General features: G+C 32.1%; 61 protein-coding genes, 1 pseudogene and 1 riboswitch (2 of these 63 only partly in view). Of the genes and pseudogenes, 19 read left to right on the forward strand and 43 right to left on the reverse strand.

What is annotated here, in order from left to right:
- Positions 1–630, forward strand: the 3' portion of a protein-coding gene (nfsA, locus tag LQ622_RS06835) for an oxygen-insensitive NADPH nitroreductase (RefSeq protein WP_239762184.1). The gene continues 126 nt to the left of window position 1, outside the view; only the last 630 of its 756 coding nucleotides appear in the window; its start codon lies off the left edge, out of view; it ends in the stop codon at positions 628–630.
- 53 nt (positions 631–683) lie between these two features.
- On the opposite strand, the gene LQ622_RS06840 is transcribed toward nfsA, so the two are convergent.
- Together LQ622_RS06840 and LQ622_RS06845 are read right to left on the reverse strand one after the other, a co-directional pair.
- A complete protein-coding gene (locus tag LQ622_RS06840; RefSeq protein ID WP_239762181.1) occupies positions 684–1,361 on the reverse strand; it encodes an ABC transporter ATP-binding protein in 678 nt (225 codons plus the stop codon).
- 2 nt (positions 1,362–1,363) lie between these two features.
- Positions 1,364–2,416, reverse strand: coding sequence for an ABC transporter permease (locus LQ622_RS06845; RefSeq protein ID WP_239762179.1), 1,053 nt, complete (start codon positions 2,414–2,416; stop codon positions 1,364–1,366).
- Positions 2,417–2,595: 179 nt separating this feature from the next.
- Here LQ622_RS06845 and LQ622_RS06850 point away from each other — a divergent pair, with 179 nt between their 5' ends.
- Positions 2,596–3,015, forward strand: coding sequence for an OsmC family protein (locus LQ622_RS06850; RefSeq protein WP_037589290.1), 420 nt, complete (start codon positions 2,596–2,598; stop codon positions 3,013–3,015).
- Positions 3,016–3,070: 55 nt separating this feature from the next.
- Here LQ622_RS06850 and LQ622_RS06855 read toward each other — a convergent pair whose 3' ends face one another.
- Positions 3,071–3,970, reverse strand: coding sequence for a DNA-3-methyladenine glycosylase family protein (locus LQ622_RS06855; protein WP_239762177.1), 900 nt, complete (start codon positions 3,968–3,970; stop codon positions 3,071–3,073).
- A gap of 136 nt (positions 3,971–4,106) precedes the next feature.
- Between LQ622_RS06855 and LQ622_RS06860 the strand changes: the two genes are divergently transcribed.
- The gene (locus tag LQ622_RS06860; RefSeq protein ID WP_239774840.1) at positions 4,107–5,006 is read left to right on the forward strand and encodes an ABC transporter substrate-binding protein; all 900 of its coding nucleotides are present in this window, start codon (positions 4,107–4,109) and stop codon (positions 5,004–5,006) included.
- 817 nt (positions 5,007–5,823) lie between these two features.
- Positions 5,824–6,381 (forward strand): TetR/AcrR family transcriptional regulator, encoded by a 558-nt coding sequence (locus tag LQ622_RS06865; RefSeq protein ID WP_239762174.1) that lies wholly within the window; start codon positions 5,824–5,826, stop codon positions 6,379–6,381.
- An 82-nt stretch (positions 6,382–6,463) separates the two neighbouring features.
- On the opposite strand, the gene LQ622_RS06870 is transcribed toward LQ622_RS06865, so the two are convergent.
- From LQ622_RS06870 to LQ622_RS06880, 3 genes are all read right to left on the reverse strand, one after another.
- Positions 6,464–6,796 carry a hypothetical protein gene (locus tag LQ622_RS06870; RefSeq protein ID WP_126476704.1) on the reverse strand — a complete coding sequence of 111 codons (333 nt, stop codon included), beginning with the start codon at positions 6,794–6,796 and terminating at the stop codon, positions 6,464–6,466.
- Between the two features lie 63 nt (positions 6,797–6,859).
- On the reverse strand, positions 6,860–8,293 hold the full coding sequence (locus LQ622_RS06875) for a sucrose-specific PTS transporter subunit IIBC (RefSeq protein ID WP_239762172.1): 1,434 nt from the start codon (positions 8,291–8,293) through the stop codon (positions 6,860–6,862).
- Between the two features lie 123 nt (positions 8,294–8,416).
- Positions 8,417–9,253: a hypothetical protein gene (locus LQ622_RS06880; RefSeq protein WP_239762171.1), complete on the reverse strand. Its 837-nt coding sequence runs from the start codon at positions 9,251–9,253 to the stop codon at positions 8,417–8,419.
- 151 nt (positions 9,254–9,404) lie between these two features.
- Here LQ622_RS06880 and LQ622_RS06885 point away from each other — a divergent pair, with 151 nt between their 5' ends.
- Together LQ622_RS06885 and LQ622_RS06890 are read left to right on the forward strand one after the other, a co-directional pair.
- Positions 9,405–10,346 carry an agmatinase family protein gene (locus LQ622_RS06885; RefSeq protein WP_025905703.1) on the forward strand — a complete coding sequence of 314 codons (942 nt, stop codon included), beginning with the start codon at positions 9,405–9,407 and terminating at the stop codon, positions 10,344–10,346.
- A gap of 28 nt (positions 10,347–10,374) precedes the next feature.
- The gene (locus LQ622_RS06890; RefSeq protein WP_239762169.1) at positions 10,375–11,598 is read left to right on the forward strand and encodes an Nramp family divalent metal transporter; all 1,224 of its coding nucleotides are present in this window, start codon (positions 10,375–10,377) and stop codon (positions 11,596–11,598) included.
- Between the two features lie 61 nt (positions 11,599–11,659).
- Here LQ622_RS06890 and LQ622_RS06895 read toward each other — a convergent pair whose 3' ends face one another.
- Positions 11,660–12,244 carry an AAA family ATPase gene (locus tag LQ622_RS06895; protein WP_239762155.1) on the reverse strand — a complete coding sequence of 195 codons (585 nt, stop codon included), beginning with the start codon at positions 12,242–12,244 and terminating at the stop codon, positions 11,660–11,662.
- Positions 12,245–12,489: 245 nt separating this feature from the next.
- On the opposite strand from LQ622_RS06895, the gene LQ622_RS06900 reads away from it, so the two are divergent.
- A complete protein-coding gene (locus LQ622_RS06900; protein ID WP_107603061.1) occupies positions 12,490–12,585 on the forward strand; it encodes a type I toxin-antitoxin system Fst family toxin in 96 nt (31 codons plus the stop codon).
- 157 nt (positions 12,586–12,742) lie between these two features.
- Here LQ622_RS06900 and LQ622_RS06905 read toward each other — a convergent pair whose 3' ends face one another.
- Positions 12,743–13,114: a hypothetical protein gene (locus LQ622_RS06905; protein ID WP_025905698.1), complete on the reverse strand. Its 372-nt coding sequence runs from the start codon at positions 13,112–13,114 to the stop codon at positions 12,743–12,745.
- Between the two features lie 169 nt (positions 13,115–13,283).
- On the opposite strand from LQ622_RS06905, the pseudogene LQ622_RS06910 reads away from it, so the two are divergent.
- Positions 13,284–13,364 (forward strand): annotated as a pseudogene (locus tag LQ622_RS06910) (type I toxin-antitoxin system Fst family toxin); the annotation flags it as partial.
- Positions 13,365–13,529: 165 nt separating this feature from the next.
- Here LQ622_RS06910 and LQ622_RS06915 read toward each other — a convergent pair.
- The 3 genes from LQ622_RS06915 to LQ622_RS06925 all read right to left on the reverse strand — a co-directional run bounded on the left by LQ622_RS06915 (position 13,530) and on the right by LQ622_RS06925 (position 15,505).
- Positions 13,530–13,937 (reverse strand): GNAT family N-acetyltransferase, encoded by a 408-nt coding sequence (locus LQ622_RS06915; protein WP_204176119.1) that lies wholly within the window; start codon positions 13,935–13,937, stop codon positions 13,530–13,532.
- Positions 13,938–14,039: 102 nt separating this feature from the next.
- The gene (locus LQ622_RS06920) at positions 14,040–14,249 is read right to left on the reverse strand and encodes a hypothetical protein (RefSeq protein WP_204173339.1); all 210 of its coding nucleotides are present in this window, start codon (positions 14,247–14,249) and stop codon (positions 14,040–14,042) included.
- 737 nt (positions 14,250–14,986) lie between these two features.
- The gene (locus LQ622_RS06925) at positions 14,987–15,505 is read right to left on the reverse strand and encodes a GNAT family N-acetyltransferase (protein ID WP_239762146.1); all 519 of its coding nucleotides are present in this window, start codon (positions 15,503–15,505) and stop codon (positions 14,987–14,989) included.
- 106 nt (positions 15,506–15,611) lie between these two features.
- Between LQ622_RS06925 and LQ622_RS06930 the strand changes: the two genes are divergently transcribed.
- Positions 15,612–16,055, forward strand: coding sequence for a YtoQ family protein (locus LQ622_RS06930; RefSeq protein ID WP_206166415.1), 444 nt, complete (start codon positions 15,612–15,614; stop codon positions 16,053–16,055).
- Between the two features lie 51 nt (positions 16,056–16,106).
- On the opposite strand, the gene LQ622_RS06935 is transcribed toward LQ622_RS06930, so the two are convergent.
- Both LQ622_RS06935 and LQ622_RS06940 read right to left on the reverse strand, forming a co-directional pair.
- Positions 16,107–16,568: a threonine/serine exporter family protein gene (locus LQ622_RS06935; RefSeq protein ID WP_037589302.1), complete on the reverse strand. Its 462-nt coding sequence runs from the start codon at positions 16,566–16,568 to the stop codon at positions 16,107–16,109.
- 10 nt (positions 16,569–16,578) lie between these two features.
- The gene (locus LQ622_RS06940) at positions 16,579–17,337 is read right to left on the reverse strand and encodes a threonine/serine exporter family protein (RefSeq protein ID WP_037589303.1); all 759 of its coding nucleotides are present in this window, start codon (positions 17,335–17,337) and stop codon (positions 16,579–16,581) included.
- 229 nt (positions 17,338–17,566) lie between these two features.
- Between LQ622_RS06940 and LQ622_RS06945 the strand changes: the two genes are divergently transcribed.
- A complete protein-coding gene (locus LQ622_RS06945; RefSeq protein WP_126476710.1) occupies positions 17,567–18,007 on the forward strand; it encodes a MarR family winged helix-turn-helix transcriptional regulator in 441 nt (146 codons plus the stop codon).
- Positions 18,008–18,051: 44 nt separating this feature from the next.
- On the opposite strand, the gene LQ622_RS06950 is transcribed toward LQ622_RS06945, so the two are convergent.
- The 4 genes from LQ622_RS06950 to LQ622_RS06965 all read right to left on the reverse strand — a co-directional run bounded on the left by LQ622_RS06950 (position 18,052) and on the right by LQ622_RS06965 (position 20,810).
- Positions 18,052–18,621: a DNA-3-methyladenine glycosylase I gene (locus LQ622_RS06950; RefSeq protein WP_159315805.1), complete on the reverse strand. Its 570-nt coding sequence runs from the start codon at positions 18,619–18,621 to the stop codon at positions 18,052–18,054.
- A 10-nt stretch (positions 18,622–18,631) separates the two neighbouring features.
- Positions 18,632–19,117, reverse strand: coding sequence for a DUF1648 domain-containing protein (locus LQ622_RS06955; RefSeq protein WP_239762145.1), 486 nt, complete (start codon positions 19,115–19,117; stop codon positions 18,632–18,634).
- Positions 19,118–19,204: 87 nt separating this feature from the next.
- Positions 19,205–20,419 (reverse strand): NupC/NupG family nucleoside CNT transporter, encoded by a 1,215-nt coding sequence (locus LQ622_RS06960; protein WP_025905003.1) that lies wholly within the window; start codon positions 20,417–20,419, stop codon positions 19,205–19,207.
- A 181-nt stretch (positions 20,420–20,600) separates the two neighbouring features.
- Positions 20,601–20,810: a hypothetical protein gene (locus tag LQ622_RS06965; protein ID WP_025905002.1), complete on the reverse strand. Its 210-nt coding sequence runs from the start codon at positions 20,808–20,810 to the stop codon at positions 20,601–20,603.
- Positions 20,811–21,012: 202 nt separating this feature from the next.
- Here LQ622_RS06965 and LQ622_RS06970 point away from each other — a divergent pair, with 202 nt between their 5' ends.
- The 3 genes from LQ622_RS06970 (at position 21,013) to LQ622_RS06980 (ending at position 24,338) form a co-directional block, all read left to right on the forward strand.
- Positions 21,013–21,843 carry an aldo/keto reductase gene (locus LQ622_RS06970; protein WP_239762144.1) on the forward strand — a complete coding sequence of 277 codons (831 nt, stop codon included), beginning with the start codon at positions 21,013–21,015 and terminating at the stop codon, positions 21,841–21,843.
- 49 nt (positions 21,844–21,892) lie between these two features.
- Positions 21,893–22,825 carry an aldo/keto reductase gene (locus LQ622_RS06975; RefSeq protein WP_204258138.1) on the forward strand — a complete coding sequence of 311 codons (933 nt, stop codon included), beginning with the start codon at positions 21,893–21,895 and terminating at the stop codon, positions 22,823–22,825.
- Positions 22,826–23,297: 472 nt separating this feature from the next.
- Positions 23,298–24,338 (forward strand): NAD(P)/FAD-dependent oxidoreductase, encoded by a 1,041-nt coding sequence (locus tag LQ622_RS06980; protein ID WP_159315941.1) that lies wholly within the window; start codon positions 23,298–23,300, stop codon positions 24,336–24,338.
- Positions 24,339–24,415: 77 nt separating this feature from the next.
- Here the strand turns inward: LQ622_RS06980 and LQ622_RS15150 are convergent, their stop codons facing one another.
- Complete coding sequence (locus tag LQ622_RS15150; RefSeq protein WP_191836278.1) at positions 24,416–25,318, reverse strand: helix-turn-helix transcriptional regulator; 903 nt, start codon at positions 25,316–25,318, stop codon at positions 24,416–24,418.
- Between the two features lie 302 nt (positions 25,319–25,620).
- A complete protein-coding gene (gene glpT / locus LQ622_RS06990) occupies positions 25,621–26,982 on the reverse strand; it encodes a glycerol-3-phosphate transporter (RefSeq protein WP_037589310.1) in 1,362 nt (453 codons plus the stop codon).
- Between the two features lie 186 nt (positions 26,983–27,168).
- On the opposite strand from glpT, the gene LQ622_RS06995 reads away from it, so the two are divergent.
- Positions 27,169–27,750, forward strand: a complete 582-nt coding sequence (locus tag LQ622_RS06995) for a TetR/AcrR family transcriptional regulator (RefSeq protein ID WP_159315832.1) — start codon at positions 27,169–27,171, stop codon at positions 27,748–27,750.
- Between the two features lie 12 nt (positions 27,751–27,762).
- Positions 27,763–28,308 carry a hypothetical protein gene (locus LQ622_RS07000; protein ID WP_196308379.1) on the forward strand — a complete coding sequence of 182 codons (546 nt, stop codon included), beginning with the start codon at positions 27,763–27,765 and terminating at the stop codon, positions 28,306–28,308.
- A 42-nt stretch (positions 28,309–28,350) separates the two neighbouring features.
- Here LQ622_RS07000 and LQ622_RS07005 read toward each other — a convergent pair whose 3' ends face one another.
- Positions 28,351–29,376, reverse strand: coding sequence for a hemolysin family protein (locus LQ622_RS07005; RefSeq protein WP_159315833.1), 1,026 nt, complete (start codon positions 29,374–29,376; stop codon positions 28,351–28,353).
- 232 nt (positions 29,377–29,608) lie between these two features.
- On the opposite strand from LQ622_RS07005, the gene LQ622_RS07010 reads away from it, so the two are divergent.
- Positions 29,609–30,253 carry a FusB/FusC family EF-G-binding protein gene (locus LQ622_RS07010; protein WP_159315834.1) on the forward strand — a complete coding sequence of 215 codons (645 nt, stop codon included), beginning with the start codon at positions 29,609–29,611 and terminating at the stop codon, positions 30,251–30,253.
- A gap of 219 nt (positions 30,254–30,472) precedes the next feature.
- Here the strand turns inward: LQ622_RS07010 and LQ622_RS07015 are convergent, their stop codons facing one another.
- From LQ622_RS07015 to LQ622_RS07050, 8 genes are all read right to left on the reverse strand, one after another.
- Positions 30,473–31,075, reverse strand: coding sequence for a response regulator transcription factor (locus LQ622_RS07015; RefSeq protein WP_191836276.1), 603 nt, complete (start codon positions 31,073–31,075; stop codon positions 30,473–30,475).
- Positions 31,072–32,178: a sensor histidine kinase gene (locus tag LQ622_RS07020; RefSeq protein ID WP_239774842.1), complete on the reverse strand. Its 1,107-nt coding sequence runs from the start codon at positions 32,176–32,178 to the stop codon at positions 31,072–31,074. Before LQ622_RS07020 ends, LQ622_RS07015 begins: the two co-directional genes overlap by 4 nt.
- The gene (locus tag LQ622_RS07025; RefSeq protein WP_239774844.1) at positions 32,178–32,909 is read right to left on the reverse strand and encodes an ABC transporter permease; all 732 of its coding nucleotides are present in this window, start codon (positions 32,907–32,909) and stop codon (positions 32,178–32,180) included. Before LQ622_RS07025 ends, LQ622_RS07020 begins: the two co-directional genes overlap by 1 nt.
- Before the next feature lie 6 nt (positions 32,910–32,915).
- Positions 32,916–33,776 (reverse strand): ABC transporter ATP-binding protein, encoded by an 861-nt coding sequence (locus tag LQ622_RS07030; RefSeq protein WP_239774846.1) that lies wholly within the window; start codon positions 33,774–33,776, stop codon positions 32,916–32,918.
- Between the two features lie 190 nt (positions 33,777–33,966).
- Complete coding sequence (locus LQ622_RS07035) at positions 33,967–35,664, reverse strand: FTR1 family iron permease (protein ID WP_239774848.1); 1,698 nt, start codon at positions 35,662–35,664, stop codon at positions 33,967–33,969.
- Positions 35,639–36,877: an iron uptake transporter deferrochelatase/peroxidase subunit gene (gene efeB / locus LQ622_RS07040; protein WP_037589319.1), complete on the reverse strand. Its 1,239-nt coding sequence runs from the start codon at positions 36,875–36,877 to the stop codon at positions 35,639–35,641. The genes LQ622_RS07035 and efeB overlap by 26 nt, the downstream gene beginning before the upstream one ends.
- 6 nt (positions 36,878–36,883) lie before the next feature.
- Entirely contained in the window at positions 36,884–37,744 is an 861-nt protein-coding gene (gene efeO, locus LQ622_RS07045; protein ID WP_037589373.1) for an iron uptake system protein EfeO, read from the reverse strand.
- Positions 37,745–37,981: 237 nt separating this feature from the next.
- Positions 37,982–38,611, reverse strand: coding sequence for a PepSY domain-containing protein (locus tag LQ622_RS07050; protein WP_239762137.1), 630 nt, complete (start codon positions 38,609–38,611; stop codon positions 37,982–37,984).
- A gap of 131 nt (positions 38,612–38,742) precedes the next feature.
- Positions 38,743–38,842, forward strand: a riboswitch (SAM riboswitch).
- A gap of 74 nt (positions 38,843–38,916) precedes the next feature.
- On the opposite strand from LQ622_RS07050, the gene LQ622_RS07055 reads away from it, so the two are divergent.
- Positions 38,917–39,135, forward strand: coding sequence for a hypothetical protein (locus LQ622_RS07055; RefSeq protein ID WP_037589321.1), 219 nt, complete (start codon positions 38,917–38,919; stop codon positions 39,133–39,135).
- Positions 39,136–39,591: 456 nt separating this feature from the next.
- On the opposite strand, the gene LQ622_RS07060 is transcribed toward LQ622_RS07055, so the two are convergent.
- The 11 genes from LQ622_RS07060 to LQ622_RS07110 all read right to left on the reverse strand — a co-directional run bounded on the left by LQ622_RS07060 (position 39,592) and on the right by LQ622_RS07110 (position 51,587).
- Positions 39,592–40,440, reverse strand: a complete 849-nt coding sequence (locus LQ622_RS07060) for a patatin-like phospholipase family protein (RefSeq protein ID WP_239774850.1) — start codon at positions 40,438–40,440, stop codon at positions 39,592–39,594.
- Positions 40,441–40,549: 109 nt separating this feature from the next.
- A complete protein-coding gene (locus LQ622_RS07065) occupies positions 40,550–41,440 on the reverse strand; it encodes an NAD(P)/FAD-dependent oxidoreductase (RefSeq protein WP_239762134.1) in 891 nt (296 codons plus the stop codon).
- A 70-nt stretch (positions 41,441–41,510) separates the two neighbouring features.
- On the reverse strand, positions 41,511–41,891 hold the full coding sequence (locus LQ622_RS07070; protein ID WP_037589324.1) for an RrF2 family transcriptional regulator: 381 nt from the start codon (positions 41,889–41,891) through the stop codon (positions 41,511–41,513).
- Between the two features lie 124 nt (positions 41,892–42,015).
- Positions 42,016–43,737, reverse strand: coding sequence for an ABC transporter ATP-binding protein (locus tag LQ622_RS07075; protein WP_126477845.1), 1,722 nt, complete (start codon positions 43,735–43,737; stop codon positions 42,016–42,018).
- A gap of 607 nt (positions 43,738–44,344) precedes the next feature.
- Positions 44,345–45,700, reverse strand: a complete 1,356-nt coding sequence (gene celB / locus LQ622_RS07080; protein ID WP_037589326.1) for a PTS cellobiose transporter subunit IIC — start codon at positions 45,698–45,700, stop codon at positions 44,345–44,347.
- A gap of 21 nt (positions 45,701–45,721) precedes the next feature.
- Positions 45,722–46,225, reverse strand: a complete 504-nt coding sequence (locus LQ622_RS07085) for a hypothetical protein (protein WP_103361770.1) — start codon at positions 46,223–46,225, stop codon at positions 45,722–45,724.
- A gap of 13 nt (positions 46,226–46,238) precedes the next feature.
- The gene (locus LQ622_RS07090; protein ID WP_037589328.1) at positions 46,239–46,562 is read right to left on the reverse strand and encodes a PTS cellobiose transporter subunit IIA; all 324 of its coding nucleotides are present in this window, start codon (positions 46,560–46,562) and stop codon (positions 46,239–46,241) included.
- Positions 46,563–46,575: 13 nt separating this feature from the next.
- The gene (locus LQ622_RS07095) at positions 46,576–48,564 is read right to left on the reverse strand and encodes a BglG family transcription antiterminator (RefSeq protein WP_239763448.1); all 1,989 of its coding nucleotides are present in this window, start codon (positions 48,562–48,564) and stop codon (positions 46,576–46,578) included.
- Positions 48,565–48,599: 35 nt separating this feature from the next.
- Positions 48,600–48,917 (reverse strand): PTS cellobiose transporter subunit IIB, encoded by a 318-nt coding sequence (locus LQ622_RS07100; protein WP_103361768.1) that lies wholly within the window; start codon positions 48,915–48,917, stop codon positions 48,600–48,602.
- 18 nt (positions 48,918–48,935) lie between these two features.
- The gene (locus LQ622_RS07105; protein ID WP_204189427.1) at positions 48,936–50,366 is read right to left on the reverse strand and encodes a 6-phospho-beta-glucosidase; all 1,431 of its coding nucleotides are present in this window, start codon (positions 50,364–50,366) and stop codon (positions 48,936–48,938) included.
- Positions 50,367–50,672: 306 nt separating this feature from the next.
- On the reverse strand, positions 50,673–51,587 hold the full coding sequence (locus tag LQ622_RS07110) for a DUF7916 family protein (protein WP_204255822.1): 915 nt from the start codon (positions 51,585–51,587) through the stop codon (positions 50,673–50,675).
- A gap of 157 nt (positions 51,588–51,744) precedes the next feature.
- Between LQ622_RS07110 and LQ622_RS07115 the strand changes: the two genes are divergently transcribed.
- A complete protein-coding gene (locus tag LQ622_RS07115) occupies positions 51,745–52,668 on the forward strand; it encodes an ABC transporter substrate-binding protein (protein WP_159315845.1) in 924 nt (307 codons plus the stop codon).
- Between the two features lie 104 nt (positions 52,669–52,772).
- On the opposite strand, the gene LQ622_RS07120 is transcribed toward LQ622_RS07115, so the two are convergent.
- Together LQ622_RS07120 and adcA are read right to left on the reverse strand one after the other, a co-directional pair.
- Positions 52,773–53,504 (reverse strand): class I SAM-dependent DNA methyltransferase, encoded by a 732-nt coding sequence (locus LQ622_RS07120; protein WP_239763446.1) that lies wholly within the window; start codon positions 53,502–53,504, stop codon positions 52,773–52,775.
- Positions 53,505–53,591: 87 nt separating this feature from the next.
- The gene (gene adcA / locus LQ622_RS07125) at positions 53,592–55,184 is read right to left on the reverse strand and encodes a zinc ABC transporter substrate-binding lipoprotein AdcA (RefSeq protein WP_159315847.1); all 1,593 of its coding nucleotides are present in this window, start codon (positions 55,182–55,184) and stop codon (positions 53,592–53,594) included.
- A gap of 175 nt (positions 55,185–55,359) precedes the next feature.
- Here adcA and LQ622_RS07130 point away from each other — a divergent pair, with 175 nt between their 5' ends.
- The gene (locus tag LQ622_RS07130) at positions 55,360–56,301 is read left to right on the forward strand and encodes a nucleoside hydrolase (protein WP_239763444.1); all 942 of its coding nucleotides are present in this window, start codon (positions 55,360–55,362) and stop codon (positions 56,299–56,301) included.
- A gap of 629 nt (positions 56,302–56,930) precedes the next feature.
- On the opposite strand, the gene LQ622_RS07135 is transcribed toward LQ622_RS07130, so the two are convergent.
- Both LQ622_RS07135 and LQ622_RS07140 read right to left on the reverse strand, forming a co-directional pair.
- Positions 56,931–57,596: an ABC transporter ATP-binding protein gene (locus LQ622_RS07135; protein ID WP_239763438.1), complete on the reverse strand. Its 666-nt coding sequence runs from the start codon at positions 57,594–57,596 to the stop codon at positions 56,931–56,933.
- An 11-nt stretch (positions 57,597–57,607) separates the two neighbouring features.
- Positions 57,608–57,671 carry the end of an ABC transporter permease gene (locus LQ622_RS07140; protein ID WP_227531897.1) on the reverse strand. The gene runs 986 nt beyond the window's last position, so 64 of the gene's 1,050 nt are visible here — the last part of the coding sequence; its start codon lies off the right edge, out of view; its stop codon occupies positions 57,608–57,610.

Below are 57,671 nucleotides of genomic sequence, written 5' to 3' on the forward strand. Positions count from 1 at the left end.
TACGTTCAAGCTTATTCTATTATTGGTATTACAGACCCAGAAATTAAACAAGCATTAAAAGAAGTATCAGGGCAACAACATGTTGTCGATAACGGTTATTTATTTGTGTATGTGATAGATTATTACCGCCATAGTTTAATTAACCAAGAAACACAAGGCAATATGCAACCTAGTTTTGAGTCAGCTGAAGGCTTGCTCGTTGGTACGATAGATGTTGCACTTGCTGCACAGAATGTAGCTTTAACTGCTGAAGATATGGGGCTAGGCATTGTTTATTTAGGATCATTACGTAACGATGTTGGTCGAGTGAGTGAAATATTAAACTTACCTGAGCATGTCTTCCCACTATTCGGTATGGCTGTCGGTGTACCGAGTGATGACGATCAAGGGTCACCTAAACAACGCTTACCATTTGAACATGTCTTCCACGAAAATCAATATAATGCCGACAAAGAACAACAACTTAGTCAAATTAAACAATATGACAAAGACATTCAAGAATATTATGAAAAACGCACACAAGGTAAACGTTCAGAATCTTGGTCAGAACAAATTAAGAATATGATGAGCAAAAAAACAAGACCAGACATTCTAGAAAAATTAAATATCAAAGGATTTATTAAAAAATAAACATACAAAAAGCGACTGTGAGATGATTAACAATCTCCAGCCGCTTTTTCTAATTATGATACTTGTTCCTCAATTCTTCCGTCACTTAATTTAATCACTTTATCTGCAAATTCAAATATTCTTTCATCATGTGTAATCATAATACCAATTGAATTATTTTCTTTCACACTATTTTTAATCATTTTTGCTACTTCTATTGCACGTTTTGAATCTAAACTTGCAGTAGGCTCATCTGCCAAAATCATTTTTGGATGATTCATCCAAGCTCTCATAATTGCAACACGTTGTTTTTCCCCGCCTGACAATTCATTTGGATATGATTTAAGTCGATGAGATAAACCAATTTGTTTTAATAATTTTTCAGCTCTTTCTTTAGCATCTTTTTTACGCATACCAGCCATTTCACCAACATAAACAAGTTGATCTGTAACATTTAAATATGGTATTAAGTGTGATGATTGAAAGATAAATCCTATTTGATTCAATCTCATATCTGTTAATTTTTTATCTGATAAGTCTACATAATCTAAATCGTCTAAAGTTATTTCTCCTGAGCTTTTGCCAAGTAATCCACCAATAATAGAAAGTAATGTAGATTTCCCTGAACCAGAAGCGCCATTCAAAATAACAAGCTGTCCTTTTTCTGCTGTAAATGTAATGTTATTTAATACTTGTGTTTTTGCTTCATTTTCTCCGAATGATTTTGTAACATGTTCAACAACTAATCCCATTATTATTCTCCTCCTATAGCTTCAAGTGGTTCGATTTTTGTCACTTTAATCAGTGATAGTACGGCGCCGATTAATGAAACTACGATGAATACGGCTACCATTAACATCATTAAGTTTGCGTCAATATAGAATGGCATTGAAACTGGCATCACACTGTTGATGATAAATATAATGGCAATGGATAAGACCACGCCCACTAATGTAATCATCAGAATTTGCAACATTAATGATGAGATAAGTGATATGTTTTTTGTACCGATTGCTTTTAAAATACCAAATTGGCTTGTTTTTTGAATTGTCATAACATAGAAGAATGCCGTAATAACAATCGCTGAAATAACGAATAAGAATACAATCATCAAGTTCAATGGTTGTTGTTCTGCGTTATAACTTGGAATGGCATTTAACATGTCATCTTGTGAAATGACTTTAACATTGTCTATGTCGTTGATTTCACTTTTTTGATGATTATTCAAGTTGTCATAAGCAATGACTGAAATATGATGACCTTTCAACGCATCCATACCATTTTCATTTACATATGCCATAGATGTATGTGAGAACATGATGTTATCAGCGAATCCTGAGATTTTATATGATTGATCGCCTTCTGATAATTTAATTTCGTCCCCTACTTTAAAACCTTCTGCTTTTAATTTTTCATTCAATAACACTTCGTTTTTATTTTGAGGTAAATGTCCTTCTGTTGGTTTCGGTTTAATGTTATTTGTCATTTGTGTAAACATTAAATCCGTTTTCCCGCTTTTAGTATCTATTTTTTGCATTGCTGTTTTGATTGTGTCGCCTTTAGCGATTGTATTAACAGCGTCATCAGTTTTCGTCGTAATATTAGACTGACTCAAGTTATTGTCAGCATCACTGGCAATTACGTAAGTACTTTTATTCCATTGTTCAATTCCCGATACGTTCTCTTTAGCTAACCCTTGTGCTAAAGCTGATATAAATAACACTAAAAATGCTAATAAGAATAAAATTAATGTTACGAGTAGATATTTAAATTTGTAATAAGTAAGCTCTTTAAGTGCTAGTTTCATGTCTATCCGTTCCTCTCTCTTTAATGTATATACATATCATAACGAGGCAATATGAACTGAATATGAACAAAAAGACATAAAACAAATTTTTTTATTTTATGAATGATTATGGGAAAGACGATTTACTAGTCTATATTATTTGAAGTTGATACAATTTAGAAAAAGAGGAGGAGAGCTTAATGATTAAGTCTACTTGGCAAGGTAAAAAAACTTTTAAAGCACAATCCAAATTTGGACATGACATCATCTCTGATGCACCAACAGAATCAGGTGGAGATGACAATGGTCCATCTCCTGTTGAACTCATGCTAAGCGGTTTAGCTGGATGTACTGGAATTGATGTTACCAATTTAATGAAAGAACGTTTAGCTCAAGTTACGAAATTAGAAATTACTGTAGATGATGAAAGAGAAGATACAACATCTCGAGCAGTGAAACATGTCACATTAATCTTTGATGTTGAAGGTGAAGTGGATTTAAAAAAATTAAAGCGTTCCATAAAACTGAGTGTCGAAAAATATTGTACGGTTGCACATTCTTTAAAAGCAACAATTGAACCGAAACTTATCTTTAATGGTGAAGAACAAACTTTAGACTAAACAATAAGAGTTGGATGAAATACCCTAATTATCGTAGAGATTTCAATCCAACTCTTTAATTTTGAATATGTGGTGCTCGCCATATATAAAATGTTGCATATGAACTCCACTCATGCCAACCTTCATTCAAACTCAACATTTGTTCTTTAGATGGTTTCTTACCTAAATTCAAGATGTCTTTCAATGCGTTTTGTAAACCAACATCCCCGATTGGAAAAGCATCCTGAACACCTAACGCACGCATCATAACATAATGTGCTGTCCAAGGACCAATCCCTCTATTTTTAATAAGTGTACGCTCAATTTCATTTGTATCTTCAATATCCAACAACATGTCTTTAGATAACATTTGAGAATGCATTCTTTTCGCAATATCTATTAAATATTCTGCTTTTCTTCTTGAAAATTTCAAATCCATCAACTCTTGAACTGAAACATTCGCAATCACTTCAGTTGTAGGATGGATATAATAAGCTTTATGATTGTAAGTTATTTTTTCGCCATATGTTTGAACAAGTCTCTTTTTAAGTTGGTATGCAAATGTTAAATTAATTTGCTGTCCAATTACGCCCCAGGAAATAGCTTCAAATAAATTTGGAATTCTAATCAACCTTAAACCATATAATTCCTGGATTAATGGCTTTAGTATTTCATTTTTTCTACCATATTGGTAAAACGATGATAAATCTGCTGAGAAATCGAACCATTCTTCTATATATGCAATTATTTTTTCAGTAAGTGCGGGATTTACAGAAACATCATTTAAAATCTCAACAATTAAGTAATGGCGATGATAATAAATACACATCAACAGTCGCTCGCCATCTAAATTAATCGCACGATAAATTTTATGATCTTCAACTTCAAATAACACTTCATTCTCATCTCTTTTTAAATAATCTAAGCATTTTTCATAGTCGAATATTTTGGGACATTCTATTCTAATTTCATGCATGATACATCACCTCCATCGTTACAGTTTATTATCCATTATTTACAATTCATAAACAAATTTAAAATAAAAAAATGGATACTATTTAACAAATTAACATGATATAATTGAAAGTAATTATCACTTAGGAGAGAGAAAAATGACAAAAAAATTACTTGTATTCCTCGCTACATTGTTACTTGTATTAGCAGCTTGTGGCATCAAAGATGATGACTCATCTAAAAGCAAAACTCACAAATATAAAACAGATGAAGGTAAAACGATTGAAATTCCTAACAATCCAAAACGTGTTGTCGTATTAACAACTAACCAAGGTAACTTCCAAAAACTTGGTGTAGATCCAGTCGGAACAGATGCTGATTTCCCTAAATCAAAATATGTTGACGATAAAGACGGGAAACGTGTTGGTTCTGAAGATGTTGAAGCTGTTACAAAGCTTAAACCAGATTTAATCATTACTTATAATGCTAACCCACAAATCAAAAAATATGAAAAAATAGCACCTACTGTACCATTCGACCACAGTAAACGTACTTTTAAAGAAGTACACATTGAAATCGGGAAATTATTAGGTAAAGAAGATAAAGCTAAAGAACAAGTTAAAGAATTAGAAGATATCATGGCTAAAGACGGGAAAGAAGTTCAAGACAAAATTGGTAAAGACAGCACAGTTTCTATCATGGAAGTTGGACCTAAAGAACTTACATTAATCGGTAAGAACTTTGGTAGAGGTTCAGAAGTCATTTATCAAGGATTTGGATTTAAACATCCAGAAGCAGCACAAAAAGATATTCCTAAAGAAGGTTGGTTAACAACATCATTCGAAAACTTTAATAAATACACTGGTGATTATTTATTAATCCCAACTGAAAATGGAAAAGCACCAAGTTCTTCATTAACTAAAGGTAGCATTTGGAAAAACACACCAGCAGTTAAAGAAGATCACGTGTATTACTATCCAAGAAATGAATTCATGTATTCAGATCCAATTTCAATCGAAAAACAATCTAAATACTTCAAAGATATGTTAACTAAATAATAAAGCAGAGACTAGGTCATAGTGACCTAGTCTCTTCTATTATATATGGGGGTTGTTAAATATGTACGTAACGGCGGGCTTGTGAACACTTCTGGCCAAACTTGTTCATAACGATGGCTTTGTGAACACTTCTGGCCAAACTTGTTCATAACGATGGCTTTGTGAACACTTCTGGCCAAACTTGTTCGTAACGTGGGCCTTGTGAACACTTCTGCCCAAACTTGTTCATAACGAGGGCTTTGTGAACACTTCTGCCCAAACTTGTTCATAACAGTGGTCTTAGTTACAAAACTCGGCCGAAGTGTTACTATAGACCTCCTTAATTACAAAACTCCGCCGAAGTGTTACTATGGACCTCCTTAGTTACAAAAGTCGCCTGAAGTGTTACTAAGAATAGCCATAATTACAAAAGCCGCCTGAAGTGTTACTATAGACTGCCTTAGTTACAAAACTCCGCTGAAGTGTTACTATAGACCGCCTTAGTTACAAAACTCCGCTGAATTGTTACTATAGACCTCCTTAATTACAAAACTCCGCCGAAATGTTACTATGGACGGCCTTAGTTACAAAACTACTGAGAATTGTAATTACTGGTCTCCTTATTTGCACTTCTCACTAAAACTGCTAATAACAACCTCAGTATTTGCACTTCTCATCAAAACTGCTAATAACACACTCAGTATTTGCACTTCTTGCCAAAAGTGCTAATAACGGCACGCTCATATACACAACTCGTAACAACTATTCCTCACAACCTCCCTATTTGCATTTCATAAATTTTATGCATACACTGTATATTAAAGGAGTGGAATTCATTTTGACTAAACAAACGGATTTACGCGTGATTAAAACTAAAAAAGCACTCACAGAAACATTAATCTCGATTCTTAAAGAGAAGAATTTCTCAGAGATTACTGTAAATGAAATTTGTCATACATCGCTTATACATAGAACAACTTTTTACAAGCATTTTATGGATAAGTTTGATCTCTTACAATATGCATTAAGCGAATATACAAAAGATTTCTTTGAATTAGATTTATACGACCGTCTACATCATCCATTTCAATCGATGGAAAAGGCATTTATCAGTGAGTTAAGTGACGTATTTGAAAAGCAAAAAGATAATAGTGATACTGCATTTATGGACGAAATCGCTAAGTACTTTATTGAAGTATTCAGCAAAGATTTCAAAAATAATATCAATATGGTTTCAACACCAGAGCATTTACCTCAATCTTTACTACCTTTTATTTACGCTTCTAATTTAGCTGGTATTATACATTGGTCAAAGTCCACAAACAATGATTTAGACTATGAAAAGCTGGATAAAATATTTAACGAAGTCAATATTATTGGATTGAATAACGATTAATCAACTTCATCATTTGTATATAAAAAAACCTTTCAATTTAGACCTGTTATGGTCTTCATTGAAAGGTTTTTAACAATGTTATTTATTGTTGAACAAGATTGTTAACGTAATCTTTGAATGCTTCTTTGTCTCCTTCTTCAATATCAATCATTGCAACTTTTCCTTGTGGGAGGAATTCAATAAATAATACACCTTTATCTTCTATTGTAACGGCTTTGATATCTTGATAACTAAATACTCTTTTATAAGGTTCACCGTTCATATCAACGCTCATAATGACACGTTCGTTTGTTGTAATATATGCCCCTTTAAATTGGCTTTGTTCGCCTACTTTATAAATAATTGTTCCTAGTACACTTGGCCCAATTTTTTCTGTAGGATATAATTCATTTTCATCAATTTCATTTAATTTCATGTTCAATACCTCCATTTAATAACTACTTCTATTGTACGAAATAATGAGAGGTCGTAACAAATATTATGATTGCACATCTCTATATGCTTTTCTTCTAGATAATACAATTGTAACAACAAAAGCGACAATAATTGCTATCGCCATACCGATAATATAGTTAAACCAACTACCTGGAGCTATAGAAATAAATCCCGGTAATCCTGCTGTACCGAGTGCAATAGCTTTTACTTTTGTTGCAGCTACATAACAAGAACCAACACCTGATCCTATAATCGCACCGATAAATGGATAACGTAATTTTAAGTTTATACCAAACATAGCTGGCTCTGTAATACCTAATAATGCAGAAATACCTGCTGCTGAAGCAGTACCTTTCATCTTATGATTCTTCACAATAAAGAATGCTGCAAGTGTTGCTGCCCCTTGTGCAACGTTAGACATTGCTGCAATTGGGAATATAAATGATCCGCCTGTATTTGCTTTATCTGCAATCAATGTTGTTTCAATAGCGATAAAGCTATGATGCATACCAGTAATAACAATCGGTGCATATAATAATCCAAATAACAAGCCACCAATTGCGCCACCTGTTTCATATAACCAAGTTAAACCGTCAGATAAGAAAGTCCCTGCAGTTCGTGTAACTGGTCCAACGACTAAAAATGTAACAAATGCTGTAAAGAATAATGACAGTAATGGTGTTAACAAATTATCTAAAGTAGAAGGGATGACTTTTCTAAATCCAATTTCTAATTTAGCAAGTATGTAAGATGCGACTAATATAGGTAACACTTGTCCTTGATAACCAACCATTTTGATAGAAAGTCCAAAAATTTCCCACGTTGGGATTTCGTCGCCTTTTACTAAAGCTTTAGGATAATCATAACCATTCATTAAACTAGGATGCACAAGTATCATACCAAGTGCAGCTCCAAGAAATGCATTGCCTCCAAACCGCTTCGCTGCACTAAACCCTATTAGAACTGGTAGAAATACGAATGGTGCATTTGCGAAAACATTAATCATATTAGCTAAACTTGCAAATTGACTATGTACATCAATAAATGACGCTTTATCATAAAATAAATCTTTAGCAGTCAAAATATTGTTAATTCCCATTAATAAACCACCTGCTACAATTGCAGGAATAATCGGAACAAATATATCTGATAACATTTTTACAAATTGCTGAATAGGATTTAATTTCTTAGTCGACTTTTCTTTTACTTCTGATGTCGTCGATGCCTCTAACCCTGTTAAAGATTCCATTTCCGCAAAGACTTTATTTACCGTTCCAGAACCTATAATAATTTGATATTGACCACCCGTTGAAAAAGTCCCCTTAACAACATCCATATCATTTAATTGGTCTTCATTTACTTGAGACTCGTCTTTTAATACAAGTCTTAAGCGTGTTGCACAATGCGCAATAGCTTCAATATTATCTTTCCCACCTATTGCTTCAGTAATATTCTGAGCTTCCTTTTTATAATTCATTCATTTCACTCCTTATTTATCCCGTCCTTTTTGGTACCGGTACCAAAAAGATTCAAAAAAATATATTAACATGATATGATTGTAATCGGTTCCATTAAAATTGTCAACGCTACTAATGTAATTTTACTGATTTAAATTAATATAACCAGCTCTAATTTTTTTGCCATTTTCATTAAAGGATTCAACATATCCATCTTCACTAACATTATAAGAACCAAGTAGTTTGTCATCTTTACTTGAATATGAAAATCCAAACACGTCACCTTTCTTCTTAGGTTCTTTCCAAATGATATGATCTGTATCATCTTTATCTATACCTTCAAATGCTTCTACTGCATCAAATACATTCTCTCTCGTAATGGTTGTTTGTTGATTATCCCTTGAATTTTCAAACTGAAAGTCATCTGGAAATTGCATGATATATTGAATATTATCATCGTCAGTATTTCCTTTTGTATATACAGCAACTTGATAGCCGTTATGATTCGTCTTGTTATATACAACAAATGAATGTCCTTGTCTCGTTCTTAAATCTTGTGTTGGTTCACCATGAAAATCGACGAAGTCTTTATAAGTAACGTGGTTACTAGGAACGATGCTAAATTGTTTAACTGGATAACCTTCACTCAAATAATACCTAACCATAAAATTCCCATAAACATGCCCTTCTCTTCCTAAAAAATTACGTACTTCTTCTTCATCTCCATATTTAGATTCTATTTCTGATTTATCCATTGTCTTCATTAATCCTTTATATCCCGTAACATGGTTTTCATTCATATAATGATCAGAAAAATCTTGTGATAAAACATTAATTTTTGGCGTTTCTTTTTTATTTTTCTGCTGTTTATTATTGGATTTCGAAGGTTTTTGATTGTGATTTTGAGGATCTCCTATTGTGATACTACATCCTGTTAACAGCAATATAGCAGTAACCATCCAAACACATTTATATATCATGATTATAAATCCCTCCAATCATTTTAAGTGAAATTTAATTAATTTATTAAAATTAATATTCCCTTTTCTAAAAATAATATTCAGAAAAGTTTGAAAACGAATGATTAATTTTATATAATGTGAATAAATAATTGAAAGGAGAAGTTTTACAATGACAGAACGAATTTATGGCAATACACCTTGCTTTTTAGGTGGTAAAAACTTAACAAAAGAAAAAGATTATTCTACAGACGTTCTCGTATATGGCGTCCCTTTCGAAGGACCTTGCACTTGGGGAGATTATACTGGGTGTGAATTAGGGCCGAAGCAAATTAGATTATCTTCTGCTAGATATAGTGGATATTTACCTGAATTAGATCACATAGATGTACATAAACATTTATCTATCGGGGATGTAGGTGATGTTTCAACTGTACCACATGATGTTGATCAAACGGTTCAGAACATCGAAGCATTTGCTGAAGATTTATGGAAATCCAATAAATTTTTAGTTGGTTTAGGTGGCGATCACGGCATCACTTATCCAATTTTAAAAGGATTAACGAACACCGGGAAAAAAGTAGGCATTATTCATTTAGATGCGCACTATGATAATATGCCTCACTATGAAAATGAACAATTTGCGCGTAATACACCTTTCATGAGGTTGTACGAAACAGAAGGCATTCGAAATGAAAGCTTAATTCATACTGGTATTCATGGACCTCGTAACCAGCCTGAAACGGGACAATTCGCTAAAGAAAATGGTGCGGTTACTATCACAATTAATGAAATTAAAGAAACATCTGATTTACGTCAGTTTGCGCGTGATATTTATGCTCAAGCAAGTAAAGATGTAGATGTCGTTTACTTAACGATCTGTAGTGATGTACTCGATTTCGCTTTTAATCCAGGCGGCCCTGTTGATGGCAATGGGTTAACAAGTTATGAACTATTAACAATGATTTATGAATTTGGAAAGTTAGGTCTTATTGGTATGGACTTTGTTGAAGTTTATCCAATGCAAGATGCGAATCAGAACTCTGCTCACTTTGTTTCAACTGCTGTACTTTATGTATTAGCCGGCCATATTAAGTATTTAAACAAAGTTTAACGCCTTACAAACGAAGGGATGACAAGATATGACTGAAAAGAGAGAAAGAAGTAAGTTTAGTATTTTTGGTCCCGGAATGATTATTACTGCATCATTTGTTGGTCCTGGTACCGTTACAACCATGACTCAAGGTGGTGCAGGATTTGGATACAGCTTACTCTGGGCAGTAGTCTTCTCAATCATTGCAACGATTGCACTTCAAGAAATGGTTGCTCGATTGGCGCTTGTTACAAATGAAGGTTTAGGAGAAGCTATACGGGATATTTTTAATCACCAATTACTTAAAATCATCACAGTTTGGTTCAGTATGATTGCTGTCGCAGTTGGTTGTGCAGCATACATATCGGGGGATTTATTAGGGACATCGTTAGGTGCTGCCTATTTACTAGGCATTCCAGAAAATTATATTGCACCTGTCATTGGTATTGTTATTTTGTTAATCGGGTTAAGCGGTAGTTATGATTTAATAGAAAAAGTTATGACCGTACTTGTGCTCATTATGGGTGTCATCTTTATAACAACAGTGATTGTCATTCAACCAGATTTCGGTGCTGTCTTAAAAGGTGCATTCATACCGAGCATACCTAACGGCTCATTATTAACTATTATCGCACTAATTGGTACAACAGTAGTACCTTATAATTTCTTTATCCATGCCAGTTCTATACATGAACGATTTAATGGTATAAAAGATTTAAAAATTGTAAGAATCGATACAATTGTTGCGATAGGATTAGGTGGACTGATTTCTGCTGCCATACTGATTACTTCAGGCACACTCATCCATGGAAAAGAAGTCTCAAGTTTAGTCGAGTTATCCGAACCACTTAAGCCAATTTTAGGAGACTTTGCACCTATATTTATGAGTGTCGGATTATTCTCAGCAGGTCTATCTTCAGCAATTGCCTCTCCAATGGGTGCCGCAGCAACAATCAGTAGTTGTCTCCGTTGGGAAGGTGGCGTGAAAAGTAAAAAATATAGACTCGTGTTCGCAATCGTCATTTTCATAGGTATCATCACCTCTTCACTCGGATTCGAACCATTAGAAGTCTTACTAATCGCACAAGCATTAAATGGCATCATTTTACCACTCATTGCAATATTAATCTTTATAATATTGAATAAAAAGAATATGATGGGTAAATTTGCAAACGGCATCGTCCTTAACATCATCGGACTATTCGTCGTACTCGTCGTATCATTTTTAGGTGTTTACAGTTTAATAGATGCTATACAAAGCTTTATCGGATAAATCAAAAACCCCTTCACTATCACCTTAGTGAGGGGGTTTCGTCTTGGAAAATAACATTTAATCATCTAATATGCTTAAATGTCGTTAAAATTCTATCGAGTTTTCTCTTTAGCCAATTTCTATTTTTTAATAGTTTTAATTGACTTTTTTGAGCGATTTCATTAACAACTTGATCAACATTTAATTGATCTGTATATATTTTATATTCTGTAACAACATTATCAAAAAACTCAATACAGTCGTCCATTTGAACACGAGCAAACGTTTCTCCCAATTCCAATCTTTTATTCAAACGTCTATTTAAAGTTTTCTTATTTGCATACAGTATATAATGATCTAATCGAATCCCATCTTTTTTTAAGCATTCAATAATTTCTTGGTAGTACTCAATATTAATGATCGTCATAGGTACAATGATTATACCGTCATATGACTCTGCTATATACTTTAATAAATCATAATTAAAGTATCTCCATTGATCATGGTCCTGAAAATTATCTTTATGTAAATTCTTAGGTATATTATGGCGTATAAAGAAACCTAAATTTTCAGGATCATAAACAAAAGATTTAGATAATCTCTTATTCAATTCAAAAGCCACAGTCGTTTTTCCAGAACCATATGCCCCATTCAGCCAGATAATCATATGTTCACCCTTTTCTAGTGTTAGATACATTATATCCTTTACTACAAATAATGAAAATCGGTATTGTCAAAAGTAGTTTTTAAGTAAAAATTCAAAAGCAAAATGCAGTTTACAAAAAATTTAGGCACAAATATTAAATTAAATACAATTTTATATTAAAAGTTTTTAATTGCCCGGAATAATGGTATAATTATATCGTCGCCTAGCTCTATGGCGTAATTCTACATAGAGAGGAGGTGTTGAGAATGACAACTGCTTTTGTCAATATCATTGCACCCATTATATGTGGATGTGCAATAGCTTACTTTTCTCATTGGTTAGAGAATCGTAAGAAAAAATAAAAGGCGACATTTAGCCGACACCACTAATAAAACCCCCTCACTACGGCCATAGTGAGGGGGTTTGGTGTTGAGTCACAACAATTGCTTTTGTTAGTAACATTATACCACCTATTGCATTTCATGTCATGTGTAAAATTGACATTGATGTTCAAAAAATTTATTTACTTTTAGCAATAGACATACCCATTTCATTCTTTATGTGATTTGCTACAGTCTGTAATTCAGGAAAATAATTATTAGCAAAACCTATAATGATTTTATTCTTCACAAATTCATTTAATTGTCTATCCTCTGGAATAGTCTGATCTATCAATTCCAAAAGTTCTCTATGATTTATATCATCTAAACTTACATTACCCAAATACTTCATAATAGCTAACATAAGTTTATCAAACACCTCATGCTCAAAATCAAAATCCAATAATAATAAACTTACAGAGTTTGTCTCTAATTGATTATCACCAATTCTAACTGATAGTTCGCTTATAGCTTGATAAAGTAATCTAAAACTCTCTTTATTCTCAAGCATATTCAAACACCCCTTGATTATAAAATAATTAGTATGTGTATTACCACAATCATCTTCTAAAATAATGATAACCAAAACTCTAAATCAAATCCAAACGAACAGTAAATGAAACATTGCATTAAAAACCCCCTCACTATGGCAGTAGTGAGGGGGTTTTACAGTAAATACTTTTGTCCACATCGTTGCACCCATCATATATGAATGTGCAATAGCTTACTTTTCTCATTGGCCAGAGAATTATAAAAAATAATAGGCGACTTTTAGCCAACACCATTAATAAGTTCAAGCACTACTCCATATAAAGATGAGATGAAATGTTAAAATATAACAATTATTTCTATTTATTACATTATACCACCTATTACATGTCATGTCATGTGTAAAATATACATTAATCACCTTATTTTTATACCTTTCAGAACTCTTTGATACACTTATATCTAATAATTCCTGGATATTTCTCCCCTAAAGAAATAATTTTAAATCCTAGTTTAGTATAAAAACCTACTGCGTCATTATCCGTTTCAGCTACTAACTTCTGTTTAGGGAATAATTGATGTATTTTATTTATAATCTCAGTTCCTAGCCCTTTATTCTGTATGTGACTTTGAATAGCGATATGTTTAATCACAACTTCTTGTTCAGTACTGATTAACCCCACTAGTCCTACTATACGTTCATTATTACTAACAGAATACAGTTCATTTTCAGTTATACTGTAATACTCTTCAACATCTTTTATACTTTCTATGTTCAATATATTTTGAAATAGATCCCTAATAATTGAGTTACTTTCGACACTGGTTATTTTGTTGAATTTCATCAATACCTGCACCTTCTATAGAATTATATTTCACTCTAATATCACACACTTATGTTTATTGTATATTCTTCATCAAATATAGCATTAGTATCTTAATATGGTCTATCTACAACTTAAGTAAGTTAACAATAGTACGACTATTAAATCAACGTGACTAAGTCTTTCACCAGATGAAAGTAATATATGTTTAACTATGTAGTTATTTTTTGTTCTTCTTTGTTGTTTCAAAAACTTTGCGCAGATAATGTATAATTTCCAAAATAAATAATAAATCACAAAAACAATTGAAAATATAAAGAGCATTTCAATCATAAATACCCCTCCTAACATTAATCACTTCTTTCATTTCAATATGAGTAAATTATGAAGATAAAATATTCTACATGATTTCAAATATCTTCAAATGAATCTATATCTTTATTAAGGAAAACAGATATAGATGATGATTAATATTATCGCTAACACGAAATTTGTTACTAATATCGTTCTAAATAGCTTTTGGGAAACTTTTCTTTTATACCTCTTTATTCCATATACCTGTACCCACGTGTTAAATGCAGTATAACCTACAATGAATAAAATAATTATTAAGTATAGCAATGCAATCACTCCTAAATACACCATTATTAAGATCCTTTGTCTAAGGTGCAGTGATTTACATAATATATTTTTCTGCCTATGATTCACTACGTTTAAGTTAATTTTACAACAAAGAGCACCTACTTCAAAACAATATTTACAAATAAATGGAATTATGGTTAAATTATGTAAAAATAATAAATATAAAATAAAGTAGGCGCACGTGTATGTCATCTTTTGTATTCATTTTAAAAGAACAGATTAAAAATATTTATTTAATTAAAAGGTTAGCAAATTTTGAAATTAGAATTGCAAATACGATAAAAAAGAGACCTGAAATTAGGCCTCTTTTTTATCGCATTATTTTCTAATTTTTTCTTTTACGATTAACCAAATAATAACCATAAAGTCCGCAAGCTAAAATAAATAAAAATATAAGCATATTCTGCCTCCTTATATTATATTCATCTCTATATTTCTGTCTCAACGATATAGTCGGTTGATATGTCATTACCAGCTACGAATTGATGTGATCCTACTATTTTATAGCCATGTTTAGTATAGAAGTTAAGTGCTTGGTGATTATGTTCCCATACGCCTAACCACAGTTTTGATTTTTGTTGTTCTTTAGCAATTTCAAAAGCTTTTTTCATGAGTTCACTGCCGATTCCTTTTGACTGAAATTGCTTATACATGTATAAACGTTGTACTTCTAGATATTCATCTCCCATTGGTTCCGTTTGTGCTGATCCAATATTAAGTTTCATGTACCCTGCTATTTCTTGATTGATTTTGGCAAAGAAGTACCATGATTCTTTATTTTGCAGTTCACTTAAAAGTATTTCATGATTATATGCTTCTTCAAAATATTGATTCATATCTTCTTGTGGCATATCGTCTATAAATGTATCTTTAAAAGTCGTTTTACATATTGTAGATAAAGCTTCTATTTCATTTTCTTGAATAGCTGTTATTTCGATTGTATGCATATTGAGAGCCTTCTTCCATACTTTTTTATTTATATTTTTCTAATCATATCAAAGAAAGCGATTGATTTAAATATGTTAAACTAATAAAAAAGGAGTGAATATTCGTATGACAAATTTAACGATTTATTTAGCAGGACAAATTCATGATAATTGGAGAGAAGAAATCACTCAGAAAGCTGAACAGCATAATTTACCGTTAACGTTTGTTGGTCCGCAAACCAACCATGATCGTTCTGATAATATTGGTGAATCTATTTTAGGTGAACAACCTAATAATTATTATAAAGATCAAGCCGCTTCTGATATTAATAATTTCCGTACGCAAGTGTTAATGAATAAAGCAGATGTTGTCATTGCATTATTTGGTGAAAAATATAAACAATGGAATACGGCAATGGATGCTTCTACGGCGATTGCTTTAAACAAGCCGTTAATAATTATACGACCAACTGACTTAATTCACCCACTTAAAGAGTTATCTAACAAAGCAAATGTCACTGTTGAGACAGTAGACCAAGCATTAGAAGTCCTTAAATATATTTACGAATAAAAATAAAAGGTTATGACGCTTATTAATGACAATACATGCGTGATAACCTTTTTATTTAACTTTATTTAATTGTCGATGTTTCTTAAATTTATAGTAAACTTTCGATAATAAATCTGCTATGAGCAACCCAAGTGCTATTGAACTTGAGATAAGCGCAACTTTTATCATCGTAATTAATGCTTCATGATAATCATTTAATATTAAATTTTTAATCGCTTCATAGGCTGTGCCCCCAGGTACAAGTGGTATGATACCAGGAATAATAAAGAGAATAACTGGTGAGAAGAATTTTCTACTCATGATATGTCCTGCCACACCTATAAACAAACCGCCAATAAATGAAGATTGTACGTCAGAACCATTGACTATCATACCCGTTTGAAAAGCAACCCACCCGATGGCACCAACGATACCAGCCGGGGTTAATAAATATTTAGGTGAATTAAATAATAAAGCAAAAAAGAAAGCCGTACCAAAACTAAATACAATGTTTAATATTATCGTAATAACCATAATTCACCTCTTATGAGAATATTAACAACACAATACCTACACCGACACCAATGGCAATAGAAGTAAAAGTTGCTTCTAATCCTTTAGATATGCCAACCAATAATTGTCCTAAAAATAAATCTTGAATCGCATTCGTTATGAGTACACCTGGGACAATCGGCATAACTGCAGATATAATCGCAATATTTAAAGCATCTCCACCAAATAACATTTGATTATAAATAGCGATTAATGCGATGACACTTGCGGCAATAATTTCTGCTATAAATTTAACACGTGTCCATGAATGAAGGATTTCTACTATAGAATAACCTATTGCACCACCAATAAATGTAGCGATGATATCTTCTTTATGTCCGCTAAATAAATATAGGAAGAAAATTGAAATGAAACCTGCAGCAATCATTTTAAACGGTAACGAGTATGGTAATGGAGATTTATGTATAGTACGAATACGTTTCAATGCTTCTTCAGCAGATATTTGCCCTTTATCTAACATTCTAGAAATATTATTTACTCGGTGGATATTACCTAAATTAGTATCTCGTTTACTAACTCTATAAACTCTAATATTATCATCAATATCTAAAGCGAAATTTATAATCGTTGAACTGACATAACATTGATTATTCGGATACCCTAATCGTTTAGCCATTCTATACATCGTATCTTCAACTCTAAAAGCCTCCGATCCCGCTTCTAACAATACTAAACCAGCATTCATCACAATTTCTTGAACTAAAGATTTAGGATAACGTTGTTGATTCATATACTATACACCTCACTTTATCTTTATATCTATAATAGAATATCAAAAATAACATTACAATTTAACTTTTCCTTCAAAAAAATTCTAATTTATATTTATATTATAACTGAGATTTTCCAAAACTGAATTGAGCGCGATAATTTTTGCTATTTTATGAACATTTCGTAAATAGCTTGACTTTGTTTTCATTTCATAATAGGCTTAATTTTGACGTAAGGAGGATAATGAAATGGATATACCACCAATCAACAAACAACTTGGATTCATGTTATATGTTGCGTCAAAAGAGCTTATAAAAAAATATACACCGATATTGAAGAAATATAACCTAACATATACAGGTTATATCGTTCTTGTAGCTATAGATAAAAACGAAGTAATCAATATTAAAACTTTAGGCGACAGACTATACTTAGATTCTGGGACTTTAACACCGTTATTAAAGAAACTTGAAGAAAAAGGATTCGTTAATCGTGAAAGAGCGATTAATGACGAAAGAAACTTACGTGTTTCTCTTACTGAATCAGGTGTCGAAACACAAGGTCAAATCTTAGAGGAAATTTATAAAACATTCAAAGGTTTGAACATGGATACCGAGCAATTTAACGAATTAAGAGATTCAGTAGAATCATTTATTCAAACAAATCTTAATAATGACAAAGATGCATAATTTTGAAATAACATAAAGGGTTAGGACAAGCTTTAATGATTGTCCTAACCCTTTTTATTTCTATTATAACTGTGATATGGACAGGTGATGAGATGGTCATCTATAATACCAATGCTTTGTAAAAAAGAATACATAATTTTAGGTCCAACAAATTTGAATCCTAATTTTTTTAAGTCTTTACTTAGTTTAATAGAAAGCTCCGTTTCTGCCGGTACTTCTGACATGTCATGCCATTCATTTATAATTGGCTCGTCGTCTACATATGACCAAAGAAAATCAGCAAAGCTACCATATGTTTGTTGTATTTCTTGAACTAATAATGCATTACTCTTTACGGATTTTATCTTACCTATATGTTTAATGACATTATATTCAGTTTTAATGCTTTCTAATTCTTCATCTGTTAACGCTGCGCATCGATCAATGTTAAATTGTTTAAAAGCTGCTTGATAGGCTTCACGCTTTTGAATAACCGTTTCCCATGACAGACCAGCTTGCGCACCTTCTAATGATAACATTTCAAAGATGTAATCATCATTTTTATTAATTCTACACCATTCATCTTCGTGATATTTTTTCATTAAATCACTACTTGGCCAAGTACATTCAGACATTTATCTTCACTCATTTCGTATTTTCATTTTTATCTAACATATGATTTCGAGCAATAAATATGATAATCGTCAAGCCTAACACACTTAAAATAATAATCGATTCCCAAACACCCAATTTAAAAGGCATACCAAGTGCCGTATACAAGTCTTTAATGACGAGAAATGTAAATAATGCCATCATTTCAAATTTAATAAAGTAAATTAATAATTTAGCATTTTCTATTTGGGCTTTATTTGGTTGACCATAAAGTGATGGAACATGTATGTATTTATCTAACTTTGGATTGCTGACTAAATAATGAAGCATAAGCCATATCAATAATCCTAATACAGGCATAAAGAATATAAAAGTCTTAGTCGACCATGCATCTGCATCTCCTGCAAAATTATAATGACTCGGAATTTTGTCAGGTAAATCGGCATAGTTAATCATAATTAATATAATAGAAATTAACCACAAAACAATACTCGATATATCTAATACTTTTTTGAGCATGATATATCCCCCTTTATTAAAAAAAGCAACAAGTACATTAAATGTGCTTGTTGCTTTTAAATTTAACTTTAAAAGTGTTGATTCAACTTACCAAGCAAATAATCCAACGAATGCTGCTGTTAACAGTGATACTAATATACCTGATAACAACATCATTGGTACATATTTAGATACGAAATTAGATACATCTTCTTTGACGATACCTTTCAAAGTACCTATTATCATACCAATAGTAGAGAAATTAGCAAATGATACTAAGAATGTACTAATTACTGCTGCTCTATGTGTTGAATATTCACTTATTTCTTTACTAATCGTGCTCATGACAACAAATTCATTTGTTACAATCTTAAGTGCCATTTGTTGAGCAACTACCCATGCTTCTCCAACTGGCATACCAAGTAAAATTGCAAATGGGAACATGAAGATTCCGAGAATATACTCTAATCTTATGTTTGGTAAATATGGAATTGGATCCATAATACCTAGTAATTTATTGATCAAGTCTGCAATCGCAACAAATGCGATAACAAATGCGATAATGATTAATACAAGTTTACCTGCATTGATAACTGAATCCCCTAAGAATGAGAAGAATGGCTGTTTTTCCCCTTCGTCTATCTCAGCCACGACATCATCTTCTGGGTCTAAATCAAATGGATTTAAAATTGTTGTTACAATAATCGCATTAATGATGTTTAATGGTATTGCCGTTAATACATATTCTCCTGGTATCATTGTGACATACGCACCAACAATTGCCCCTGATACAGAACTCATAGACATCATTGCAAGCGTAAGTACTCTGACTTTATTCATAGATGTTAATTGTTTAGATGAAACTGCTAATGCTTCCGTATTTCCTAAGAACATCATTTCAATTGAGAAGAATGATTCAAATTTAGGTTGTCTTGTTACTTTTGAAATAACCCAACCTAACATTGAAATAAATTTCGGTAAAATACCTAAATACATTAAAATATCAAATACTGGTACAACTAGTAAAATTGGTAGTAACGCTGAAACTGCCATATCCATTTTCCCTGGTCCTGGTGCTGTAAAGCTACCAAATGCAAATCCAATTCCCGAAAAAGCAGATTCTAAAAGCCATGATACGCCGTCAGCCGCACCTTTAACGAATCTCGCCCCGAAAGAAAATTGTGTGAAGAACCATGCTAATACTAAGTTAATAACAATTAGTATTAAGACTGATTTCCAATCAACATTCTTTTTGTCTCTAGAAAAAAGAAAAGCGACACCAATGAATACCAACAAACCAATTATGTTGATGATTAAAAACATTGTTTATTGTCCACCCTTTTCGTTTAATTAAAAGCACCATTATTATAACATGCAACGTAAAAGTATGTTACTACATTTTTACATACTATTTACGATTTCTATATAAATAAAAAAACGAACAAACCATAAAGGCTTATTCGTCGAATTTTCAATCATATACATTTTTACTCGTTAAATTTAATTATTTAGAAAATTGATCAAATTGATTAATAGATTGATCACATTTCATACTGATAGCTAAATATACGATATAACCAGAAACCAGTACCATGATTAAAGCATAAACTGTTAATACATAAATATTAGAAATAATTGCTGTATTAAACAGTACCAACATGAGTATCATGATTGCATCTATAATGCTTAATGATATGACACATACACGCTCCATTTTAACCCTTCTTTTCTCAATAATATGACTCTAGCTATTAGCTACTTATCTTGCGCAATGAGATACATCTTACTACATTAACTATATGAATTCAATACGTTTTACAAAAATATTTATAAGCTGATTATTCCTATCTACAAAAAGAGGTATGATATAGTTTAAAAGTGTACAGTCATTATATTTATATAGGAGGCATTTTATCATGGAAAATTATCATTTAAATGATGGACAAGTGTTACCGCAAGTAGGATTTGGTACGTATAAATTAAACGGATCATCAGGTGTTCATGCAATCGTAAATGCATTAAACAACGGATATCGCATATTAGATACTGCATATAATTACGAAAATGAAGGTACTGTCGGAAAAGCGATACAAGAAAGCCATGTTAGTCGTGATCAAATTATCGTAACATCAAAGCTACCTGGTCGTTATCATAGTTATGATCAAGCCATTACTGCTATACAAGAATCGATTTATCGATTAGGTCTAGAATATATTGACTTATATTTAATTCACTGGCCAAACCCTAAACAAGGCAAATATGTAGAAGCTTGGAAAGCACTCATAGACGCACAGAAACTTGGCCTTATTAAATCTATTGGTGTATGTAATTTCTTAGAAGAACATATTGATACATTAGAAAAAGAAACTGGCGTACTACCTGCAGTTAACCAAATAGAATTACATCCTTATTTCAACCAAAAAAATGTACTCGAATATCATCAAGAAAAAGGTATTATAATAGAAGCTTGGAGTCCATTAGGTCGCGCTTCAGAAGTTATAAACGATAAAGAAATTGGTAAAATCGCTGAAAAATATAATAAAACAATTCCGCAAATCATTTTAAAATGGCACGTTCAAAATGGTATTGTTCCAATTCCAAAATCAACATCTAATACTAGACAACTACAAAATTTAGATGTGTTTGATTTCTATTTAGAATCAGAAGATTTACACGCAATCGATGCATTAACAAAAGCTGATGGACGTCTTAAAGATCAAGATCCAGCAACTTATGAAGAATTTTAATTCAAACTTATTCAAATTTAAAACAAACAATGAGAAAAGGATGATTGAAATGGCAAATCGCGTAAAATTAGGTAAATCAAATATTGAAGTTAATCCAATTGGTTTAGGAACAAATGCTGTTGGCGGTCATAATTTATATCCAAACCTTGATGAAGAACAAGGTAAAAATGTTGTAAGAGCTGCCCTAGACAATGGTGTTAATTTATTAGATACTGCTTTCATTTATGGTCCAGGAAGATCAGAAGAACTTGTCGGAGAAGTCGTTAAAGAATACAATCGCGAAGATGTCGTGATTGCTACTAAAGGCGCTCACTACTTTGACGGTGATGATACGAAATTATCAAACGACCCTGAATTTTTAAAAGAACAAGTTGAAAACAGCCTTAAAAGATTACAAACTGACTATATCGATTTATATTATATTCACTTCCCAGATGACGAAACACCTAAAGACGAAGCAGTTGCAGCTTTACAAGGATTAAAAGATGCTGGAAAAATTAAAGCAATCGGTGTTTCTAACTTCACATTAGAACAACTGAAAGAAGCTAATAAAAATGGTAATGTAGATGTTATTCAACATGAATATAATTTATTAAATCGTGAGAATGAACACATCTTGGAATATACAGCAGAACATGATATTACATTTATTCCATACTTCCCATTAGCTGCAGGATTATTAGCTGGCAAATATGATGAAAATACAACGTTTGATGACTTAAGAGCAGAAAAACCTGAATTCCAAGGTGAAGCTTTTAAAGAAAATCTTAAAAAAGTAGACAAACTTAGAGAAATCGCACAAGAGCATGGCGTAGACGTAGCACATATTGTGTTAGCATATTACTTAACAAAACCATCATTAGATGTGATCATACCTGGCGCTAAACGAGGCGAACAAGTTATCGACAACTTAAAAACATTAGAAGTGAACTTAACAGAAGAGAACATTCAACTTATCGAATCACTCTTCCCAATCGCATAAGTATGATAAGAAGGCTGAGACATGAAAATTGTCTCAGCCTTTCATTATGTATGAGTGTCCTAATTTTCATTTTGCGGAATTGTGGTAATTAGAACGCTGTAACTTCCATTTTTCTGAATTGTGGTAGTTAGAATCGGCTAGCTTCCATTATTTCGAATTCTGGTAGTTAGGTGAGCGCTCTCTTACGGACACTTCTCAGAATTCTGTCCCTAACAACCTCTCTTACGGACATTTTTCGGAATTCTGTCCCTAACACGACTCATTTTTTCGACAATACTCAAATACATCCTCACTATCACCCCCCGATTCACATAAATATTCTCGCCCATTTTTTATTCATCTAAAAATATTTTACATATGTATTTAAATTAAAAAAATTATGCCAATTCCGTCATTGATATTGATTATCATTTGCAAATATAGGATAATAATCGTAAGTTGAAATAATTAGGAGGAATCATGACTGATGAATATTACAGACGTTACGATTATCGGCGGGGGTCCAGCGGGATTATTTGCGAGTTTCTATTCCGGGTTAAGAGGAATGAGTGTTAGAATAGTTGATTTCCAAAATAAATTAGGCGGTAAAATGCACGTCTACCCTGAAAAAGTCATTTGGGATATAGGGGCACTTGCGCCAAAACCTTGTTATGAAGTTATTCAAGATTTAGTTCAACAAGGCTTACATTTCGGTCCAGAAGTGTGCTTAGAAGAAAAAGTTATTGATATTAAAAAAGTTGAAGAACAACATTTTATTATATATACAGAAAAAGGTCATGAGTATCATTCAAAATCTGTCATTATTGCTGTTGGTAGTGGCATTATCAAACCATTAACTTTAGATATTGAAGGTGCTGAGCGTTTTGAATTATCTAATTTAAATTATGTTGTACAGTCAATTCAGAAGTTTAAAGACAAGCATATATTAATTTCGGGAGCGGGAAACTCTGCATTAGACTGGGCTTGTGATTTATCAGAATATGCGAAAAGTGTTACGCTTTGCTACAGAAAAGAAGAAATTTCTGGCCATGAGCATATGAAACAATTATTAGATAAACTTGATATCTCTAAGAAACCAAGTATGGTTATTAAACAACTTAACAGTGACCCTGATAAACCTGTCATTACAGAAGTTGTTTTAGAACATGTTGATACAAAGGAACAAGAAATCATACCTGTTGATGAAGTTATCATTAGTCATGGTTTTGATCGTGAATCAGAATTACTTCATAACGCACAAACTAAAGTTAACTTAGTAAATGAATTCTTTATTGAAGGTTTAGGAAATGCTCAAACTTCAGTACCCGGCATATTCGGTGCTGGGGATATCCTTAAACATGATGCAAAAGTTCATTTGATTGCTTCTTGTTTCAATGATGCTGCAAATGCTGCAAACTTAGCTAAAAGCTATATCGATCCTGAAGCACAAGCAGGTGGTCGCGTATCGAGCCACAACGACGTCTTCAAAGAAAAGAACAAAGAAGTTATTAAAAAATATATCGCACAATCATAATGCGAATCATTTACCTTCCAATCTCTTTAACCTTATAAAAGATTGGGAGGTTTTGTTTTGTTAAAATCGCGAAATTTTTATGTACATATCATACTTGAATAATCCTCTTGAAACTTTTTCAAATAATATTTAACTTCCTCATCTGATAAATCTTGCTCATGATCTACTTCATTAAAAAAGCTTTGTCGCTCAATTTGTACGTGTTTACGTTGTGTCATATCACGATACTTTTTCGGTGTAACACCATAATACAATTTAAAGCAATAAATATAAGACGATACATTATAAAATCCATGTTTTTCTGAAATGTCGATTACTTTTTCTTGTGTATGAATTAAATCATACGTGCTATTTAACAATCTAATGTCCGTTAAATAATCTTTAAAGTTCACACCCATTTGTTCTTTAAATAATTTCGAAAAATATGATTCAGAAATATGATATTTATCGGTGAATGTATTGATCGTTATACGTTCATTATAATGCTCATAAATATAATCTTTAATTTCATCAATTATTGGGTTCATATGCCGATTAACAAGTGGACATTCTTTTGAATAAACCGTCAATCGTTCTCTATAAAATTCTAATATCGTAATAAGTTGCTTCATGATTTTTAAATTGCGATTGTTTTCTTGTATTAAATATAAATCACACAGGCAAATTAAATGGTCTCGTAAAGGGACTAACTTTGTTTGCATACTTACATGCTGATGATATGAAAGTAACTCTGGTATCATCGTTGTTATGATTGACTCATACAGATGAATTTGTACGACGATATTCCCTTCTGATACATCGAGTTTATACCACTCATTATGTTTAACAACAAACGTTTCTCCTTCTTTATATTCTTTACTATGCTCTTTGATCGTGACCATAACACGACCCTTTAATACTACAAAAAAAGAAATACCTATATGATTGCGATATTTAGTAGCAGAATATTTTAGGTATTTGATTTCATATATATTTCTCACAACAAATCTCCTAATTCTTTGATATCTTAATATATTTAATCCAAATTCCAAAAGTAAACATCAAATTACTAATGTAAAAATATTGAATTATAATGACGTTATTATAATTCGAAAACTTAAATCAGTAAATATATAAATTGAAGAAAATCAGATTAAGGTAAATGTTTTAATATTTTGAAAGAATCATACAATTTATTAAGTGAGAATTTATTGAATAGTGTCATTGAATTTCGCGAACGTTTATCATTAAATAGGAAAAGAGACTAAGGTAAAATGCCCTAGTCTCTTTACACTTTATATAATTATGATTTTACAACTTCTTGTCCACGTTTGTTCCAAGTTAAGATGAAACTTAACATTGCTAATACACTAATGATTGTTAATAATAAGAATCCTGAATCCCATCCTAATTTATCAACAGTTAATCCCATAATGATATTAGCCATTACAGCTCCACCTAAATAACCAAACAATCCTGTTAATCCTGCTGCAGTACCTGCTGCTTTTTTAGGTACATAATCTAATGCTTGTAAACCTATCAACATAACAGGTCCGTATATTAAGAAACCGATCGCAACTAATGCGATATTATCTACTAATGGGTTTCCTGCTGGATTTAACCAATATACGATGACAGCGATTGTCACACCTAACATGAATATAAATCCTGCTGGCCCCCTTCTACCCTTGAACACTTTATCCGAAATATAACCACATAATAATGTTCCTGGGATACCTGCCCATTCATATAAGAAGTATGCCCAACCTGATGCATTTAAGTCGAAACCTTTTTCTTCACTTAAATATGTTGGTGCCCAGTCTAACACACCATATCTAACAAAATAAACAAAGATATTTGCGATAGCAATCATCCAAACCCATTTGTTATTCAATACATATTTAAAGAGAATATCTTTTGTTGTAAGCTCTACTTCTAACGTTTTCTGCTCTTTATTAGGGTAATCATTTCGATATTCTTCAATCGGTGGTAATCCCATCGATTGAGGTGTATCCCTAACTAGAACGTATGAAATAATCGCAATAATTAACGCGATAATAGCTGGATATATAAATGCACCTTCAAATCCTTTTAAATAACCAAATGACAATGTTCCTGTAATTGAAATACCAAGCAAGGCAATCGGTGCCATCAACCCGCCACCAACATTATGCGCGACATTCCAAATAGCTGTCTTACCTCCACGTTCACTAACGCTGTACCAATGTACAAGCACTCTTCCAGATGGTGGCCATCCCATACCTTGGAACCAACCATTTAAGAAAAGCATAATAAACATGATAAATACACTAGATGTTAAGACCGGTATAAAACCCATCAATAAATTAACGATTGCCGTTAATACTAAACCTAATGTTAAAAATATTCTTGCGTTACTCCGGTCACTCACTGTACCCATAATAAATTTACTAAAACCGTATGCAATTGAAATAGCTGATAAAGCAAATCCTAATTCCGTCTTACTAAAGCCTTCATCAATTAATGCTGGCATCGCAAGTGAAAAGTTTTTCCTTAATAAATAGTAACCAGCATAACCAAGAAATATCCCTATAAAGACTTGTAGTCTCAATTTCTTATATGTATCATCTACCTGCTCACTTGGCAGAGGATCTATATGTTTCGCTGGTTTCAAGAAATTCGCCATTCTCATACCTCCTCTTATTAATTTTTTGTAAAGAATGTAAAGATTTTGTAAAATGCAATTTATAATTTCATCATATGTATTGCAAACGTTAATGTCAATGCATTTTTATATTTTTATTATTTAATATATTTTATTTTTCAAACTTTTATTTAACACAGGTGTATTAAAATATGTTAGACTTCTACTATGCCAAAAATTATTAATCATAAAGAAAAAAAAGAACAAATTATTCAATATGCTTTTCAGTCAATTGTTGAAAATGGTGCAAAGGGATCTACGGTTAGACAAATTGCTAAACTCGCACAAATGACACCGGGACAAATTAGATATTATTTTCCAAGTCATTCAGAATTACTCAGTGCCGTTATGTCTGAAGTAGAACTAAAGGTAAGAAGGAGAATCGAATCAATACTCACGTCTGATAACCAAGATACAATTGATAAAGTAAAAGCATGTTTACTCGCCGTTTTACCGTTAGATGAAGAAAGATTAGCTGATATGGAAGTATGGATGGCCTTTCGATATGACATCCATGAATACGGACAGAGTACTTTAGATGATGGATTAGATGAACTATGTGTAACGGTATTAACAATTTTAGAACGCGATCACTTATTAAAAAACAACATCAATATACATCTTAATTCAATGAGACTTCACGCATTAATTGATGGATTAGCACTACATAAATTGTTAAATCCAGAACAGACCTCTAATGAAGATATTGAAGCAATTGTATTTGAAGAAATTTCAAAGCTTACAAAATAAAGGAGGATAATCATGAATTTTATTGTGTGGCTCATTATTTTTTGTGAAGTTGCTTTCTGGGTCGTTATATTACTTGGACTCGTCACAAGGTATGTCTTCAGACAGAAAAAGCTTGGGCTCATTTTTCTAGCACTTACACCCGTAATTGATTTGATTCTATTAATTACAACAGCTGTGGATTTAATGAACGGTGCAACTGCCGAAACACCTCACGCTATTGCTGCTGTTTATATATCTGTTTCAATTGTCTTTGGTAAAAGTATGATTCAATGGGCAGATGACCGCTTCAGATATTATGTCATGAAAGAAGGTAACAAGCCTGAGAAACCTAGTGGATTCGCGTATGCTAAACTATATGCGAAAAGTTGGTTTAAACATTTACTCTCTTACATTATAGGGACAGGTATTCTACATTTAATCATTTATTTAATTCATGATAAAAATAGAACAGAAGCTATGGATGGTGTTATTCACATTTGGTCAATAGTGCTCATTATTGATTTAGCTATCACCATCTCGTATTTCATCTGGCCACCCAAAAAGAAACAGACAGAATAGAAAAACCTGAGCCATTTTTTGTGGCTCAGGTTCTTTTTACGTCTATTTATCGTGTTCATCTTCAATGTTACCGACAATATTTTCAAGTATGTCTTCCATCGTAATCATACCTGCTAATTCACTGTGTTCATTATGAACAATTGCGATATGTGCGCGTTGTTTTTTCATTTTATCTAATACATTTTGAATGGCGTCTGCCTCTTTGACGTATATGATTTCATGAATCAATTCAGTTATACCTTGTATGTTGTCTTTCAATAAATCTTTCGCATGTAAATATCCAATAACATTCGTTTTATCATCTTGGTAAACTGGATATCTCGTATAATAGCCATTTTTCACAAATTGAATTGCTTCTTGCTGACTAGCATCACTATTGATCATTGTCATATTGTCTTTAGAAATCATACAATCTTTGACGACAAGTTCATCATAAATAAAGACTTTATTAATATGTTCTAGTTCTGTTGATGAAATTTCCCCGCCTTGGTGACTTTCTTTAATCAACATCTTCAATTCTTCTTCAGAGTGATATAATTCAGACTCTTTCGCAGGCTTCATACCAAATAAGCTCAATATCATTCTTGCTGATCCATTTAAAATAAAAATAAAAGGATATAATAATTTGTAAAACAGTATGATCGGTCTTGCAAAGAATAATGTAACTTGTTCTGCTTTTTGAATTGCGATTGTCTTTGGCGCCATTTCACCTACTACAACGTGTAAATAAGTTGCGATAATAAATGCGCTGACTAATGTTAAGACATGAATAACCGTTTCTGATAATCCAAAGCTACTATAAAGTGGATGCAGAATAAACTCAAATGTTGATTCACCAACCATACCAATTCCAAGTGCTGTAATGGTAATACCTAGCTGACATGCTGCTAAATACTCATCAAGATGTTCGACTACCTTTTTAGCTGGTTGAGCGTTCTTATAATTCTGTTCTGCTAAGTAGTTAATTCTAGATGACCTGACCTTTACAATTGCAAATTCCGTCGCAACAAAGAATCCGGTTAAAGCGAGTAATACAATAAACGTGATTAAACTAATTGTGGTCCCCAATTATTAATTAATTCCTCCATATAATAAAAAATTCCAACCATATTCGGTTGTCTTTTAATTTTACACTATTTCGAATAATTTTTATAATAATATACATTTGAAATTACATGGTTAAAGGACTATACTAGTGTCTGATAAGGAGGGATCTTAAGATGCTACTAAATGTGTCATGTTCTCTACAATTATTCATACCCAACGATCAAAGGAAATAATTTAAAAGAAGGGATTCAATATGAATAATTACATTAAACCATATCAATTCGTTAGTATTAAAGAAAAATCTGAACAGTTATTTAACGTTTATAAATCTGTAAATGATATAAAAACAATCGATACGTTTCAAGCTATAACATACGACCATATTTCACAGCTTTTTGAGGAAAAGCATTCAGAAATAGAAGATTTCACAAAAATCATTATGAATAAAAAGATTTCTCGAGCACAAATTGAGAAATTATTATTTGGACTTAAAAGCTACGTCGTTCCATTTGAACAGCCTTCAAGTAAGCAACTTGAAAAAATCTTTAAAAAGACCAAGAAATTAAAACATCCAGAATGGGATAACATAGACTTAAAAGAGTCTTCATATATAGGTTGGAATGATTCTGGTAAACAAAAGAAATTTATCGTGCTTTATGAAGATGATAAATTGATAGGTGTATCAGGAGACTTATCACCTACCATTAAACCCGGAATCTGTAGTATATGTAAGAAAGAATCCAATGTTTCCATGTTTCTATCAACTACGAAGTCAAAAGGTGATGGAACATATACTAAAAATGGTAATTATATTTGCCATGATAGTGAACATTGTAATCAACAACTCGATCAACTAAACGGATTATATGAGTTTATACACACAGTAAAAACAAAATAATCAATAAGAAAGCTGAGCACATCATCAAATGATGGCTCAGCTTTTCATTTATCGGCCCGAAAATCCCGTTTTCGGGTCGTTATTTTTATTTATCGGCCTGAAAATCCCGTTTTCGGGTCGATATTTTTATTTATCGGTCCATATTTCTCATTTCTGGACCGGTAATTTATTTTATCGGTCCAGAAATTCCCTACTTACCTCTACTACCCTTGCACCTATCTATATCCATCCTTTTTCGATTGCTTTCTGCCATGCGTCAAACCGGTTATCTGCTTCTAATTTATCTATAATTATCGATGTATAATTTCTAATTGTGCCGTCTGATAAATATAACTCTTTTGATATTTCTTTACTGGATAAGCCTTTGCCTATTTCTTTCAATACGAGTTGTTCTTTCGGACTTAATGGATTTCGATCTTTAAACATTGATGTCATTAAAGATTCACTATATTCTTTCTTACCGTCCATCACATTTTTAATTGTTTCGACAAGTTCATCTATTGATCGTTCTTTCAATACGTATGCATCAACATCGTTTGCTACTGCACTCTCAAAGTATCCAGGTCTTTTAAAAGTTGTAACGATGATGACTTTCGTATTTAAATTTGAATCTTTTACTTTTTTCAATACTTCTAATCCTGTCATTTTAGGCATTTCGACATCTAGTATCGCGACATCTGGTTCGTGACTTTGAATACTTTCTAATGCATCTTCTCCATTTGAAAAGTCCCCTAAAATATTTAATTCATCATTCATTTCCATCAATTGAACCATGGCTTTACGTAACATTTCTTGGTCTTCTGCTATAACAATTGATATCATAATGTGTCATCCCCTCTAGGCAATGTGATCGTCATTTTTAATCCTTTATTTAAATTACTTACTTTTAGTTGGCCATTTAATGCATGAACACGATTTTTGATACTCTTAAAATCATCTTCATCAATGTGTTTCATACCTATGCCGTCATCTATGATTACCAATGTTAAATGTTCATTTTCTTCAACGATTTCACCTGTTACTTTTGTAGCCTGTGCATGCTTAATGACATTGTTAACCGCTTCTCTCAAAATCATGGACAGTGCTGATTGTCGAGTTGGACTGAGTGATTGAGCTCTGTCAGCATTGTTAAATTCAAACGATAAGTTTGCATTTTCTAACAATGTTTCCATCGTCTTCACTTCTTCTTCAAAAGATTGCAACTTCAAATCATCTACAATTGCTCTTACTTTAACAAGTGCTTCTTTAGATAATTCATTCACAGACGCCATTTCTTTTTTCGCTTTATCAATATCTTTATCCACTAATTTCATCGCAAGTTCAGATTTAATACTTAAACTCGCAAACACGTGACCTAACGTATCGTGTAAATCTTGTCCGATTCTATTTCTCTCTTGTTCAGCAATTAACGTATTAATATGTTCATTTTTACTTCTAATTTCTTCTTTTAACTGTTCAGATTCTAACGCTTTAAAATTTCCAAACATAATAAATATCATGACAATACTCATAGGTATCATAATAATTAAATAGTCTCTATGATCAACTGCAATAATATAAATAGCGATTATAAACGACACAATATACATTAATACTTCGATAGATTTCATTTTAGTTTGAAAAACATATGGAATAATATAAGCTGCATAGAAAAAGAATAATAAGTGAGAAGCATTAAAAAAGTCTACAAAATAAAATATACCTAAAAAATGAACCGTTAATAGTATTCTTCTAAGCATGCGCCTTTTAGATAAATCTACATAAATCATCATTAAGTAACTTATCGTAAATAGAGCGGTAACCAATATACCGCTCCATAAAGGTCCTCTATGACCAAGTACTGTTAAACTCAATATCGGAAAGATGAGATAAATTAAGTTTGATGAACCTATAGGATTCTCTTTAATTCTTTCTAATAATGTCATTAAACCACTTCCGTCTTTTTACGTATAATCAACGCAATACTTATAAACAGTATACAATAAATTGCCAATATAAGAAGTGAAACAAAGTGTATGCCACCTTGAGTTGTCACAGATAAAGAGAGTTCTCTTAAATTATAAGTAGGTGTTGCATATGATACGTGCTTTAGCCAATCTGGAAACTGATCTGTCGGGAACCAAAGTCCACCCAATACAGCAAGTCCTAAATATATGATATTCGCGATAGCACTAGCTTTTTGGATATCTTTTATTTGAGATATGAGAACGCCCATTGATAAAAACATGCTAGAACCTGCCCATAACATCAATCCTGAGCCAATCCACTCGCCTGCTGACATTTCAACACCTTTATAAAAAGCACCTGTTAAAAATAATGCGATAATGGCTAGACAAAACATGCACATGAGTTTCATTACTTTCCCTGCATAGTAATAACTTGGAGATAAAGGTGTTTTGAATAAATTTTTAGACCATCCAATTTTCTTATCTTCTATCATCTCTAACGGAAATGTCATAATACAGAAACTACTTAAACTGAACGTCGCCATACTAAACATATATTCTTTATAAAATTTAGCTTCGTATTCTTTAGGTAAATCCAATAACGCTGTAAATATTAAATAAAATACTAACGGCAACATAATCGAAAGTATTAAATATGATTTTTTTCTAGTTAACAATAACAATTCAGATTTAAAATACGCCCATAACATATCTCATCAAACCCTTTCTTCATTTTTTGAAAATATCGTATCCATCAATGACTCTTTAATAATTTCTACCTCATTAAAATCAATGCCATAGTCTATAAATGCTTTAATAACAGGATTTACATCTTCAGTCGTAATGATGAGCATATCTTTAGATGCTTCAACTGAAACATTTTTAAGAATATTCACTACTTCTTTTTTAGATAAAGGAATTTGAATCATCGTTTTATTTTCGCTATGACGTATCGCTCTAGGTGTACTATCCATAACAAGCTCACCTTTATTAAGTACAACAACACGGTCAGCCATTCTTTCAACTTCTTCAATATAATGAGAAGTATAAAATATCGTTTTACCTTCTTGTTTCATTTCCTCAATCACTTTCCAGAAATGCTTTCTCATTTCAGTATCCATCGCACTTGTCGGCTCATCCAAAACGACAAAGTCCGGTTTCCCAATAATAGATAATGTAAAATCCAATATTCTGCGTTCGCCACCAGATAATTTTGCAGCAAATTGTTCAAGTTTATCACTATCAAATCGAGTAATTTCTTTAAAAGTTTCTATTGAAATCGTATCTTTATAAAAAGACTTAAAAAGATAAAACAACTCCTTAACTTTCATCACATCCGGAAAAGCCGTCGTTTGAAACAAAATACCCATCCGCTTCTTATCTAATTGTTGATTATCACTAATAATTTGCCCGTCATTAGGATGTCTGTCACCAATAATCATATCAATCAAAGTAGACTTACCAGCACCATTTGGACCAATTAAAGCCGTACATTCACCCTCATTAATTTGAAAAGAAACATCACTCACAACTTTTTTCTGATTATAGATTTTCGTTACATTTTGAACATCAATCACAATCATCACCGTCCTTTATAAGTTATCTATATTATAAAAAATCACACCACCCGTTATAAGTACAAACTGTCACGAATATCATATGACAAATGTCATGAAAGGCATGTAAGACGATATATTATCATATCAATTACCACGAAAACTAAAAAACGCTAAGACAAAATGCTTTGTCTTAGCGTTTTAAATTACTCTATTTTTTCTTACTCATTGCATAATAACTCACAACTAAAATGACTAATGATAATTGTGGTATCAATGTTTCGTATGTTGGATAAAATCCTATGAAGTCTATGAATGGTAAGTGATTAATTGTATGTTGTGGTACTATGTTTAATATTTGTAATGTATGGATACTTACGCCTAATATTTTAAATGCCAATATAAATATGAATAATGACATGATAAAGAATAAGCGATGTATTGGTATCCATTTTGTAATTTGGTTAAAGAAGATTGCGATTAATGCCAGTATGATGGATGCGACGATAATACCTAATATTAATGACCATGTTGAGATTTTCCCAACGATACCTAAATAGAAGATAATCGTCTCTGCACCTTCTCTAAATACGGATAGGAAAGCGACTAACCCAAAAGTAACGATATTTCCTGTAGACATAGCTTTATCCATATTTTTATTGATGAAGTTCTGCCACGAATCTAAACTTGATTTAGAGTGCAACCAGATACCTACGATGATCATTAATATTACAGATCCAATACCTACTAAACCTTCTGTTAATTCTCTTGTTGAACCTAGGTTTTCAAATATCGCTTTAAATATGAAAGCTAACGCAATACTTAATACAATACCGATGACACTACCTGTAATAATCCATTTTGATGCTTTTGTTTGTTCAGATTTACGTGTTACAGTAAGCAACGCCATAATAATGAGCAGTGCTTCTACACCTTCACGTAATAAGATTAAAGCTGCATCCCAAAATGTATAGCTCGTCTTAGAAATGGTTGATTTAATTTCTTGATTGAGCGTTTCTAACTGGCTACCAATGTCATCTTTATTATCTTCATCAAGTTGACCTGCATATTGAGGAATTTTCTGCTCTATTTTAGTGTACAACGCACCATTTCTCGTGCTAATTTCACTCTCAACATTTGGCCATGCAATAATAAATTGTTGTAACGCTTGCTTTGATTTAGCTAAATTATCATTTTTTATATTTTTAATCGCAGTATCTAAATGTTCATTTAAAATGTTAACATCTTGATCACTTGTTTTAGCATCTGATTTTTTTCCTGCATGATAATCATCAAGTTCTTTTTTCAATTGATCAACTTGCATTTGTGCACTATTCGCGTCTACTTTATCTTTCGTTAATTCAATTCTTGTAAACATTAATGCAGTTTCAACTTGGCCATATCTGCCAATATCTTCTTCTCGCACAATTTTTTCATTTTTTGTCCAAGTCGCATTTAATTGATTGTTGATTGTTTTTGCTTTTTCAAAATCTTTATCTGAAATCGCCTTTGTTATATTTTTAATCAATGGCTGCATTTCATTTTGTAACTGATCTCGTTTCTTCTGTTTATCAACAGGATTTAATACTTTTTCATAATCAATTAAATCAGAAGTCAGTGTATTTAACGCACTTTCTCTATCTTTTTGAGACGTTGTTTTTTCAACTTTTTCGATATCTTGATCTATTTTTTTCACAAGTTTATGGTCTTTTTTATTCGTACTTTGCCAATTATCTTTAATCTCTTTGAAATGCTTGTCGAATGCCTTTTCGTCTTTATCTTGTATCGCCGATTTAGCATCTGTCACACTAATATAAATATCGCTTAAGCTTGTTTCTGCTTTAGCAGTCAAAGATAGTAGCATAAATAGTATTGCGACTAAACTAAATACGATTGAATAACGTTTCACCTAAATATCCTCCTTCTTGGACACCTGGTAAACATAGAAAAATACCTGAACCTCGATGTGTAATATATTCATTTAATTTATCAATAGCACCCATTTTACTTTGGATTTTAATAAATTGTTCAGGTGATTTTTGAAATGCTAGGAAGAGTAATCCTGCATCAAAAGCACCTGTATTTGCGTTTATACCATCTGAATATGAAAAAGATCTTCTTAATAAATTTGTTTTAGATGCTTTTGCTAAACTGACATGTGATTCTTTTTCTATCAAGTTCTCGCCATTTTTATCTTTAATATCAGGGTCAAATGTATCAAATTCTTTTTCTTTACCAATTGGCGCACCAGAATGACGGTATCTACCAAATGTGGCTTCTTGTTCACCTAAAGCCGTTCTATCCCATGTTTCTAACAACATTTGAATTCTTCTTGCGACTAAATATGAACCATTTTTAGCCCAACCATCTTGTATAAAGACGTATTCATTCAAATCACTTTTATTTTGGACATTAGGATTACCTGTTCCATCTTTAAAAGAGAATAAATTTCTAGGCGTTTCTTTCTTACCATCTTTTTCTTCAAATGAGTTAAATCCAGCTTGGCTCCACTTCATTGAAACTTCACCTTTAGCCACTCTAATTAAGTTTCTAATGGCATGAAAATTAACTTGCGGATCATCTGAGCATGCTTGAATACAAATGTCTCCACCTGAATAGTCTTCATCAATTTGATCTTTAGGAAAATGCGGTAAATCTTTTAATAAATCTGGTTTATGCTTTTTCAATCCAACTTTCTCAAAGAATGAAGGACTTATACCAAAAGTAAGAGACAGACGACTGGCGTCTAAGCCAATCGTCTCCCCTGTATCTGGACTTGGTAACATTTTGTTTTTACCAAGCTCTTTTACATATTCACCATTCATTAAATGAACACTATAATTTGTCCATACTTTAAACATTTCTTTAACATCTGAAATTGACATTTTATTAATGCTCAGAACGACAAAGTAAATATGTTTTTGTTGTTCTGTCGTGATGCCAGACTGATATTTACCATAGAAATTGATTTTATTTTTTACGCCTGTTTTATCTTTAGCAAAGTATTGAGATGCTAGAAAAGTACCGCCTACACCAGTAGAGCCTATCAGTAATCCCGCACCACCAACACCAGCGAGTTTTAGAAAATCCCTTCTAGCTATATGATTTTCTTTATTAGACATCAATCATCACTCCGTAATAACAGCCATTTGACTTAAAGATTCTCCTAATTTATCAACAGCTTCAGAAAGTTTTTTCGTTTCATCTTTAGATAGTTTCGTATAGTCTTCATATCCACCATCTTTAGTCTTATATTGATCTAATAATTTATTAACATTATCAAATCTTTCTTGAGTTGTATCAGCAAGTTTTTTATCTTTATCTGCTACTTTATCTTTAAATATTTCAAAGATTTTTTCTGCACCTTCGATGTTTGCTTTAAAGTCATATAAATCTGTGTGTGAATAAATTTCTTCTTCACCTGTAATTTTTGAGCTAGATACTTCATTTAATAAGTCGATTGAACCTTGTAACATTAATTTAGGTGTAACATCTACTGTATCTACTTTTGCACGTAACTCTTTAGTGTCTTTTAATAATTGATCAGCAACTGGTGCCATATCTTTAGTTGTATTATCTTCCCATAATGCTTTTTCAATTTTGTGGTAACCTGACCATTCGTCTTCTTTATTTTCTTCTTTCATATCTGCTAAACGTGCATCAATTTTCGGATCTAAATCACCGAAACTTTCAGCAACTGGCTCAGATCTTTCGTAGTACATACGAGCTGTAGGATAAATTTCTTTCGCTTTTTCGATATCGTCTGCTTTAACCGCTTCAACGAATTTTTCAGTATCCGCTAAGAATTTATCTAATTGTTCAGTTGTAAAATCTTTATAAGCTTTTGTTTCTTTTGAGAAATCCGCTTTTTCAGACTTTTTCGTTTCCTTTGTTTCTTTTTTATCTTCATTTTCTTTCTTATCAGCGCTATTCCCACACGCTGTTAAAATTAAAGTACTTGCTAATAAAGTTGTTGCTAACTTTTTCATCATAACACTCCCCATCTAATTGATTATCATTATCATCTTTAATTTATGCCTATAATGTGTAATAGTCAATAAAAATTTTATAGAATTCATCAAAAATACAAATACAAGACTGTACCTATAGTGTTTATGTAATGAAATTTTTCAGACTTCTACTTAATTACTAATTGAGAATGATAATCACTCAACGAACATAAAAAAACATAGGATAAAACGAATTATCCTATGTTCTATAAAAAATTAATCTGTTTCTTGTTCTAGAATTTCTTTAGACTTAGCATCAATTGTAAATTCTGTTGATTCTTTATTACCTTCTTTTAACTCAATAGAATAAACAAGTTTGCCATTATCTTCACTTAGTGACCATTCTTTAATATCACCTTTAGCTTTGTCTTGTGCTACTTTAAGTGCATGTTCAAATTTAGCGACATCTGATAATTTGAATGTTTGATCATTATCATCGCTATCTTCTTGTTCTTTTTCAACATTCGTAACAGATTTATCATCTGCATTTATCAACACTTTATTTTCATTTGTTCCATCAACTAATTCTACTTTATAACTCCACTCGCCTGTTTCTTTTTCAAACGATAAATCTTTCAGTTCACCTTTTGATTCTTTTTGTGCAGCTTTTACAGCATCTTCTGGAGAGACTTTAACGTCATCCCATTTCACTGTATTTTCAGTTGCTTTGTCAGAAGATTGATCATCATCTGTATTTTGATCGTCGTTACTATTTTCTTTAGTTGTTTGTTCTGTTTTTTCATCATTTTGATTATCTTTTTTATCATTGTTATCATCGTCACCATTTCCACATGCTGCTAACACGATACCTGCTGACAATAATAAAGAAAGCATTTTATACTTCATAATCTATTCCTCCTATGCTTCATATTCAGTTAATATATAGACCATCTCAAAATTTTTAAACATTTAGATTTTTAAAATTAGACAAAATACAATTAATTCGTTATGATTAAGAAACAATAAAATAGCTCGTAGTCTTATTAAGAGTAGGCGGAGGGAATTGGCCCGATGAAACCTCAGCAACAGGCGTATGTACTGTGCTAAATCCAACAAGTTTAACTTGAAAGATAAGAAGATTCTCTAAACAGCTCTTCTTAATCTTAAGATGAGCTGTTTTATTGTAACTATCAAATTAGGAGGCAATAAATATGAGAACAAGAGACGATATTTTATCAGAACTATTAGAATTAAAGGCAAATCCACCAAAAAGCTTTTCAGGTTCAATAGCTAAGACCCAGAAGAAGAACGCTTTAATCCAAGAATTATGCAGAGTCGAGAACACAATACTACAACCAACTTCAGATTCTGAACACCACAATGTTCAATTTGGTGACTTTGAAATTAATATTAAAATAACTAAAAAATAAGCATAACGAGTCTAGGACTTAATTCCTAACTCAAATTAAATAACACCTCATTCTACTGATTTATTCAGTATAAATGAGGTGTTATTTTTTATAATCTACGATTTTGTTCATATCTAGTTTATTTTTTCTTCCCTTTGTCTGACACATTAAAAAGTAGTGTCATAAGTACTGCATAAATAAAAGCAGAAATTATATTTTTTAATACCTCATTATCTTTGAAAATTAGTAAATCAATCAGATAATTCAAAATAAAAAATACAACCATAAAATATATAAAATACAAAAACGCCTTCAGAATTAATACCCCTTTCTCTAATTGATAACTATTATCAATTATAAGATAAATTCTATTATTTTCAATAGTGTTAATTTGCAAGTTTTAGGAGGTAATCATTTAAATAAAAAAACAAACTGAACTTTTAAATTTAAGTTCAGTTTGTCTCATGTTTTTCAATTTTATTTCCAATTCTTCGCATCTTCTATAGATTCGCGTCCAATTGTTATGCCTTGTTCATATCCAGCGTCACCTATTTCTTTAATATGTTCTGCTGAATAAATATTGGTTCCTATAATATCTTTGCTTTTCTGATCAGGCGTTATTAATATAACGTTGCTGTGTTCTTTGAGGCTTTCAACTTCTTCATACACTGAAGGTACTAAACCTTGCTTTTGATCAAGTGGCGCTAAAACAATAATATCTTGATAATCAGTCATTAGTTTCGCATTTGTTGACGAAATCATACCGCCATCAATCCAAGAAACACCTTGAAAATCAACATGTGGCCAAATACCAGGTACTGCTCCACTTGCCATAACCGCTTCTGTTAAACTTATACCAGTCTTTTTATTAAATACTGTAAGTTCTCCGGTTTCTGCATTGATAGCTGTAATTTCAAGTTGTTCTGTCCAATCTACATCACCTATTCTTTGACGGACAGAATGTGCTCGTTCATCGTGTGAAACTTTTGAAGGATTTGTATGAATAATATCTCCAAGCTTTTGTCCGATAACACGTTCGTCTGTTTTTCCTTGCACAAATGCATCACGCCATAATTCAAATAATGCTGGATCCAATTGCGCATTATCTGCAGCATCATGATTAATAGCAAGATCCTCATAATAACGCTTCATATTTTGCCCGTTAGCTAAAATAGAACCCACATATGATCCGGCCGAACTCCCTAATATTTTATCGGCGTGGTTTACAAGTATCCCTGAATCCATTAGTCCTGCTAGAACACCAGATTCCCAAGCAATACCTGTTATACCTTCCCCACCTAACACAAGTGCTTTTTCTTGAATCATTTGATACATCTCCATCCATTTATAAAATGCTTTTTACTACGCAAAGCTTTAGTCAATGGTAACTATAACGCTATTTTGCGAAATTATCATTTATTTCACCTTTCTTTTATTATGATTCCATAATGATTTGCATTGCTACAAATTTTGCGATTTGATTCCCATTTGCTGCTGCGTCTATTAGTTGAGATGCCATGAAATCTTTACTTTCTCCTGCTACAAATAACCCTGGTATAGATGATTCACCTAACTCATTAATTTTTATTTTTCCGTTGTCTTCTCTTTCAATATTGAGCGCTTTTAAAAATTCAAAATCAGTATCCCACTTCACACCAATAATTGCACCGCTTCTATTGATACGTTCACCATTTTTAAAGATTACTTCATTAATTTGTCCTTCATGATGTTTAAATTCAGCTACTTCGCTTTCCACTAATGTGATCTGTTTACTTTCAATAAACGCTTTATCTTCTTCAGTTAATAATGAAAAATCACGACTACTTATAACAATATCGTCTGTCCAATTGTTAATCAGCATCGCCATATGTTTCACATGTTCAGGTTGAACAGCTACAAGTAATGGTTGATGTCTCAATTCATATCCATCACACCATGGACAATAAAAGACAGATTTGCCGTAACTTTCTTTTAAACCTTCAATTTCTGGTAATGTTTCTCGCAATCCTGTACATACCATAATTTTTTTAGCTTTATATTGTTGATTGGCTGTTTCAACAATAAAGTTATGCTCTTCTTTCAATATGTTTAACACCGTGTCATTAATACGTGTTACATCATCATATTGATCTACATCGTGTTCTGCTTTAGCTCTCAATTCTTCAGGTCTTACACCGTCTTGTGTTAAAAATGCATGTGAATGCTGTGTCACTTTATTTCTCGCATTATTATTGTCTATCACTAATGTCTTTTTTAAAGCTCTTCCTAACGTGAGTGCACTCGCTAATCCTGCTGGCCCTCCACCTATTACGATACAATCAAACATGGTATTTCCACCTTTCACAACTATTATAGAGTCGTAATATCTATAATTGATAGATAAAAAAAGATTTAACTTACATTAAATCTTTTAAAGTTTTATTTTTCAAAGCTTGCGTCATTTCATCTTCAGCTGAAGTTAATATCGCTTGTATCTTACATTCTGGACCGTGATCAAAGCTATCTTCAAGTGTACTTTGATGACCATCAATTGCAGTAATAATATCATAGACAGTTATGTCTTCCCAATTATTAACTAAGTAATAACCACCTTTAGCACCAGATGCAGATTTTATGACGTTTGCCTTTACTAATTGCGTTAATATTTTAGATAAATATGTTACAGATACATTTAACGTTTCAGATAAACTTTTAACATTGATGGGCTGTTGGTCTCTTTTAGCAATTAAATATGCCAATGCATGCAGCCCATAGTCTGATCCTTTAGAAATCTTCATGTTACACCTCTTAATCATAGATATTACCACTCTATAATAACAACTTTAAACAGAAAGTCTATTATTTAGCTCAAAATATAAAAATGAAGAGACCTTTTTCTTCAAAAAGATCTCTAGCATTATGTTAAAATTCATCAATTTGTTCAAATTGTGACATGTATAAATCTTTGTATTTACCGCCTTTATCCATGAGTTCATCATGACTGCCCATTTCTTGTATTTGACCTTGTTCGATATATACAATTCTATCGACATGTCTAATCGTACTCAATCTATGCGCAATAATCAGTGATGTTCGACCACGTGATAAATTTTTAAATGCTGATTGTATTTTATTTTCAGTTTCAACATCTAAAGCACTCGTAGCTTCATCAAGAATAATAATTGGCGGATTCTTCAAGAACATTCTCGCAATTGAAATACGTTGCTTTTGTCCACCAGATAGTTTTGTACCGCGTTCCCCAACAACAGTATCTAAACCTTCTGGCAATTCATCTACAAACGTTCTTAATTGTGCTTGGTCAACTGCGTAATTAATTTCTTCTTCCGTTGCATTTAAATTACCATAAATAATATTATCTCTTAATGTTCCACCGAAAAGAAATACATCTTGTTGTACAACACCAATTTGTTTTCTTAATGATTCCAACTTATAAGATTTAATGTCTCGATTATTGATTTTAATCTTACCTTGTAACGGATCATAGAACCTTGGTAATAACGAACAAATTGTCGTTTTACCTCCCCCACTCGGTCCTACTAGTGCTACTTTTTCACCTTGTTCAATTTTGATAGATAGCTGATTTAAGATTAATTTCTCTGAATATTTGAATGATACATTTTCATATTCAATTGTATCTGGTTCATCTATAAATTCGATAGCATCGTCATTATCTTTAATTTCTGGTTCCATATTTACGATTTCTTTGAAATTTTTGAACCCAGCAATACCTTTAGGAAACAGTTCAATAACCATATTAATTGACTCTAACGGTTTAAATAATAGATTTGTAATCATAATAAATGCTACAAATCCACCATATGACAATGCTCCATTTAATACAAAATAACTTCCTAAAATCAGTACAAAGATTAACGTTAATTTTTGAGCAATATGACTAATCGACAAGTTCCAAGACATATAAGAATATGCTTTTAATTTTGTCGCTCTAAAATTATCATTGACCTTTTTAAATCTTGCTAATTCGTGACCTTCATTTGTAAATGCTTGTACAAGACGCATACCACCAACATTATCAGCAATAAGCTCATTAAATCTCGAAACATTGCTAAATAAGTTCTTAAAAGCACCTGACATCTTTTGATTAAAGTAAATCGTCAATACAAAAATAATCGGTACAACACAGAACGTAATTAGCGCGAGTTTCACATCGATCGTCAACATAATGACAAATGAACCGACAAGCGTCATCACAGCTACAAAGACATCTTCAGGTCCATGGTGAGCAACTTCTCCAATATCCATTAAATCGTTCGTTAATCGTCCAATGATTTTACCTGATTTTTGGTTATCAAAGAATCCAAAATTCATTTTTTGAATATGCTCATAAAGCTCATTACGAATATCTCTTTCAATATTAGTCCCCAGTTTATGCCCCCAATACGTCACGATGAATTTCAATACAGATTCAACAACGTATATGAATAATAAAAGAAAAACAAAAATCACAATCCAACTCCAATTCTTAGTTGGCAATAGCTGATCTATAAATATACTTGTAATAAGTGGAAACACCAATTCGAGAATACCTACGAAAACAGCCGAACCAAAATCTAAGAAAAACAATCCTTTATAGGGTTTATAATATTGGAAGAATTCTTTCATAACGGACCTCCTAAATAAATTACGACCAAATTTAATTATACTATAGAATTATATTTTTTCTGCACTTTTTAAGAATTTATTTAAAATTGTTTTTGTATCCGAAATAAAATGGATGATGAAATGGTGCGTGGCGTGGTGGATTTTCGGGTCGATAATTTATTTTATCGGCCTGCAAATCCTGTTTTCGGGTCGATAATTTATTTTATCGGCCTGTAAATCTCGTTTTCGGGTCGATAATTATTTTTATCGGCCTGCAAATCCTGTTTTCGGGTCGATAATTTATTTTATCGGCCTGTAAATCCTGTTTTCGGGTCGATAATTTATTTTATCGGCCTGTAAATCTCGTTTTCGGGTCGTTATTTTTATTTATCGGCCTGCAAATCCTGTTTTCGGGTCGATAAATTTTTTTATCGGCCTGTAAATCCCATTTTCGGGTCGATATTTTTATTTATCGGCCTGTAAATCCTGTTTTCGGGTCGATAATTTATTTTATCGGTCCATATTTCTCGTTTATGGACCGGTAAATTTTTTTATCGGTCCAGAAATTACCCAATACAAAAAGGAAAGAGGCAACGCCACCATAGCGTTGCCTCTACATCTCAAACTTCTATATTAATGCGTCGTTTCCTTTTTCTTGTTCTACTAATTTTTTATCATATATCTTAATAAATGGGAACCAGATTAAGAATGCTACAAATCCACAAATTAATGAAACAAGTACTGCCATAAGACTTCCTGCTGTTCCAATAAATGCCCCAAATCCAATTGGTGATGGCCATGGTACTTGTGCAATAATTGGTTTCACGAGTTCTAATTTAATTGTCCAATACCCTATTGAAGCTGATACCATTGGTGCTAGGAAAAATGGAATGGCTAAGAATGGGTTATAAACAATTGGTAATCCAAATACAAGTGGTTCATTAATGTTAAATAATCCTGGTGCTAATGATGCTTTTCCTAATACACGTAGTTGCTCTGATTTTGCTAAAAATGCGATAAACACACATAGTCCTAATGTCGCACCTGATCCACCCATAACAACGAATGAGTTCTGGAATTCACCAGCAAATGGAATATTTGCCCCTTCAATATTTAATTGCATGTTTGATAAAACAATTGGTGTAATAAAAGCACTGATAATATTTGCGCCATGTATACCTACAATCCAAAGTGCATGAATTAAGAAGTAAATCACGAGTATACCAATCCAACTACTTGTTAAGTTAACAACAAATCCAAATGGCACAGCAATAATTTTGAAAATATCCGTATCAAAAGCTACTAATATTCCTGTAAATGCCAGTATAACGAAAGCAACTAAGAATGCTGGAATTAATGCTGTAAATGATCTTGAAACCCCTTCTGGTACCGCTTCTGGCATTTTTATAATCCATTGACGTTTTACACACAGTCTATATAATTGAACGGCTATGATAGACATGATAATTGCAGTGAATATCCCGGTCGTACCTAGCCTACTGACACCATCACCAGACATTTCCCAACCATTAAAAATATTGACATCTTTTTTCATGATATTAACTAAGACCATTTTACCATCATCCATTACTAATTGTGGAATGGCCATAAAGTAAGCAAACATAGATAATAATGCACCGTTAAGTGGGTTAACATCTAAGTCTTCTTCCTCTGCATAAATTTTAGTATATTCATAACCAATGACTAAACAGAAATACAAGGCTAGTATCCCCATCGTTGCTTTATTGGCTAACATGTACAAATCACCAATTTTTAAAAATGTACTATTCCAAAATCCTTCTAAAAACGTAAAAGTCTGTGGAATAACGTTTAACACTAAAAACATTGATCCTACAATTGTAAAAGGTATACACGCCATACCAGCTGCCATAATCGCTCTTACAATTCTAAATGAAGCAATTTTCCCCATTGGACCCATTAAATACTTCTCTAAAAAAGCAAAAACTTTGTTTTCTGATCCCATTTCAAGACCCCTTTTCTTTGATTAGTTCATTGCATTTTCAAATCTTTGTAGTCGTTTATAATGCCAATCTTTATCGTGTCGAATATTGTGTAATCTAAATAAGATGAATCCGCTGATGCATAAGCCACATACCAGTATGCCAACTACGAAAAGTCGAGACGCTGATTGATCCACAATAAATGGATATAAATATTGGAATAAAGGTGTGAATAATATAATGGGTATAAGCAATAGATTGATTGTGCTTATACTTAAAAAGCAGTAATAAGTATACTTCGCTTGATTCGAATGATTACCATACATTCTGACTTGTTCTGCAACACTGATCAAAATCACAATCATCAACACAAGTGGCAGTATCAATGCTAAAGAGCGACTCATCACAAGTGTAAAAAACCAATATAAATTAGAAAAGAAGAACAAAGCAGACATATATCTCACTAATAAAAATCGATTAAAATACATAGCTTTGAGACTTGTTTCTCTTCTATTTTTTTCAATTTTATTTTTCGTTTCTTGATCCATTTTTATCCCTCATTTATACTGCATCATTTACTTTTTGATACAAATGCAACATCTCAATTGCGACTTCTTTTAACGTCATCGTTGTCATGAGATGATCTTGTGCATGAACCATAATAATTTCCATATTAATAGACTCACCTGATGCATATTTTTGTAGTAAATCCGTTTGAGATTGATGCGCTAACGTTATCTCTTGGTTTGCTTCATCTAATAGTTGTTCCGCTTCTTCATAGTTGTTTTCACGCATCTTTTTAAAAGCATCATGTATATTTGTACGCGCTGTACCACTATGTAAAATAATTTCAAAAGCAACAACTTGAATTTCTTCTTGTTCCATAGACTAACTCCCTTTACTTGTGATATTGACCAATCATATAATTTTTAAAGCTGTTATAATCCTTACAATTCATCAGTTCAGAAATTTTGTCATCTGAATCTATGAGGTTCACGATAATATCGATGATCGTTTTGAGCTCATTGTCGTTATATTTTGAAGGTGATAACATAATGATTAGCTTAATATTCGGAAACTGTTCGTTCCAATACACCCCGCCAGGCACAAGTGCTACCGCTATACTTGAATAATCTCCAACTGGTTGTGCTGTATGTGGAACAGCTACTTCATCACTGAATACAACTGTACTCAACTCTTCTCTATACCGAAGTTGTCGTTTCAACTTCTCTTCAAAACACGGTTCTTCTTTAATACTTAATTGCTTGATCAAAAGCTGATACAGCTGATGTTTAGTGATTGGTTCTTCAATATAATTAAATGCATGTTCACTGCAATATTGACTAAAGAAAGAACTATATTGTTCAAGTGCCATATTCTCTTCTAACACATGGTTATATGAAAATTTTGAATCATGATGATGAATAAATGTATTAATTTTCTTAATATCTTGATCATTGAGTAATACATTCACTTGTATGACAGGCACTTTAAATACGATGGTTGATAAATCAATAGATGAAATAATCAAATCAATATTTTCTAATTTTTCGTCTGTTATTTCATAGTAGCTAATCACATCAATGATATTCATCTGTATACAAAATTCTCTTTCTACTCGAACCTTTAACATCTGTGCACTACCATAACCCGTTGCACAAATAACGAGGACATTTAACTTTTCTCTTTGGTAATATTTTTCAATAGCTGCAAGTAAATGTAATGTTAAATACGCCCATTCTCCTTCACTGACATCTTGGTCTTTTAACTCTTCTAATTCACCAAAATAATTTTTAGTCATCGTAAGTGAAGCTTCATTTTGTGATTTAATGTCATTCAAAATTGGATTTTCCAAGTGAATATTATTGCGAATTCGTTTAATCAACGGCTGTAAGTGAGTCACTAGTCCATACAATAATTGACTGTCTGACGACATTGGAAATCCAAAATCCGCTTCTATTATTCCTAATATTTGAGATACGCGATGAGATAAATCACTCTCTTCATCGCTTTCTTGTTGTTTTGAACCTTTGCTCATAATATGCAAACTAATATACTTCGCTTCTTCTTCTGGAAACGATATTTGATAAATACGTTCAACACGGTTTAAAATTTTTCTCGCGACTGACAATTCATTTTCTGTTAATACCTCTTCATTTGAAGCAATTGTTTTTAAACAATGCCCATCTAACAGTCTTCTTATCATCAGTCCTAAATGTAGTACAAGATTTTGGAGTATATAATCTGATAAATATACTTTAGATTCTCTCGTTTCATCTACAACAATAATTGCCAACTCTTCCATATTAATTTGCTGCAAAAGTGGCGTATCTTGAAAATATTTATTAATAGAATGAAAGAAACTATTTCCTAAGAAATAATCCATGATAAAATGGCGTTTATCTCGTTCATCTCCATCAATTCCGATACCATGTTGCTGTTTGCTTACAAGTTCTAAATCATATTGCGCAATCATCTTTTTTATATTTGCGATATCGTGAGATATTGTGGATCTCGAGATAAATAATTGTTCGCTTAATTGCTCAATCGTAATAGCTGTCTTATTAAAAAGTAATAAATTCAAAATATAATATTGTCTATCTTTTGAATCATTAATACTTTCTTGATTCACAGATTTAGTGCTCAAATATCTTTTTAAAAAATTTTCAAATTCAATCATTAAATTGATTTTGAGTTGATAACCATACCCTTGTTTAGCAATTAAAGTTGCTCCATTTTTTTCAATTTCAGGTTTAAGGGTTTTGATATATTTTCGAATCGTTCTATCTGAGAGTTGCAAGATCGTTGCAATTTCTGAGCTTTTGACAAATTCATTACGTCGCTGTGATAAATAACTGAGTATATCTATTTCTCTTTGACTAAGCATAAGCTTCCCTCATTTCATAGAGAATATTATACTGATTATTCTATGTCTTGCAAAATTACACTCGCCAATTTTTCAATGCCCATTGGAATCGGAACATATGCTTGTGGTGGGATATTCACAACTGGTTTATTAACTCTATCGCCAGCTTCTTTTAATTTTTTAAAATACATTTTAGTTTGTGGACTCACTAAATATAAATCGAAAGATTGTTTTTCAATCATTTTTCCGCCTTCATTTGCTGAAACGGCATCAACTTCAATGTCATGTCCTTGTTCTTGTAAATAACTCGTTGTTTTTTTAGCCATTAGTGATGATGACATACCTGCTGCACATATAATTAACGCTTTTTTCATAATAAAAACCTCCAAATGTTATAATTGTTCTCCATTACTTGCAATAACTTTTTTGTACCAATAGAATGAATCTTTTTTAGAACGGTCTAAGGTACCATGACCTTCGTTATCTTTATCTACATAAATAAAGCCGTATCTCTTTTTCATTTCGCCAGTTCCGGCAGATACTAAATCTATACAACCCCATGGTGTATATCCCATTAAATCGACACCATCTTCATCGACAGCTTTAATAAATTGTTCGATGTGAGTTTTTAAATATTCAATTCTATAATCATCATGGACAATGCCGTCTTCACCAAGTTCATCAATAGCGCCGAAGCCATTTTCAACAATAAACAATGGTAAATGATACATATCTGTAAACCAGTTCATCGCATACCTTAAGCCTTCAGGATCAATTTGCCATCCCCAATCTGAAGCTTGTACATAGTCATTTTTTACTAAATCACGTGTTTCAACATAATCATATTTATCGTTAGATTTTTCATGTGAAATTGCGAATGACATGTAATAACTAAAGCCAATGTAATCAACTGTGCCCTGTTTCAAATCTTCAATATCTTGATCTGTAATATCTAAATTGAACGATTTATCTTTGAAATACTGTGTCATATATCCTGGATATGCACCATGAACATGGACATCCGTAAAGTAATATCTCTTTTGCATCGCTTTTTGAGCCATTAAGATATCTTTCGGATTACAAGTTGCTGGATATACCGGACACATTGCTATCATACATCCTATTTCAAAGTCTGGATTAATGTCATGACCAATTTTTGTTGCTTGAGCGCTCGCAACCAATTCATAATGTGCTGCTTGATACATAATTTGTTCACGATTTTCACCAGGTTGATATTTCACGCCTGAGTTCGTAAATGGCGCAAAATCTTCATCAAAGTTAGATTGGTTATTAATCTCATTGAACGTCATCCAATATTTAACTTTGTCTTTATATCTTTCAAAACAAACTGTTGCAAATCGAACGAAGAAATCAATCACTTTCCTATTTCGGAAGCCACCATACTCAGTTACAAGGTGATAAGGTAATTCAAAGTGAGACAATGTTACAACAGGTTCAATCCCATACTTCAAACACTCATCAAACAAGTCATCATAGAATGCTAAACCTTGTTCATTAGGTTCTTGATCATCACCATTCGGAAAAATTCTTGACCATGCGATCGAAGTTCTGAAACATTTAAAGCCCATTTCACTAAATAATTGAATATCTTCTTTATATCGATGATAAAAATCAATCGCTTCATGGTTTGGATAATATTTACCTTCAATAACGCCATCTGTAATTTCTCGATGTTTCCCGTGAGAAGCTGCAGTCATAACATCTGCAACACTGATTCCTTTACCATCTTCTTGCCAAGCACCTTCAAGTTGATGCGCCGCAACAGCACCTCCCCATAAAAAATCCTCTGGTAGTTTTGACATTGTATCCTTCCTCCTTTAATCAAACATTTCTTAATACAATTTTATTGTAAACGTTTTCATAAACGAATAGCATATCGAAAAGTTCCGTAGTATTACGGAAGTCTTTTATAATAGGTAGATTTTATGCAGTTTTGGATGATTTATTGTGGTAATTTGGGCAGCAGATTAAAATGAGGTGAGGTTTTCGGGTCGATATTTTTATTTATCGGTCCATATTTCCCGTTTCTGGACCGATACTAACTTTCCAAACAAATATGAAGAGAGGATGAGACAGCCTACACTGTCTCATCCTCTCTTCATTCTTATTTATCTATTGATTGATCTTGCTATTCTAGATACTGTATGGCGTTGTCCTCTAATGGCTTTACTTAATGCATATATATTCTCAACTGGTGCTAATCCACCATATCCTGCATCACCTATATGTTGAATATCTACGCCTAATGTTTTATTTTTGATAGCTATTTCTCTAATTGTCGCCTCATCCGAACCTTCTTGTGATGTACCGATCGCACTCATCACTAGTGCGCCCTGTTTATGTGCAACTTGAACAGCTTCTCTCACTTCTTCTTCACTGACACCCCAAACTGTTCCTACTGCCGGCACTAATATAATATCTGCTCCAGCTTCTACAAAATTCGTTATCGCTTCTAAATTAACGACAGGCTCATCTACACCTGAACCGTGCATCTTACCAGCAATAATCAGCCCATTAAAATGAGATTTCCCTACTTTAATCGCTTCTAAAATATGATTGTTTGTAACACCAGTTGCTGGATTCCCAGTTAAACATACAAAATCAAAACCTAATTTTTCAGCTTGTATAAAAGTTTCTTTAGTTGCTTTTCTACCTGCAGAAATATCCAGTTTCACTTCTGCCATATTCGCTTGATCATCAACTGGTTCTAAATTTACGCCAATAGGTCTACCGACAAGTTTCTTTAAGTCTTGAACAGCATTGCCAGTCCCTTGATAAGCTTCATGGTATAGACCTTTAATTTCTGGTTCATTGACATCTAAAGCATTCAGTAAAATCATATCCGCTCCAAAAGCAGTGGCCATTTCCGCATTTGTAATATCTTGAACTAAAGCAGGCGTATGTACGACAACATTCTCACTAAGTACCGTTCTACCTTCACTCGCCTTAATACTTTGCTTCAATTCCTCTGATGTAAAGCTCAAAATATCAGACGTATTTGCACTAATTAATCGTTTAACCAAAATATTCACCCCTTCTTTTACTAACACAAACCAAAGATATATTTAAAAAATAACAAAGTCAAATTAATTTAAAAATAAAGTATTGAATAATTAATGTTGATTGCTATAATTTAAATGATATTGATTATCATTATCATATTTTTGGAGGGTTTAATTTATGAAAAGATTATTAGTTTTTTGCTTATGCTTATTATTTTTCTTGGCAGCTTGTAATAGCTCAGATACTAAAGAAAAGTCGTCAGAAACAAAATCGGATTCTTCATCTGATACTAAAGTATTTAAACAAGATGATGGTGAAAAAATCAAAATACCTAAAGATCCGAAAAGAATTGTCGTATTACATCCGACATACATAGGTGCATTAGTTGAATTTGGCCATAAACCTGTTGGCGTCATCGATTTTGTGAAACAAAATAAAACTTTATCTGATGCTACTAAAGGTGCAAAAATGTTAGGTCAAAATAATGTTGAAGATATTGCTAAAACAAAGCCGGATTTAATCATTACTACTAAAGAAGATAAAAACATTAATAAACTCAAAAAAATTGCACCAACTGTCCAAATGGATGCTATGAAATCAGACTACAAAGCTGCTACTAAAGAACTCGGGGAAATTGTAAATGAACAAGACAAAGCAGAAAAATGGATAAAAGATTGGGAAGAAAAACTTGAAAAAGATAAAAAATCTTTAGGTGATAAAGTAGACGGGAAAACTATTACAGTCCTACAATCAACACCAAAAGGTTTAACAGCTTTCGGTAAAAACTATGGACGTGGTACAGAAATTGTTTATGGTGGATACGGAATGACACAACCTGAAAAATTAGAAAAAGAAACAAAGAATGCTTATATGGCAACACCATCTGAAGAAGAACTTTCTGATTATACAGGTGATTATATTATCCTAGCAACAATGGGAGAAACACCACAATTCACACAAACAACTAACTGGAAAAACCTTGATGCAGTTAAAAACAACCATGTTATCGAATTAGATTTACAACAAACGCAATATAATGATCCAATTTCTCTAGAAAAACAAAGAGAAATCATTTTAAAACAACTAAAAGAAATGAAATAAAATTATACTGATCAACATGTTAAGCACACGTATAAAGTTGAAAACTTTTCAATTATACGTGTGTCTTTTTATAAATATTAACTTATTGAAGCTCTTTTACTCTTCTACTTTTTCTTTGCTTTTACTAATAGAAATGGCGGGAATTGTTTCAACTTATTGATACGTGCTTGATCATACATTTTAAATACTTCCTCAGACTGCCCGAGGTCTTTTACACATTGAATTTCAAAGTCATTTTCTATTAAATTATTGAAGATTGTCTCAATTGTATGATGATATTTATAAACATCCGCACCTAGCCAATTTGCTGAACGAGATGACTCATCAAAATAATGTTCCATTCGTAAAAATATACCTTTGTCATCTTCTAGTGCAACTTCGGGTTCTTTAGTGGCTGTTTGTATAGGATGTTCCATTGTAAAGAGTAACGTGCCACCATTATTTAATAGCTGATTCAACTTATCGGTGCATCTCTTAAAATCTTCAATATAATGAAACACAAGAGAAGATACGATTACATCATACGTTTCATTCGTCTCAAAACCCATAAATGATTCATGATATAACGTGACATTGTTAGTATTAAATTTTTCGCGACTTGCGTTAATCATATTGAGTGACTCATCTATTCCTGTAATATGTTTAGGATGTAATTTCAACATATGCGCAATTAAATGCCCCATACCACAGCCAATATCAAGTACTGTTTTGCCATTTAAATCTGGCATTAACCGCTTCATCTCAGGCATTTCAACGACTTCATTATAACTTAATGCATGATTTCTTTTTTGTTTATAGCCTTCAAAGAAATCATCTTGATCATAAATATTTGTCATTTTAACATCTCCCTTTTATTAAATTTAGTATAGCAATCATTTATATAAAAAAGAACCTGAGACCACCGTGGTCTCAGGTTCTTTACTTTAATGTGCTAACATTTCTTCTTTAACTTCGTCTTTAGATAATTTAGCTGGATAATAAGTTGGCCAGTTATCTAATTCTTTTAAGACTTTATCTTTATCATTGCCCGTGAATATATGGAAATGTGCAGCTTTTTTAGGATAAATATTGTGATCGCTAAATTGTACATATTTCGGTAAGTTATCGTTTGATTCACCTTTTAATTTAAATGTGTATCTTACGCCTCTATTACCTTTTTCATATTTTAAGATATCATAGCCATCGTACTCATATTCTCCAGTTGTTGTTTTGCCTTCTTTAGTAAAACTGATTTTATTGCCATCGATTTTGATGTTTTCGACATCTGTTTTATAGCCTTTATCATAATAAGCTTTATATTCTTTTTCAGACATTTTGCCATCTTCTTCAGCTTTATGTTCGAAGACTTCATCAAGTGTGCCATCTTTTAAATATGGATATACTGATTGCCAGTCACCTTCATAATCAGATAGTTTACGGTCTTTTACTTGTGAATCTTTGAAATACCCTTTTTCAATTGCTTTATCATGTGATGCAGCTTTCTTATCATCTTTTGTTGTAATCTTGTCGTTTAATGATTTTTCGATATTTTTAATATTTTCTTTCATTAATGACTGATATGAAAGGTCTTTTTCTTTTAATTGTTCTTTCGTTAAAGATTCCATATTATTAAACGTTAATGGCTTAGCATCTGTTTCTTTACGAATTGTGTCTGTAATTTTTGATGAAATATTGCTTTCATATAAGATGTATTTCGCATCTGTATCTTTAATTTCTTTAACAATTTCAGTTAATTCTTTTTGTGATGGATCTTCAGCATTCATACTTTGAACACCTTTTTGAACAAATCCATAACGATTTGCTAAGTAACCTAAAGATTCATGAGAGATAAATACTGTATGGCCTTCATGACCTTTAGTAGCATCTTTTAATGATTGATCGATATCCGATAATTCATTATTTAATTTTTTATAATTTTTCTCATAATCTGCTTTATGGTCTGGGTCTTTCTTAATTAATTCATCTTTAATTCCTTTGATCATTTCTTGGTCGATTTTAGGATCTAACCATACATGAGGATCAAATCCACCGTGGTGATGATGTTCATGTTCGTGTTCATGCTCTTCATGGTCTTCTCCATGTTCATGATGTTCATCTTCGTCATCATGATCTTCCCCGTGCTCGTGACCATGTTCATGTTGATCTGTTAAAAGTTCTGATTGATCCATACTATTTTGAAGTGATAATTTTTTATCATCTTTTTTAATAGTTGAGGCAATTTTCTTTGCTACTGGATCTAAATCATCTCCTGTATAAACAAATAAATCTGCTTTACTCGCGTTTAAAATATCTTTTTGCGTTGGTTCATAACTATGTAAATCTGTTCCTGCAGGATAAATTGATTCTACTTCTACATGCTTACCGCCAATTTGTTCTATAAAAGATTTCAATGGGTAAACTGTCGTCTTAATCTTTAATTTATCAGAATCATTATTTTTGCTATCTGTTTGATTACAGCCAGCTAATACCATACAAATTGCAAAAACAACTGTTAGTACCCCAATCCATTTTTTCATCTCGTACACTCCTTATACAAATAGTAACGTTTACGATTTAAAATTATATACGTATATTTGTTAAAAAACAAGACCTTATTTAGAATAATTTTTTATAGTCTGTTTATTTTGTTTAGTTGAAAACGCTTTAGTATAATGACATCAAGACATACATTAATTAAGAGGACGTGTTTAAATGTTACAAAATAGAAAAATCATCATGGATTGTGATCCTGGGCACGACGATGCTATCGCATTAATATTGGCTGGTGCTCAATCTAGTCCATTAAATATCTTAGCAGTGACAACAGTTGCGGGGAATCAATCAGTAGATAAGAATACAACAAACGCTTTAAACGTATTAGATATTATGAATAGAGGCGACATTCCTGTTTCAGTCGGTGCGGACAGACCTTTAATTAAGAAAGCTGCATTTGCTGAAAGTATTCATGGTGAAAGTGGCTTAGATGGTCCTGAATTACCAAAAGTTCCAAACTTAAAGCCTACAAACCAGCATGGTGTAAATGTCATAATTGAAGAAGTCTTAAATAGTAACGAACCTATAACACTCGTAGCAACAGGACCGTTAACAAATGTTGCGATGGCACTTATCCAAGAACCTAAAATCGCTCATAATATAGAAGAAATCGTCATTATGGGGGGTGGAACGTTTGGAAATTGGACCCCAACTTCGGAGTTTAATATTTGGGTTGATGCAGAAGCAGCGAAAAAAGTATTTGAAAGTGGCATCCCAGTTGTAGTATTCGGATTAGATGTGACGCATCAATTATTAGCAGATGATGCTGTAATTGAAAGATTTCATCAAATCAATAATCCAATTTCTCATTTCGTAGTTGAGCTCTTAAAGTTCTTTAAATCTACATATAAATCACAATTCGATATGGATGGTGGTCCTATTCATGATGCTTGTACAATTCTCTATTTGCTGCATCCTGAAATATTCACGTTACAAAAAACATTTATCCAAATTGAACATCAAAGCGACCTCACATATGGCACAATGTCTGTAGATTTGCATAATACTTATAAACAAGAACCTAACGCTTATTTCGCTACAGAAGTGAACGTAGACTTAGCATGGGACATCATGGAAAAAGCATTAAAAAGTTATGAATAAAAAATAAAAGGCTAGGATATCAATACTAACTCAAAATAAATAACAACTCATTCGACTGATTTATTCAGTAAAAGTGAGTTGTTATTTTTATAATCTACGATTTTGTTCGTGCATGCTTGCCTAGGGTATGGTTCGAGCCTGTAGTCTCTCACGCATACGATTCCCTCAGGCGTCCGCACTTCACAAAATCGTTATAAAATACCTTCTCTTTTATAGCATTATATGAATACAATCTATTTATACAAGTACACCTTCCTTTTTTTGTAAATTAATGATATTAATAGATTATAATTAGAATTTAACAATAAAGGAGCGTGTTACCAATTAACTTTTTAAAAACAAGAATATCATTTTGGATCAGTGTATTGTTGGGCTTCTTATTATTAATAGTTGCGTTTGCTAATTTAAATAGTAAATTTTTCACATCATTAATTTTACTATCGTTATCTCTATTTTTCTTAGCTGATATTAGGGAAAAAGAAAAATTCAATTTACTTATATCTATTCTTTTATTAGTATTTTCATTAATTTTATTTCTCATTACATATTTTTAAATAAAAAAAGGATGATAAACCTTATAACATTGTTTATCATCCTTACTTCTATATTCTTCTATTTAATCAACCACGTTATGCTTCTTCTTTCAACTCACCGTCTACCATTTTAAATACTTTATCACAGTATGATGTCAGTCTTTGATCGTGCGTTACGATAATACATAATTTATTTAATTCTTTTGTTTCTCTTCTCAATATTTCCATAACTTCTATTGCATTTTCTGTATCTAATGATGCGGTTGGTTCGTCTGCTAGTATAACCGATGGATTTGTGTAAAGTGCTTTAGCGATAGCCACTCTTTGTTTTTGACCGCCTGATATTTCACTTGGTAATTGGGTTAAGATTTTATCCAAACCGAGTTGTTTTAATAACCTTGTATGTTCTTCTTCATTCATCACGTCTTTTTTCACTTTTTTAAGTAATTCAAATTGTTGTTGCACGGTTAAAAATGGTATTAAATTACTCGTTTGTAGTATAAAGCCGATTTCTTTTAATCGAAGTTTAGATAATTGTTTTTCATTATATTGATTGATATTTTGACCATTTAAAGACACAGTACCTTCTGATGGTAATTGCAAGGCACCTGCCATTGTTAATAGCGTACTTTTCCCTGATCCTGATGGTCCAATAATGGCGACTAGTTCGCCTTTTTCTAATTTAAAGTTGGTTGATTTTACTGCTTCTATCGTTCTATTACCGTCTTTAAATGACTTTGTGACATTCTCAAATGCTAACATGTTTCCGCCTCCTAACTAATGACTTTCAATGGTTCTACTTTTCGTATACTTAATACTGAGAATAAACTACCTAAA

The organism is Mammaliicoccus sp. N-M50, from assembly GCF_022386995.1.
In the GTDB taxonomy this organism is placed as follows: domain Bacteria; phylum Bacillota; class Bacilli; order Staphylococcales; family Staphylococcaceae; genus Mammaliicoccus; species Mammaliicoccus sciuri_A.

Excerpts from the sequence above, each read along its gene's own strand:
- LQ622_RS06840 (WP_239762181.1), bottom strand. The coding sequence starts at position 1,361 with ATGGGATTAGTTGTTGAACATGTTACAAAATCATTCGGAGAAAATGAA.
- LQ622_RS06845 (WP_239762179.1), bottom strand. The coding sequence starts at position 2,416 with ATGAAACTAGCACTTAAAGAGCTTACTTATTACAAATTTAAATATCTA.
- LQ622_RS06850 (WP_037589290.1), top strand. The coding sequence starts at position 2,596 with ATGATTAAGTCTACTTGGCAAGGTAAAAAAACTTTTAAAGCACAATCC.
- LQ622_RS06855 (WP_239762177.1), bottom strand. The coding sequence starts at position 3,970 with ATGCATGAAATTAGAATAGAATGTCCCAAAATATTCGACTATGAAAAA.
- LQ622_RS06860 (WP_239774840.1), top strand. The coding sequence starts at position 4,107 with ATGACAAAAAAATTACTTGTATTCCTCGCTACATTGTTACTTGTATTA.
- LQ622_RS06870 (WP_126476704.1), bottom strand. The coding sequence starts at position 6,796 with ATGAAATTAAATGAAATTGATGAAAATGAATTATATCCTACAGAAAAA.
- LQ622_RS06875 (WP_239762172.1), bottom strand. The coding sequence starts at position 8,293 with ATGAATTATAAAAAGGAAGCTCAGAATATTACTGAAGCAATAGGTGGG.
- LQ622_RS06880 (WP_239762171.1), bottom strand. The coding sequence starts at position 9,253 with ATGATATATAAATGTGTTTGGATGGTTACTGCTATATTGCTGTTAACA.
- LQ622_RS06885 (WP_025905703.1), top strand. The coding sequence starts at position 9,405 with ATGACAGAACGAATTTATGGCAATACACCTTGCTTTTTAGGTGGTAAA.
- LQ622_RS06890 (WP_239762169.1), top strand. The coding sequence starts at position 10,375 with ATGACTGAAAAGAGAGAAAGAAGTAAGTTTAGTATTTTTGGTCCCGGA.
- LQ622_RS06895 (WP_239762155.1), bottom strand. The coding sequence starts at position 12,244 with ATGATTATCTGGCTGAATGGGGCATATGGTTCTGGAAAAACGACTGTG.
- LQ622_RS06900 (WP_107603061.1), top strand. The coding sequence starts at position 12,490 with ATGACAACTGCTTTTGTCAATATCATTGCACCCATTATATGTGGATGT.
- LQ622_RS06905 (WP_025905698.1), bottom strand. The coding sequence starts at position 13,114 with ATGCTTGAGAATAAAGAGAGTTTTAGATTACTTTATCAAGCTATAAGC.
- LQ622_RS06915 (WP_204176119.1), bottom strand. The coding sequence starts at position 13,937 with ATGAAATTCAACAAAATAACCAGTGTCGAAAGTAACTCAATTATTAGG.
- LQ622_RS06920 (WP_204173339.1), bottom strand. The coding sequence starts at position 14,249 with ATGATTGAAATGCTCTTTATATTTTCAATTGTTTTTGTGATTTATTAT.
- LQ622_RS06925 (WP_239762146.1), bottom strand. The coding sequence starts at position 15,505 with ATGCATACAATCGAAATAACAGCTATTCAAGAAAATGAAATAGAAGCT.
- LQ622_RS06930 (WP_206166415.1), top strand. The coding sequence starts at position 15,612 with ATGACAAATTTAACGATTTATTTAGCAGGACAAATTCATGATAATTGG.
- LQ622_RS06935 (WP_037589302.1), bottom strand. The coding sequence starts at position 16,568 with ATGGTTATTACGATAATATTAAACATTGTATTTAGTTTTGGTACGGCT.
- LQ622_RS06940 (WP_037589303.1), bottom strand. The coding sequence starts at position 17,337 with ATGAATCAACAACGTTATCCTAAATCTTTAGTTCAAGAAATTGTGATG.
- LQ622_RS06945 (WP_126476710.1), top strand. The coding sequence starts at position 17,567 with ATGGATATACCACCAATCAACAAACAACTTGGATTCATGTTATATGTT.
- LQ622_RS06950 (WP_159315805.1), bottom strand. The coding sequence starts at position 18,621 with ATGTCTGAATGTACTTGGCCAAGTAGTGATTTAATGAAAAAATATCAC.
- LQ622_RS06955 (WP_239762145.1), bottom strand. The coding sequence starts at position 19,117 with ATGCTCAAAAAAGTATTAGATATATCGAGTATTGTTTTGTGGTTAATT.
- LQ622_RS06960 (WP_025905003.1), bottom strand. The coding sequence starts at position 20,419 with ATGTTTTTAATCATCAACATAATTGGTTTGTTGGTATTCATTGGTGTC.
- LQ622_RS06965 (WP_025905002.1), bottom strand. The coding sequence starts at position 20,810 with ATGGAGCGTGTATGTGTCATATCATTAAGCATTATAGATGCAATCATG.
- LQ622_RS06970 (WP_239762144.1), top strand. The coding sequence starts at position 21,013 with ATGGAAAATTATCATTTAAATGATGGACAAGTGTTACCGCAAGTAGGA.
- LQ622_RS06975 (WP_204258138.1), top strand. The coding sequence starts at position 21,893 with ATGGCAAATCGCGTAAAATTAGGTAAATCAAATATTGAAGTTAATCCA.
- glpT (WP_037589310.1), bottom strand. The coding sequence starts at position 26,982 with ATGGCGAATTTCTTGAAACCAGCGAAACATATAGATCCTCTGCCAAGT.
- LQ622_RS06995 (WP_159315832.1), top strand. The coding sequence starts at position 27,169 with ATGCCAAAAATTATTAATCATAAAGAAAAAAAAGAACAAATTATTCAA.
- LQ622_RS07000 (WP_196308379.1), top strand. The coding sequence starts at position 27,763 with ATGAATTTTATTGTGTGGCTCATTATTTTTTGTGAAGTTGCTTTCTGG.
- LQ622_RS07010 (WP_159315834.1), top strand. The coding sequence starts at position 29,609 with ATGAATAATTACATTAAACCATATCAATTCGTTAGTATTAAAGAAAAA.
- LQ622_RS07015 (WP_191836276.1), bottom strand. The coding sequence starts at position 31,075 with ATGATATCAATTGTTATAGCAGAAGACCAAGAAATGTTACGTAAAGCC.
- LQ622_RS07020 (WP_239774842.1), bottom strand. The coding sequence starts at position 32,178 with ATGACATTATTAGAAAGAATTAAAGAGAATCCTATAGGTTCATCAAAC.
- LQ622_RS07025 (WP_239774844.1), bottom strand. The coding sequence starts at position 32,909 with ATGTTATGGGCGTATTTTAAATCTGAATTGTTATTGTTAACTAGAAAA.
- efeB (WP_037589319.1), bottom strand. The coding sequence starts at position 36,877 with ATGTCTAATAAAGAAAATCATATAGCTAGAAGGGATTTTCTAAAACTC.
- efeO (WP_037589373.1), bottom strand. The coding sequence starts at position 37,744 with ATGAAAAAGTTAGCAACAACTTTATTAGCAAGTACTTTAATTTTAACA.
- LQ622_RS07050 (WP_239762137.1), bottom strand. The coding sequence starts at position 38,611 with ATGAAGTATAAAATGCTTTCTTTATTATTGTCAGCAGGTATCGTGTTA.
- LQ622_RS07055 (WP_037589321.1), top strand. The coding sequence starts at position 38,917 with ATGAGAACAAGAGACGATATTTTATCAGAACTATTAGAATTAAAGGCA.
- LQ622_RS07060 (WP_239774850.1), bottom strand. The coding sequence starts at position 40,440 with ATGATTCAAGAAAAAGCACTTGTGTTAGGTGGGGAAGGTATAACAGGT.
- LQ622_RS07065 (WP_239762134.1), bottom strand. The coding sequence starts at position 41,440 with ATGTTTGATTGTATCGTAATAGGTGGAGGGCCAGCAGGATTAGCGAGT.
- LQ622_RS07070 (WP_037589324.1), bottom strand. The coding sequence starts at position 41,891 with ATGAAGATTTCTAAAGGATCAGACTATGGGCTGCATGCATTGGCATAT.
- LQ622_RS07075 (WP_126477845.1), bottom strand. The coding sequence starts at position 43,737 with ATGAAAGAATTCTTCCAATATTATAAACCCTATAAAGGATTGTTTTTC.
- celB (WP_037589326.1), bottom strand. The coding sequence starts at position 45,700 with ATGGGATCAGAAAACAAAGTTTTTGCTTTTTTAGAGAAGTATTTAATG.
- LQ622_RS07085 (WP_103361770.1), bottom strand. The coding sequence starts at position 46,225 with ATGGATCAAGAAACGAAAAATAAAATTGAAAAAAATAGAAGAGAAACA.
- LQ622_RS07090 (WP_037589328.1), bottom strand. The coding sequence starts at position 46,562 with ATGGAACAAGAAGAAATTCAAGTTGTTGCTTTTGAAATTATTTTACAT.
- LQ622_RS07095 (WP_239763448.1), bottom strand. The coding sequence starts at position 48,564 with ATGCTTAGTCAAAGAGAAATAGATATACTCAGTTATTTATCACAGCGA.
- LQ622_RS07100 (WP_103361768.1), bottom strand. The coding sequence starts at position 48,917 with ATGAAAAAAGCGTTAATTATATGTGCAGCAGGTATGTCATCATCACTA.
- LQ622_RS07105 (WP_204189427.1), bottom strand. The coding sequence starts at position 50,366 with ATGTCAAAACTACCAGAGGATTTTTTATGGGGAGGTGCTGTTGCGGCG.
- LQ622_RS07115 (WP_159315845.1), top strand. The coding sequence starts at position 51,745 with ATGAAAAGATTATTAGTTTTTTGCTTATGCTTATTATTTTTCTTGGCA.
- LQ622_RS07120 (WP_239763446.1), bottom strand. The coding sequence starts at position 53,504 with ATGACAAATATTTATGATCAAGATGATTTCTTTGAAGGCTATAAACAA.
- adcA (WP_159315847.1), bottom strand. The coding sequence starts at position 55,184 with ATGAAAAAATGGATTGGGGTACTAACAGTTGTTTTTGCAATTTGTATG.
- LQ622_RS07130 (WP_239763444.1), top strand. The coding sequence starts at position 55,360 with ATGTTACAAAATAGAAAAATCATCATGGATTGTGATCCTGGGCACGAC.
- LQ622_RS07135 (WP_239763438.1), bottom strand. The coding sequence starts at position 57,596 with ATGTTAGCATTTGAGAATGTCACAAAGTCATTTAAAGACGGTAATAGA.